The following is a 56,259-nucleotide window of genomic DNA, read 5'->3' as shown; positions in this document are numbered from 1 at the left end:
TCCTCGGCGACGGCCGGATCCGCGAAGAGATCCGCGGTCAGCGTGAAGGCCGGATCCGCGCTGTCGCGATGGCGGCGCAGGGTGCGCAGATCCGCCTCGGTGAACATGCCCGCACGGGTGTGCACAGCCAGGCAGGCAACGGCGGGAAGGGTGTGGATACCAAGGGTTTCGCTGTACCGGGCGGCAGCCTGAGCGGCGTCGGACCAGCGGGAACCGATGGCATCGGCCTTGTTGAGAACCACCAGGGTGCGGTCCGGGCGCAGCGGTTCGAGCACACGGCGATCAGCGGCACCGAGCGTGCCGGGCAGGACATAGAGGATCAGATCGCCGTCCAGGATCGGGTCCGGATGTCCGGGATCGTCCACGGGCACGGTTTCCTCGGCGGTATTGAGGGACAATGCGTTTCGCAGCGTGGACTTACCCGCCCGGGCGCGGCCGCTGACCTGGATACGCGGTGATCGCCCGGCAGGCACCGGACGAGCCTAGCCGCGGCGCGAGCGGACCGAACCGCATTCCGCGCAACCCGCCCGGTCTGCCGCAACTGCCCGGTGCGGTCGGCACGATATCGCGGGATCGGACCGGCACGACCGCCTGCCGCGATGCGCTCAGCGAGACCGCGCGGTCCGACCTGTGCGGTGAGAAATCCTCGTGAAGTGCGGGTTTATCTGTGCGACAGCATAATTCGATGCAACTGCTCTTCACAGACACCGCGATCTCACCTAGGGTTTCGATCCGGTCGGCTACCCAGCCGCCCACGGCGACGGCGGTCCCCTCTCGGGTCCGGCAGCCGGACTCATACAGGGAGACTCGTCATGACTGTCACCGCTGATGTCCCGGCTCCGGCCGATTACCCTGCGGGACAGCTCGATTCGCCCGTGCTGCCGCGGGCTTCGGATACGGAATGGCGCCCACCGGCCGCGGGTCGCCCCCTGCCGCCGCGCGCGGATCCGTTCTTCCGCGCGCCGAGTGGGTTCGCCACGCAGGATCCGGGAACCGTACTGCGCAGTCGCCCTGTGGAATTGGCGCTGCTCGGGGTGATTCCGCAACAGGTGACGGCGTGGCAGCTGCTGTATCGCAGCAGTGATCTGCATGGGAATCCGGAGGTCGCGGTCACCACGGTGCTGTTGCCCAGGGGCGCGACACCGAACGCGGAACGGCCGCTGCTCGCCTTCGGAACCGCCATCGACGCGGTGACCGATCGGTGCGCACCCTCGTACGCGCTGCGCCGGGGTGCGCTCTCGCCCGGCTCGATCACGCAGTTGGAGTGGTTCCTGGTGGCGAACGCGCTGCGCCGCGGTTGGTCGGTGAGCATCGCCGATCATGAAGGCCCGCACGGGAATTTCGGGGCTGCCCGCGAGCCCGGGTACCGCACGCTCGACGGTATGCGCGCGGCACTGCGGTTCGCTCCGCTGGGATTGCGGGCGGACACCAAGATCGCGGTGTGGGGCTATTCCGGTGGCGGTATGGCGAGTTCATGGGCCATCGAGATGGCTCCCGGGTACGCGCCGGAGCTGAATATCGTGGGTGCGGTGCTCGGCGCGCCGGTCGGCGATCCGCGCGAGGTGTTCCTGCGCCTCGACGGCGGCCTGTTCACCGGTTTCCCGGCGATCGTGATCGCCGCGCTGGCGCGGGTGTATCCGGCCATGGCCGAGGTGGTCGACCGGGATTTCACCGATCAGGGCCGCCGCGTGCTGGATCAGGTGCGGACCCTGGGTCCGATCGCCGCACTGCCCTGGCTGGTCGGCAGCCGGGTGGAGGACTACCTGCGCCGTCCACTGCATGAGGTGCTGCCCGAACTAGAGGACATGTTCGACGACATCCGGCTCGGCGGCACGGCTCCGGCCTGCCCGGTGCTGGTGGTGCAGCCGGTGCATGACCAGGTCATCGATGTCGCGGGTATCGACGGTCAGGTGGAGCGCTATCGGGCGGCGGGCGCGGCGGTCTGGTACATCCGCGATCGGTTGAGCGAGCATTTCTCACTGCTGCCGCTGGCGACGCCGTTGAGCCTGGATTGGCTGGCCGATCGGATCGCCGGGAAAACTCTCACAGAACCCACAACCAAGACCATCTGGTCGGTGGCGCTCCGGCCGGAGCTGTGGCGTGGTCTGGTGGAAATGGCAACTACCGCAATGCGTGTCACGCTCGGACGGCCCCTGACACCGGAGTCGGAGCAGGTCACCGCCGAGGCGCCGGAGCTGGCAGCCTGAGTGATGACGCACGCCCGAACGCGTGGTCGATCGCTGCGCTAATTACTCAATACTGGACAATGGACGCCGTGAACGACGCCGCGAACCCCACTGCCGAGCCAGTCCCCGGACCGCGGTCCGCCGATCTCAATGGTGACGCCGATCACCCCGTCGAGGGTGTGCCGCGCGCGGTGGGCGGCAACCGCCTGTACCCGCGGGTCACCAGTTTCCGCTCACGCCGCGGCGCGCTGACCCCGCCGCAGCAGGAGTCCTGGACCCGGATGTGGCCGCGCATCGGCGCGGATGTCTCCGATAAGCCGCTGGACGCCGATGCCTGGTTCGGCCGCTCCGCCCCGCTGATCATCGAGATCGGTTGCGGCACCGGCACGGCCACCGCCGCCATGGCGCAGGCCGAACCGGAGTTCAATCTGATCGGCATCGAGGTCTACAAGCCGGGTCTGGCGCAGCTGGTGCAGCGGGTGGAACGCGAGAACATCGAGAACATCCGGCTTTTGCGCGGCGATGCCGTGGACGTGCTGGAAAACATGATTGCTCCGGAATCGCTGACAGGTGTTCGCGTGTTCTTTCCGGACCCGTGGCCGAAGGCGCGCCACCATAAGCGCCGGCTGTTGCAGCCCGCGACCCTGACACTTATCGCGAGTCGGCTGAAGCCGGGCGGCGTGTTGCACGTCGCGACCGATCACGCCGATTACGCCGAACACATTGCCGAAGTCGGTAAGGGAGAATCCCTGCTCATCGGCATGAACGAGGCCACGGGTGGGGACTCGGCGCGGTATCTTGAAACCGCACCAATCGGTTTCGAACGTCCGATTACCAAGTTCGAAGGAAAAGGACTCCGCGCGGGTAGCGCCATCACGGAGTTCATCTGGGGGAAGATCGAAGCATGAGCGTCAGTGAGATGGCCCCGGAGGTCGCGGATGTTGCCGAAATAATGCACGGCACTGCTTCGTCCGAACTAACGGGCACCACGGGCCTTTCCGGCAGCAGTACCGACTTCCGTCGCGTACTGCTCGTCTGGGACGCACCGAACCTGGATATGGGACTCGGCGCCATTCTCGGCGGACGGCCCACCGCCGCATACCGGCCGCGTTTCGACGCGCTCGGCCGCTGGCTGCTCGCGCGCACCGCGGAACTGTCGGTCGGCAGCCGTCAGCGCGTGGAACCCGAAGCCACCGTTTTCACCAATATCGCGCCCGGCACCGCGGATGTGGTGCGGCCGTGGGTGGAAGCGCTGCGCAATGTCGGATACGCGGTTTTCGCGAAACCGAAAATCGACGAGGACTCCGACGTCGACAGCGATATGCTCGGCCATATCGAGCTACGCCGCCGCGGCGCGGGCCTGGCCGGAATCATGGTCGCCTCCGCCGATGGTCAGGCGTTCCGCGCACCGCTCGAGGAAATCGCCGCCGCCGGTGTGCCCGTCCAAGTATTGGGATTTCGCGAGCACGCGAGCTGGGCGGTCACGTCGGATATTCTCGAGTTCATCGATCTCGAGGACATCCCGGGCGTGTTCCGTGAACCGCTGCCCAGGGTGAGTCTCGATTCGCTGCCCGACGAGGGAGCCTGGCTGCAGCCGTTCCGGCCGCTGTCGGCGCTGCTCACCTCCCGCCCCGCTCAAGGAGTCGCTTAGTGTTCACCCGCTGGGGCGACCTGGTCTACAAGCTGCGCTATACGGTTCTCGGTATCACCGTCGCCGGCTTTCTCGCGCTCGGTGGTTTCGGGCTCGGGCTGGAAAGTCACCTCAGTTCCAGTGGCTGGTTCGACCCCAACTCGCAGTCGGTTGCGGCTGCGCAGCTGAAGGATTCGACTCAGGGCCGCGATCACAACGCCGACATCCTGCTGCTGTTCACCGCCCCCGAGGGCAAGACCATCGATGATCCGGACTTCAGCAAGACGGTCGTCGACAAGCTCAACAGCCTGCCCAAGGAATATCCGGAGATCTCCAAGATCAACGGTGCCTACTGGCGGACCGAGACCGGTGAATACGTTCCGAACCTCACCGGAACCAAGGACAAGAAGTACGCCTTCGCGGCGGTGTCCCTGGCGGGCAACAACGACAACGACATGCTGCGGAACTACGCCGCGGTCCAGAACGCGTTCAAGATTCCCGGTGTCACCGTCGAGGTCGCCGGGCTGCAGCCGATCGCCTACACGCTGAACAACACCATCGCCAGCGACGTGAAACGCATGGAGCTGCTTGCGCTTCCGGCCGTCGCGGTGCTGTTGTTCTTCATCTTCGGCGGCGTCGTGGCCGCCGCGCTGCCGCTGATCATCGGCGGTCTGACCATCATCGCGTCCAACGGCATCATCATGGCGCTGACCAAGTTCACCGAGGTGAACTCGTTCGTCTCCGCCGTGGTGTCGATGATCGGTCTCGGCCTCGCCATCGACTACGGCCTGTTCATAGTCAGCCGATTCCGTGAGGAATTGGCCGAGGGCTACGACACCAAGGCCGCGGTGCGGCGCTCGGTGATGACCGCGGGCCGCACGGTGACCTCCTCCGCGACCATGATCATCGCGGCCAGCGCCGGCATGCTGCTGTTCCCGCAGGGCTTCCTCAAATCGGTCGCCTACGGCACCATCGCCGCGGTGCTGCTGGCCATGGTCTCGGCATTGACCGTGCTGCCCGCCATGCTGAGCATTCTCGGTCCGCGCGTGGACATGCTGGGGCTCAAATGGATTCGCAAGACCAAGACCGCCGAAGAGGTGGAGAACGGTTTCTGGGGCAAATCCACCGCATGGGTGATGAAGCATCCGCTCAAGGTCGCGATTCCGCTGACCATCGGACTGCTGCTGCTCATCATTCCGGTCAAGAATCTCCAGTTCGGCGGTATCAGCGAAACGTATCTGCCGCCGGACAATGTGACCCGCCTGGCGCAGGAGCATTTCGACGAGCATTTCCCGCTGCGTAAATCCGATCCGGTGCAGCTGGTCATCATCACCGATAATTCGAAGAACATCGGCCCGATCCTGACCATGGCCAACAAGGCTCCCGGCCTGGTGAAGAACTCGGTATTCGGTGTTCCGGCGAAACCGCCGAACGGCTCCAATGTGTGGAGTTCCGAGGCGACCGTCGTCGACAGCGCGCATCCCGAAGACACCGTCAACTATCTGCGGGCGATGGAAGTCCCCGACGGCGTGCAGGTGATGGTCACCGGGCAGCCGGTCATGATGATGGACTCCATCAATTCGCTGCTCGATCTCATGCCGTTGATGATCGGGCTGGTGCTGCTCATCACCACGGTGCTGATGTTCCTCACCTTCGGCTCGCTGGTGCTGCCGCTCAAGGCGGCGCTCATGAGCGCGCTCGGCCTCGGTTCCACGCTCGGCATTCTGACCTGGATCTTCATCGACGGTCACGGTGCGAGCCTGTTGAATTTCACGCCGCAGCCGATCATGTCACCGGTGCTGGTGTTGATCATCGCGATCATCTACGGCCTATCGGTGGACTACGAGGTCTTCCTGCTGTCCCGCATGGTGGAGGCGCGCACCCAGGGTGCGAGCACCACCGAGGCCGTGCGCATGGGCACCGCGCAGACCGGTCGCATCATCACCGCGGCCGCGCTCATCCTGCTGGTGGTGACGGGCGCGTTCGCGTTCTCCGAACTGGTGATGATGCAGTACATCGCGTACGGCATGGTGGCGGCGCTGTTCATCGACGCCACCTTCCTGCGCATGCTGCTGGTGCCCGCCACCATGAAGCTGCTCGGTGACGACTGCTGGTGGGCTCCGGCCTGGATGAAGAAGATTCAGCAGAAGATCGGGCTCGGCGAACCCATCCTCGATGATGAGCGGCCCGGCGGCGGTGAAGTGGTCGACCTGGTCAAGACCACGCCCATCACCGATCCGGTGACCATGCAGATACCTGCGCTCACCGATTCCGCGGCGCTGCGACTGCGCAAGCCGCGGCCCGCGCGCAAGATCGAGATCGACAGCGAGGCGCCCACCCAGCGCATCAGCAAGTCGATGCTGAACAAGCCGGTCGTGGACGTGACCCCGAAGCCGGGCACCGCGAGCGCCCCGCCGAATCCCGAAACATCCTTCCCCGCACCGCAATCCGCCCCGATCCCGGGCAACCTGCCCGCGCCCGGCGCGGGTTCGGGCGGCTCGCTGACCAACCTCGGCGGCACCGCGCAGACCGGCCCCGGCACCACCGATCCCGGCACCGCCGCCAATTCCGGTGCGGCAGTCGGCAATCCGGGTGCGGCGTCCGGCAATACCGGCGCGCCTTCGGGTACTCCCGGTCCGGCGACGAACAATCCCGGTCCGGCTGCCGGCAATCGTGGTGTGGGGTCCGGTGAATCGGGTGCGGGTTTCCGCGCGCCGTTGCAGGAGCCCCCGACCACCGATTTCAGCGCGGCGAAGCCCGAGACCGGCACCGAGTCCGGTGGCCCCGCCGAGCGACCGTCGAACGGTGTTCCCGCGCAAGCGGATAACGGCACGCACGGCGGATTCGCGGCACCCGACTTCAGTCCGGTCGCCGGAACCGGCGTGACGCCTCGAAACCTCGGCTCCGGAGCGATGCCCCCGGGCAGCACGACGCCCGCCGGATCCGATGACTCGACGCGCGCCGCCTCCGGCACACCGCCGAAGCCCGACGCTCCGCAGAACGGATGGTCCACACCCGGCGCAGTCGCGCCGAGCGCGGCACCGGGTCCGGCCGCGCAGGGCGGTCGCGCGCAGGGTCCGGCGGTGCAGCCCCCGATTCCCTCGGTATCGGCTCCGGCCGCTCCCCCGGCTCCCCCCGCTCCGACTCCGGCCGCGCCGCAATCGGATTCGCCGTCCGACGCGCCGCATCCGGTGGGTGCGGAGCGGGTGTTACCGCCGCCTCCGGCCTCGAAGTTACCGCCGCATCCGGCCACCCGGGCGCAGCTGTACCAGCCGCACGAGGCGGAGGAGCTGCTGGAATCGGAATCCGCTGAGACGCAGCCGCATCCGACGCATCACGCGGCCGAGGAACAGCCGCAGCAGGGTCCCGGGCGCAGCAGCATCGAACAGTGGATGTCCGATCTGCGTTCGGCGCGCAAGCGCCCCGGCAAGGCGGAACCCGAGGATGACGACGAGGGTAAGCACCGCGGTGGCGACGGCCGCACGGTGAGCGTGAACGAACTGCTCCGCCGCCAGAACCGCGACTGAATACACGGCAGCACGAACAACTGAATCCGCCACAGCACGAAGAGAGCCCGGCCGAGTCATGAACTCGGCCGGGCTTTTTCGTATCTGTTCTCCCTCATCCGCCCTATCAGGGTGGACAAGGTCGGCGTATTGGCGGGACCTGCCGTGCCGCACGGTGTCAGCCGCGCGGCACAGGTCGAATGGGCCTGTCAACCGCGCGGGTTCGGATCAGCCGTGCGGATGGGATCGGCGGCTTCGGCGAAGGCACGGGCGTAGCGGGTGCCGACCAGTAGGAGCAGGACGCCGACCACCAGGAAGGCGACCGCACGCAGCAGTCCGTCCAGAGTCGCCAAGTCGAACAGAAAGAGTTTGGCCAGCGCCGCCGCGGTGAGCAGCAGGCCCCCGGCGAGCGCGGCCTTCGCCGCCTGCGGGGTGCGGGCCAGCCTGCGCAATCCGAACAGCAGCGCGGCGGTGGCGGCGGCCATCCAGATCACGGTGGCGATGCCGTGGCCCGCGAGGAAGCCGTCATCGCGGCCGGTGGCGACACCGATCGACACGGTCAGCGCGGTCACCGCGTACAGACCCGCGATGCCGCCGACCACCGCGACGGCGGTCGCATCGCTTTCCCGCGTGACCAGCCCCAACCGGCGAGCGCACCAGCTTGCGGCGGCCAATGCCGCCAGTGCGGTGACCGCCGACAGCGCCGTCGAAATGCCAAGTCGTTCTTCGGCATAGAACTGATCGGACAGCGTGGCCGGACCGGCCTTGTCCAGCAGCGCGATCATGCCGATCACGCCGAAGGCCGCGCCGATGCCCGCGGCCAGCCGCGACCGCTGCTGCCCGCCCGCGCCCAGGAATCCGAGCGCCACCAGGAACAGCCCGATCGGCAGCGTCTGCGCGTTCGTCACGCCGACGCAGGCCTCCAGCACCGCGAACGCTCCGGCGACCGCGGTGACGATCGCCAGGTGTGCCGGAATCCGCACCCGCTCAGCCAGTTTCGGTGCCCAGCATGATGCGGCGAGTCCCAGCAGCACGATCGCGAATCCCGCCGAGATCAGCACGGCGGTGCGCCGCTCGAACAGGGCGGGCGCGGCCAGCAGCGGCGTGGTCGCCACCGCGCAGGTCAGACTCGCGGCGATATCCCCGGCGCGCTGCCGCACCACCGTCACCGCGCTGACCAGCCCGACCGCCGCGATGACGATGGCCGCCGCCAGCACCTGGTACCGCTCCCCGCGTGCGGCCTCCCCCAGTCCCGCCGCGGCGACCGCGACCAGCGTCGCCAGCACGGCCGGAATCGTCCGCACCACATGCAGATACGGCCAGTCCCGCACCGATTGCACCGGGGCGGCGGCGATCTGCAACACGATGAGGAACGCCAGCAGTGCGAGCTCGGTGGTGATCACCGGCGACAGCAGTGCCGCCCCGATCAGCACCATGACCGCCAGCCCCTGCGACCCCCAGCGCATGGCCAGCGCCACCCCGCCCGCCGCGATCCCCAGCGCGATCCCGTATCCCACAACGGGATTCACCCATCCGTACAGGGTCGTCATCGCGACGACGGTCAGGTATCCCCCTGCGATACCCGTGGCCGCCAGCGCGACGCCACCCACCTGTCCCCCGGCCTTACCGTGCACCCGCATCCCGATGGCCACCAGCGCGCCCGAGAATGCCGCCCCCACAACAACTCTCGGCACCGGACCGAAGAACCCGGCCTGCGCCGCCAGCACCAGCAGCATCACCACTCCGATCAGCGTGACGCCCACCCCGGCCACCGCCAGCACCCGGCTGACCACCCCTTCCCGCTGCCACCACGGCGCGCGCCGCTCCCGCACCGGCGCTCCCCTCCGCTGCTGCTGCGCGAGCGGCGGCATCGCCCGATACCCACCCTGCGGCTGACTCCCCATCCACCCCGCACGCCCCGTGCCATACCCCGGCTGACCACCCGTGTACCCAGGCTGACCAGCGGTATAGCCGGGCTGACCGGTGGTATAGCCGGGCTGACCGACCCCGTATCCGGGCTGCGCCGCCCCGTACCCGGGCTGTGCGACTCCGAAGCCGGGCTGCCCGGCACTATGACCCGGATATCCTTGGCCCGGAATGGTTCCCGGCCCCGGAGGCACGGTCCCGCCACCGGGCGAACCCCAGTTCGCGGGGAGTCCCGGCCCACGCTCCCCAGCTGCGGCCTGTCCTCCGGCCGCGGGCGGCATCAGCCCCGCGGGCGGTGGAGCGGGTGTTCCCGTACCTGCGGGAATGTCCGCACCATCAGCCGATATCGGCTCCGCCGACTGACCCGAGGGCGATTCGGCGGCACCGGATAGCTCTCCTGCGCCGCGCACGGGTTCGCCCGGAACCGTGCCGGGTGCGGGCATGGGAACGCCCGCTGCCGGTGCGGCAGCGGGCGGGGTCGATGGAACGACGGGTGCTGCGGGACGCGGGGCGACGACCAATTGGCTGCGCAGGACGTCCAGGTCGCGGCCGAGGATTCCCATGTGTTCGCTGAGGGAGGTGAACTCGGTCGACAACCGTGCGATCAAACGGGGATCGATGGCGGTGTTCATGCCGACAATGCTCGCCACCTGCGCCTTCGGCGGGATGAGTAGAAACACTCGGGCACGGCCCGGGTCCTACTCGATTACTCGTGAGTGGCGGCACGGCCCGCGCGCATGCCCGGTCGCGGTGTGCGCGCCATCCCGGGTCAGGCGGATTGAGCCTGCGCGGCGCGGGCGATGGTGGCGCGGATCTCGGCGGTGATGCGGGCGGGGTCCTCGAGCATGGGGACGTGGCCGAGCCCGGGGAGGGGATGGATTTCGAGGGTGGGGGTGGGGGTCAGGGGAGCGTAGAGATGCGGCGGCAGCACCCGGTCGAATTCGGGCAGGAGCAGGGTCGCGGGCACCCCGATCGCCGACAGGTTGGTGAAACCTATTGGGAGAGCTGGATCTTCGGCGAGGTCGTCGAGGATGGTGCAGTGCGCGGGTGCGGCGGCCATGGCGCGAGCGAGGTGTGCGGGGACGGTCGCGGGGTTGTGCGCCAGTAATGGCAGCAGCAGGCTGCGGATCATGGTGGGCAGGGCCGGCGGGGTGTCGGAGCCGAAGCCGATCAGCGGGCTCATGCCGCGGAATTTGCGGACCAGGGCGGCGGAGGACGAGGGTTTGTCCCACAGTCCCGCCGGTGAGATGGCGGTGACGGTGCGGGCGCGACCGCGAGCGGCGAGTTCCAGGGCGATCCAGCCGCCGAGTGAGTTGCCGACGATATGCGCTGTATCCCAACCGGTTTCGTCGAGCAGCGCCTCGGCCCAGTCGGCCAGGGCGGCGACGGTGGCCGGATGCTTCGCGGCGGGGCCGCCGTGATGGCCGGGGAAGGTGGGGGCCAGGATGTCGTGGTCGGCGCGCAGATCGTCGACGACCGGGAGCCAGGATTGCCAGGTCAGCAGCACGCCGTGCAGGAGCAGCAGCGGTGCGCCCCGACCGGTCCGAAGAACTGGTTCCGGGGTCGAGTCCGCTGAGCCGCCTGCCATGGGCGTGACGATACCTGCCGGGACCGGGTGTCGCCGAAACCGATTCGAGCCGGAATCACGCCCCGTTGAGGAACTTCTTCCACTGGGTGCCGAAGGGATGCTTGGCATTGACCGAGCCGAAGCGCACCTTGCCGTGCACGACCAGATGCAGTGGACCCATGGGCGGTCCGGTGCGCACCTTGTTCTCGGCGCTGCCGCCGATCAGATCGAGTCCGTTCAGGTCGACGGTGGCGTCGGCGGGCACGACCAGTTCCAGTGAGCTCAGATAGTCGTCGACCCGGATCTCCACCACCTGGGTGGACATGATGGCCTGGGTGAAGTCCAGCCGCACGCTGCCCATGAACGATTCGATCAGCAGCGTCTGCGGCACATGCCAATTGCCATTGCGCTTGACCCCGGACAGCTTCGCCCGGATGACATTGCCCGGTGCGACCGGATGCGGCAGCCGCGGCCCGTACTGCGGCCGGTTGTAGCCGAATTGCGGTCGCGGCGCGTAGACGAACTGCGGCGCTTTCGGCGCGGGCTGTCCGGCCAGCCGGATGCCCGGCAGATCGACCAGTACCGCATTGAGTTCACCGCGGGTCTTGGCGGCGAGCGCGGTATCCATGCGCTCGGTGAATTCGCCCAGCGACAGCATGCCCAGGCCGACCGCGCGCTGCAGCAGTCGTCCGACGTGTTCGCGTTCTACATCCGATACCCGCAGGTCGCGCTCGCCCACCACGGCGGTCTCGACACCGGGAACCACTTCAGGACCTCCCATGTTTTCGAGGCTACGAGCCGATCGGCCGCCGCGCATCAGGGCAATCCCTGATCCGCGCCCCTATTCGCCGTCGAGGCCCTGTTCGATGGCATAGCGGGTGAGTTCGACACGATTGCCGAGCTGCAGTTTGCGCAGCGTTGACTGCACGTGGTTCTCCACGGTGCGGTGGCTCAGGCTCAACCTGGTGGCGATCTGCTTGGCGGACAGCCCTTTCGCGACCATGCGCAGCACTTCGGTCTCGCGGTCGGTGAGGGCGGGCCGGTGCGGTTCGTCGCGCTCGGGCGGGGTGTTGGCGATGCGCCGGAATTCGCCGAGCACCAGGCCCGCCAGGCCCGGGGTGAAGACGGCTTGACCGGCGGCGGTGGCGCGCACCGCGTCCACGAGTTCGGTGGCGGAGGCGCTTTTCACCAGGTAGCCGATGGCTCCGGCCTTGATGGCGTCGAGTACGTCCTCGCGTTCGGCGGAGGCCGAGAGCACCAGCACGCGGGTGCGCGGGGAGACGCGCAGCACTTCGGCGGTGGCGTCCGCGCCATTGCCGTCCGGCAGCTGCATATCCATGAGCACGACATCGGGTTGGACGGCGGCGGCCCGGCGGCCGGCGGTGGCGACGCCGTCGGCGGTGGCGAGCACCTCGAATCCGGCTTCGGCGAGGTCACGGGCCACGCCCTCGCGCCAGATCGGGTGGTCGTCCACCACCATGATCGAAATTCGTTCGCCCGCGGTGTCTTCGGACACGCTCGCCTCCCGATTCGGTGTCATCGCTGCTGTCTGGGCACCCGGAATTCCCATTCGGCCCCGGTGCCTTCCTCGCCGTCGGCTTCGAAGAGTAGGTGCGCGGTGCCGTCGATGGCGGCGATGCGCCCGATTATGGAGCGCGAAACGCCCATGCGGCCTTGGCCTTCGGCCTCGCGCAGCCGTCCGGCGCTGATGCCGGGTCCGTCGTCGCGCACGCTGACGATGAGTTCGTCACCGGTGTCCTCCAGCAGCACATAGGCTTTCGCACCGGAACCGGCGTGCTGGGCGACATTGGCGAGCGCGGCGGCGACGGCGGCGGAGATCTCCCTGGCCTCGAAGCGGCCGATGGGCACCGGTTCGCCGGGGGTGGAGACCAGTACCGAGGTGGTGGCCTGCGCGGTGAGCAGCGGCCGCAGATCCTGTTCCACCCCACCGGTATCCGCGCGTCCGCCCTGTTCGGAGAGCAGCACCCGCAGCGCGACTTCCTGTTCGCCCGCACGCTGCGCCAGTTCGGCTGTCGGCCCGCCGATTTCGGTGCCGCGCCGTTTGATGTAGCTGAGTACCTGGAGTACGCCGTCGTGTACTTCGCGGGCGAGCCGCTCGCGTTCCTGGGCGGCGGCGGTGAGCCGCACCGCGCGCTGTAATTGCTGCTGGGCGCGGTGCGCGGTATTGGCGGCCAACCCGATCGCGAGTCCCACCGAGACCAGGACGGGTGCGGTGGCATCGCGCCAGATGTCCAGATCCCAGCGGGCGCGCGCGCTGAGAATGGCGGCGGCGATGAGGAATCCGGAGCAGACGCCGCCGAACGGCCCCCACAGAATGGCCGCGGACATCACGGCATTGGCGGCCCACAGTGTGGTCGGCAGCGTCTGATGTCCGTAGTACCAGTCGAAATCCGCGACCAGCCGGGTCGCGAAGATGAGGGCGATGACGACCACGTGATCGCCGATGACGACGGCGGTGCGCACCCGGCGCACATTGTGAATTCGCCACTGTGACAGCAGAATCGCCGAGACCCCGGTCCACACCGCCATGAGCGCGATGAACACCCAGCTCAATCGCTGATTGGTGTAGTGCGAGACGGAGGCGAACTGCTGCCCGATGGCGTACAGCAGGGTGATGAGCCGGAACGCCTGCGCCGCCCGCCACAGCGGGGCGGTGGCGGCGTCGCCGGGATCGGGTTCAGTCCGCAGAGTCACCGGCGGCCGGGGGCTCGGCGGTATCGGCGGACTTGCCGGTGACGGCCGCATCGGATTTCACTGCGGGCGCGGCCAATTGGTATCGCCCGGGATCCGGCGAATCGGGTTCGGCGGCGAACATGGGTTGATGCGGATCACCGGTGTGCAGGTCCTGATAGAGCTCCTCCGGTGAATCGGCCAGCAGCGAGCGAATCGCGGTATTGAGCGCGGCCACGAACGGCACCGCGAGCAGACCGCCCGCGATTCCGGCCAGCACGATGCCCGCCGCGATGGCCAGCACCACGGCCAGCGGATGGATGCGCACCGCGCGCCCCATCAGGAGTGGTTGCAGCACATGCCCTTCCAGCTGCATGACCGCGACGGTGATGCCGAGCACGATGAGCGCGGTGACCGCGCCCTTGGTCATGAGCGCGATGAACACCGCCACCGAGCCCGCGATGAACGAGCCGATGATCGGGATGAACGCGCCGATGAAGACCAGCGAGGCCAGCGGAAGCGCCAGCGGCACACTGAGAATGGCCAGTCCGGAGCCGATGCCGATGGCGTCGACCGCCGCCACCAGCACGGTGGCGCGCACGAATCCGGTGAGGCTGCCGAAGCCGAGTCGGCCGGCCTGGCGCACCCGTTCGCGGTTGCGGGTGGGGATGATCCGGGTGATGAACTCCCAGATCTGATCGCCGCCGTAGACGAAGAAGATGAGGATGAACAGCGTCAGGAAGGTACCGGTGAAGAATTCGCCGATGACGGTCGCGGTGGTCAGCGCCCCGTTGGTGAGTGAGTCCTGATTGGATTCGATGGTTTTGACGATGGTGTCGCCCGCATTGCGAATCTGTTCGTTGGACATGTGCAGCGGACCGTTGATCAGCCAGTCCTGGATCTCGTGCACGCTGGATTTGAACTCGTCGGACAGCTGCGGCACACCGGTGACGAACTGTTCGATGACGAACGTCATGATCCCGGCGAGCAGACCGAGCGAACCCATCAGCGCCACGAACACACCCAGTGATCGCGGCACGCCGAGCCGCTGCATCCAATCCACCAGCGGGGAGAGCAGCGCGGCCCCGAGCAGTGCGATCGACAGTGGAATGGTCACGGTGGACAGCCGGTGCGCCAGCCAGGCCAGCGCGTACACCGCCGCCAGAATCAGCAGCAGCCGCCACGACCATTCCGCGGCCTCACGAACCAGCGGGTGCACCGCGTCCGCGGCAGGCCGCCGAGCCTTGCCCGGTTTGCCGGATTGGCTGGCCTCTGCCCGCGCATCGCTCACGATCGCGAGCCTACTGGGTGACCGACCTACTTGGCCGCCCCATAAACTCGTGCCCCGCATTCGTCACTCCCCGGTCACCTCGAAACCACTCGGCGCGTCGGGGCGTCACTGTTCCCAAGAGTTAACGCCGCCCGAACTGTGCGCCAAAGTCGCGGCGAGTCGGAACCGCTAGATTGGTCTCCGTGTCAGCGCCCCTGGAAGCGGTCAAACAGACCATGCGAACCCGCTGGCCGCTGTACCTCGCATCGATGCTCGCGGCCAACGCGTTCGGTGCCGTGCTCGTGTGGGCGTTCATTCAGTACGGGTTGCCCGTTCCCGAAGGTGGCTCGAGTGCGACACGGCAGACCGGGCTGTTATTGCCCGCGCTCGTATTCATTGTCGGCGGCCTGCTCAGTCTGAGCGCCTCGGCATTCATGTTGCGGCCGGTGATGCGCTGGCAGGTGCGCGGCGGACCGCCGTCCCGGCAGGAGCAGATGGCCGCGCTGCACGCGCCGCTGCGCCAGGCCATCGTGCATCTGGTGCTGTGGCTGGTCGGCGGCGCGGTGCTGGCGTCGGTGATCATCGTGCGCACCCCGGAGCTGGCGGCGGCGGTGATCGTCACCGAATGTATGGCCGCCACCATTGTTTTCGGCTTCACCTACATGCTCGGCGAGCGGATTCTGCGGCCGGTGGCGGCCGAGGCGCTGACCGTCGGCGCGTTCGATCACACGCTCACCGCGGGTGTCGGCACCCGAATGGCCATGACGTGGGGAATGGGCACGTTCGCCCCCGTGATCGCCATTGTGCTGTTGTGCGTCACCCAGATTTCTTCGCGCGTACAGTTTTCCGCGCAGTCGCTGGCGATTTCGATTCTGCTGCTGTGCGGTGTGGTGATCATGCAGGCGCTCGCGCTTTCCATGCTTACCGCGGCGAGTATTTCCGATCCGATTCGCCAGCTCAGCCAGGCTATCGATCGCGTGCAGGAAGGCGCGCGCGATGTGCAGGTGGAAGTTTTCGACGGTTCGGAAATCGGACTGCTGCAGGTTGGCTTCAACCGAATGATGGGTGAGGCGGCCAAACGTCGCGAACTACAGGAATTGTTCGGCCGCCATGTCGGTGAGGATGTGGCGCGGCGCGCGCTGGAGTACGGCACCGAACTCGGTGGTGAAACCCGATTCGTCGCGGTGTTGTTCGTGGATATGGTCGGTTCCACCGCGACCGCCGCGGAACGCCCGCCGACCGAAGTGGTCAGTCTGCTCAACGAGTTCTTCCGCATCGTGGTGGATGTGATCGACCGGCACCACGGGCTGATCAATAAATTCATGGGTGATGCCGCACTGGCCATCTTCGGTGCACCGCTGGATCGTCCGGACGCGCCGACCGCGGCCCTGGCCGCCGCCCGTGAGCTGCGCGAAGCCCTGCGCGAGGTGCCCGGATTGGATATCGGTATGGGTGTTTCGGCGGGTTTGGCGGTGGCCGGGAATATCGGTGGCGCAAATCGTTTCGAGTACACCGTGATCGGTGATCCGGTGAACGAGGCGTCCCGGCTCACCGAACTCGCCAAGGATCGCCCGGAACGCGTGCTCACCTCCAGTAGCGCTCTCTATTTCGCCGATACCGACGAACAGCGGCATTGGGAAACCGGTGAGGAAGTTCAGCTGCGCGGACGCCGCCGCAAAACCCGGCTGGCCTGGCCGAAACAAACTAGCGACCAGTCGGATGCAGACGAGGAGACCGCCCGTTCGTTAGGGTGAGGTTGTGACGGCCCATGGTGAGCTGGCCGGCGAACCTGCGCCGCCCGCGGAGAACTCGCGCCGCGGCAGGTTCTGGTGGGCCAAATGGGTGCTCGGAGCCGCGCTCGCGGCCCTGCTGATTTCCGAGGGCGCTTATCTCTATCCGCGGCTGCACGAATCCTGGAAGAACCTGACCGAAATCCATTGGGGCTGGGTCGCGGCCTGCGTGGTTATGCAGGCGTTTTCCATGAGCGGATTCGGCCGCATCCAGAAACAGCTGCTGCACGCGGGCGGCGTCGAGGTGAGTCAGCGCAAATCGGTGACCGTGGTTTACGGCGCCACCGGCATGGCGCTGACCCTGCCCGCCGGACAGGTGTTCTCCACGGCCTTCACCTACCGGCAGACCCGCCGCTGGGGTGCGAGCCCGATCGTGGCGTCCTGGCAGTTGGTCATGTCGGGCGTGGTGGCGACCGCCGGACTGACGCTGCTCGGCGTGTTCGGCGCGGTGCTCGGCGGTGACAGCATCGGCCCGGCCAAGGTGATTCTGTCGCTCGGCGCGGTGGCGGTGCTGATCTGGGCGTTCAACTACGTGTCCAGGCATCCGGGTGCGATGGAATCGGTCCTGCATCGAATCCTGCATCTGATCAACAGGATTCGCCGCAAGCCCGCCGAGGCCGGGGTGGAGAAGCTCGCCGAGGTACTGCACCAGCTGGAATCGGTGGACCTGGGCAAGAAGGACGGCGCGCTGGTCGCGGCGTGGGCGGTGGTGCATCGGCTGGCGGATGTGGCGTGCCTGGGCGCGGCCTGTTACGCGGTGGGCGCGGATCCCCGGCTGGCCGGGTTGATGCTGGCGTTCGCGGCCGGAAAAGCGGTGGGCACCATACCGTTCGCGCCCGGTGGCATCGTCTACGTCGATGCCACGCTCATCTATTCGCTGACGGCGGCGGCGGGATTGCCCGCGGCGCAGGCGGTCGCGGCGGCGTTCCTGTACCGCCTGGTCAGCTTTATTCTGGTGGCGATCATCGGCTGGATCGTCTTCCTGTTCCTGTTCCGCAAGCCGCAGGCCGATGACGCGGAGTACGAGAAGGAGTTCTCGCAGCGCGGCGGCACCCCGTTGATCACCGATCGCCGCCGCCCGAATTCCCCGCCCGCCGAGTCCTGATCGCCCGGCCGAATCCCGATCGCCCGCCGGTCCCGGTCGCGCTGCCGCCTGGATCGCGAGGAGTGTCCCTGCACGGGGCGCGCCGGAGCCGCCCGATAATCTCGTGCCCGTGAAGAAATTGGTGCCGTTCGTCGTGGATGCCGTGCTGGTGATCGTGTTCTGCGCGATCGGGCGGCGCAGCCATGACGAGGCGGTGCTGGCGGGCATGCTGCGCACGGTGTGGCCGTTCGTCACCGGATTGGTGCTCGGCTGGGTGATCGCGGTCGCGGTCGCCTCCGGGCGCGAGGGGATCAGCGCCGCAAAGCGTTTCGACGGTCGGGTGTTGTGGCCGACCGGGGTGATCGTCTGGCTCAGCACGCTGATCGGCGGCATGCTGCTGCGCGTGGTGAGCGGTCAGGGCACCGCCGTCAGCTTCGTCATCGTCGCGGCGACCGTGCTGGCCCTGTTCCTGCTGGGCTGGCGCGCGGCCATCAAAGCACTGGGCTGATTCGACTCCGGACTAATCCGGAGTCGCGAGCGACTGGAGCAGGCGCGCCGCCATGCGGGCGGTCGCGTCCGGGGCATCGATATCGTCGATGTGGATGGCGAAGGCGAGATCGCCCATGGTGGCGATGAGCCAGCCGTTATTGCCCGCGGTGGCCGCGTACGCCTGCACGCCCTGATACCTGTTGAGGCTGACCAGTTCCGGTGCGCCCGCGCCGTCGTGCAGCATGGTGCGCAGCCGGTCGGTGACATTGCCGGGCAGGGCGGGCAGATCGGCCTCGGTGGTGGCGGGCACGCCGATGGTGATCATCGGTTTGGGCACCTGGCCGTTGGCGATGGCGGCGGCCGCGATGGCCATACCCCAGGGGCTGGCCAGCAGGGAGTCGGCGGCATTGCCGCGGCCGACCTGTTCGGCGGCGTTCTTGCCGGTGGGCAGGCGGCCGGTGGTCTCGTCCAGGCCGGGCACCTTGAAGTCCAGTCCGACGCCGAGCTGGCTCGCCGCCTCGGCCGCGTCACCGACCGAAATGTCCTGTGGCGCTTTCTGTTTGGTGAGCGCGGCCATATTCTTGAAGAGTTCGATCATGCCGCCGACCGGGTACAGCCCGGTGAAGGCGACCGATCCGTGCTCGCTGGCCTGGCTGTTCTGCGCGGCCGCGACGATCGCGCCGCTGGACGGCTGAATGGCCACGATCGAGGACGGCGTGCCGTAGCTGACCACGGCGTCCTCGGCGGCGCGCTGCAGGCGCTGATCCATGGTGCCGGGGATATCCGGTCCGGGCGGGCCCTGTTCTCCGGCGAGCTGGGTGACGAAGCTGCCGTCCGGTTCGAAGAGCTGTACGCCCCATCCGGCGCGGGCATCGTTGTTGTCCTGCCACACCTTCCGCATGGAGTCCAGCAGCGGCGACCAGACGCGACGGTCCGCGGAGATGAGCCGGGGCTGCTTCTCCATGACGACGCCGGGGATCGCGCCCATCCGGTCCTCGAGGATATTGAAATCTCCGTCGCGCAGGTTGACCGCGACGACCGGTTTGCCCTGTGAGGCCGACAGTTGTTGCAGCAGCACCGGTCCGGTGATGAGCGGCGCGACCGGTTCGATGGCGGCCGCCAGCGCATTGCTGGAGCCGACCGGATCGCCGGTCTTGCTGGGATCGAGTTTGATGACGTTGATGGTCTGCTCGGTCATGAGCGGAGCGCCGACGATGTCATTGACGTGCGGGGCCGGGGTGGCGTAGGTGCGCACGAGTTTCACGGTGCGCTTGCTGTCCAGCTGCGGAATGACCAGGGCGGGATCCCATGAGATGCGCCAGCCCACACTGAGTTTGCGGACGGTGCCCTGCAGATCGTATTTCCAGTCCCGCTTCTCGCCGAAGTTCCAGGCGGCGGTCATGCTGAACAGTCCGGTATTGCCGTCGAGGCCGATGAACTGGGTCACCTGGTAGTCGGCTTTACCCGGTTTGAGCCCGCTGAAAACTTGCTTCAGCGTTGCCGAAGCACCGTTCGGGTAGGACGTCAGCCGCGCCGCGCCCTCATAGTCCTGTTTGTCGAGCAGGCTGGAGAATCGCTCGACTATCGCTTCCGCACCGGTCGACCGTTCCCGGAAAGCACACGACCCCATCGCAATCGCGATAGCCAGCACCACCGCGAGCACGATCGCGCCACGAATCCGGAAGCGGCGGGATCCCCACACATCCATATCGCCCACTCTTCACTCTTGCCACATCAGCAACAGGACCACGGTACCGCGTTCACACCACCCGCGGTGCCACCTTTCCACCAGGCGTACACGTATTGAGCACCACCATAGTGCCGATTTCGGTCAGCAGAGACCACTTACATGATCACCGGTCGGTTACGGCCCCTGGCGTATTCGCGCCTCTACCAGACCGTCCAGTCCTATCCGATGACGCGGTTGCGCAATCGCGCAGCACCGCGTGTCGAACCCCGTTCTCCGAGAGCGGAATCCAATCGGCCGGAATGAACGTAACGTTGTAATCAGAATTACAACTACAGACAGCAAGTGAGAGTGACAGCCATGAAGTACGGACATCGCGGACGTGAATTCGGCCGCCCCGGCGGCTGGCAGCAAGCCGACCTGCCCGACGCCGCAGACGCTTCCGACTGGTTCGCCGGAAGGTTGCCAGCGGAGTGGTTCACCGGCCCCGCAACCCTCGATATCGATCGCGACGAAATCGTCGTGGTCGGCGAACTCCCCCTCCCCGCTACCGAACCCGCCGACGCCGACACACCGGCCGACGCGCCCGCCGAAGTACCGCAGGCCACCCGCGAGGGCCTGGTCTCCCGCTTCCGGGAATCCACCCGCGCCGCCCGCATGCAGATCGCGCAGGAGGCGCAGGCCCGCTACGGCCGCAGCGTCGCCTGGGGCGTCCGCGTCGGCGACGAGCGAATCCTGTTCACCCACCTGGCGGTTCCGGTCATGACCCGGCTCCGCCAGCCCGAGCGCAAAGTCCTGGACACCCTCATCGACGCCGGTGTCGCCCGCTCCCGCTCCGACGCCCTGGCCTGGACCGTCAAGCTCGCGGGCAAGCACGCCGAGGAGTGGCTCGAGGAACTCCGCGGCGCCATGCGCAAGGTCGACGACCTGCGCTCGGAGGGCCCGCGCGGGCTCTGAGCCTGCCTATCGCAGCGAGGCAATAGGATCGGACCCATGGCTGACACCCTGGGTCCGATCCTCGTTTTGAATGGGCCGAACCTGAATATGCTCGGCCTCCGGCAGCCGGAGGTGTACGGCACCGACACGCTCGACGACATCGTCGCGCTGTGCAACAAGACCGCCGAGCGATTCGGGCGCGAGGTCAACACCTTCCAGTCGAACTCCGAGGGCGCGCTGATCGACCGGATTCACGCGGCCCGGCGTGTCGAGTCCGGGATCGTCATCAATCCCGGCGGCCTCACCCATACCTCGGTCGCCCTGCGCGATGCCCTGGTGATTCCCGAGGTGCCGATCGTCGAGGTGCACATCAGCAATGTGCATGCGCGCGAGGAGTTCCGGCACCACTCGTTCGTCTCCCCCATCGCCACCGCGGTCATCGCAGGCATGGGCATCCAGGGCTACGCCGCCGCGATCGAATTCCTCGCGACCCGCTGAACCGTTCAGGCCCGGCCACGCAGCACCCGGTAGACCGGCACGGCCTCGCCGCTCTCGTCCGAGGCCGTGATCGCCTTGCGCCACAGCGACTGCGCGGTACGGGAGAGGGTGGCGTCGACGCCCGCCTCCTCGCTGGCGTCGATGATGTGCTGCGCGCCCGCGTCCATCATGGCCAGTTGGGAGCGGTCGCCCCAGCCGCCCGCCTTGGCGGCCGCCGCGAAATCGGTCATGAAGAACGGGAACGCCTCGTTCGAGCGCAGGGCGAACGGGACGAAGCGGTCGATATCGTTGCCGGAGTTGGCGATCAGAGCCAGGGCCTGGTCGTAGGCCAGCATCCACGGATGGAAGATGGTCAGCAGCGCCTGGTAGAAGACCTGTGCCAGACCGTCATCGGCGCCCAGGTACTCCTGCGGGCTGAGCGGGCGTAGCAGGTCGGCGTGCGCGTCGAAGACCTCCCGCGGACCGCTGTAGAAGACGTACGAGGCCGGATGCTCGATATTGTCGCCCGCCGACATGAAGCCGCCGGAGATGAATTCCGCACCGTGCGAACGCACCCAGGCCGCGCCCTTGCGCGCCGCGTCGGGGGAATCGGAGGACAGGTTGGCGATCACCTTGCCCGCGAGGTGATCGGTGGCCTGGCCGAGCACGTCGTACATGGCGGCGTAGTGGGTCAGGCTCAGCACCGACACCGCGTTGGCGTCCAGTGCCTCGGCGACGGTGGCGGCGGGCTTCGCGCCCAACTCGACCATGGCGTCGACCTTGGCGCGGCTGCGGTTCCACACGGTCACCTCGACCCCGGCCTTCAGCAGCGCCCGGACCATGGCCTGCCCCATCGGCCCAAGGCCCAGAACGGAAACGGAACGTAGCTGCTCAGACATGGTGTGTCCCTTCGAATTCGCGCCGAACGGTTATCGGCGACGGATTCGAATATGGCCTCGATCGACGACCCCGGGAAGACCGCACGTTCGAGTGGGGTTGCTTACCTCGAGGTTCGAAATACGGTCAGGAGGACGCGGTGCTGGATTCGGGTGACACGGATCACCAGGTGTGCGGAATGTCCATTGCCATCGATGTGGTCGGCGGGAAATGGAAGATGCACCTCATGTGGGCGCTGGGTGAGGGCCCGCAGCGCTTCGGCGAGATCCGCCGACTGCTCTCCGGGGTGAGCGAGAAGGTACTCGCGGAAAACCTGCGCCACCTGGAAGCCAGCGGCGTGGTGCACCGCGAGATCTACCCGGAAATCCCACCCCGCGTGGAGTATTCGCTCACCCCCATCGGCCAGGAACTGAATCGCGCCCTGAGCACCCTGGAGAAGTGGGGCAACGACCACCGCGACCAACTCGTCGGCCGCGCCCCGGCCTTGGCGATCTGACCACCCCTGCCCTGGCGATCTGACCACCCCCCCGTCATCCCGGCATGCTTTTGGCCGGGATCCACACCACCTGCGCCCCGGCGGCTCAAGTGGATTCCGGCCAAAAGCGCGCCGGAATGACGGGGGGATTCACCGCGCGATCTGCTCCCCTATCCGCTGCAACAACTCTGCGGCGTCGGCCATGCAGCGGGCCGGGTCCGGTTCGAGGTCGGTGAGGGCGTAGGCGGCGGTGAATCCGGCGGCGTGGAGCTGGTCGGGGGTGAGTTGGACGCGTCCGGCGACGGCCACGATCGGGACTCCGGCGCGGTGGGCGGCGGTGGCAACGCCCATGGGGGCCTTGCCATTCAGGCTCTGGGTGTCGAGGGAGCCTTCGCCGGTGACCACCAGATCGGCTCCGGCGAGCTGGGCCGGGAAATCCACCAGGTCGAGCACCACGTCTATGCCCGAGCGCGGGACCGCGCCGAGTACGGCCATGGCCCCGAATCCGGTGCCGCCCGCCGCACCAGCGCCCGGTTTATCCGCCCATTCCGGGCCGAGCAGAATCGCCCAATTCGACAGGGCCGCTTCGAGAGTCGCGACCTGCTCCGGTGTCGCGCCCTTCTGCGGGGCGTAGACGGCGGCCGCGCCGTCCGGACCGAGCAGCGGGTTGTCCACATCGCTGGCGAGGGTGATGCGGGTATCCGCCAGCGCAGGATGCAGGCCACTGCGATCCACCCGGTCATCCAGTCCGAGAAGTGTTCCATTGCAGGGCAATTCGGTGCCGAACCCATCGCGAATCCGCAAGCCGAGCGCTTCCAGCATGCCCGCGCCGCCATCGGTGGAGGCACTGCCGCCGAGCCCGAGCACGATCTCGCGCACGCCGTGATCCAGCGCGTGCGCCATGACGACGCCGAGGCCGTAGGTGTTCGCGCCCAGCGGATCCGGTTGTCCGCCGGGCAGTTTCACCAATCCCACCACGGCCGCGAGTTCGATCACCGCGATGCCGCCGCGCCGGGCGTAGGCGGTGGCCACCGGTGCGCCCGTGGGTCCGGGAGCCGTGAGCGCGATCCGTTCCCAGCCCGCCGCGAGGAAGGCGTCGACGGTCCCGTCGCCGCCGTCGGCGACGGGCAGCTGCTTCACTTCGGTGCCGGGCGCGGCGCTTTCGATGCCCGCGGCGAGCGCGGCGGCCACCTGGGCGGCGGTCAGCGAACCCTTGAATTTATCCGGGGCGAGGATCACCCGGCGCGGTCCGGCGTGTGTCATTTCCACAGTGTGATCATTGTTCGCCGGTACGGCATCCGCACGCCCGCGCGGCGGTCCGGCGGGTACGCGACACGCCCGAAGCCGTGTAATACAGATACGGACAAATAGCCTGGCAAACGCGTTAGCGTCGAACTATGCCGAGTGAGTCGAACGCGTCTGTCGAGGTCCGCAAGAATGCCGAACTTGATCGCTTCGAGCTGTATGTGGACGGCATGCTCGCGGGTGTCGCGGCGTATCAGGACACCGCGAACGAGCGCGCCTTCGTGCACACCGAAATCTATCCGCAGCACGAGGGCCAGGGGTACGGCCGCAAACTGGTGCAGGGCGCACTCGATCAAACTCGCGATGCCGGATTCGGGATTCTGCCGCTGTGTCCGATGGTGCACCATTTCGTGGAATCCCGGCCGGAGTACCTGGCGCTGGTCCCGCACTGGTCGCGGGAACGGTTGAATCTGCCGCAGCAGTAACCGGATCCGGGGGGTGTGGGCTCAGTACGCCTTTACCGCGCCGTCCAATGCGGTCTGCAATTCGTCGCGGACGATGCGGGTGATCTCGGCGGGTTTGGTCGGGAGTTCGGGTACCGGGACACCGAAATAGAAGCTGGCCGATTTGGCCTCTTCCTTCGTGGGCTCCACCCTGGGGTCGACACGCGGTCCGTAGCTCAGGCCCAGGCTCACCAGCACCGGATCCGCGCCGAGCTTCTTGGCCCGGAAGGCGATGTGCCCGATACCGGTTCCGACCGCCTGCACCTGCGCCGGATCGACGTCATTACAGGTGCCCTCGGGGAACACCGCCACCCCGTCGCCGCGCGCCATGCGCTCGGCGCAGATGTCGATCATGCGCTGCCCGGCCGCGTTCACCGCGCGCAATCCATGGTCCTTACCTCGGAAAACGGGTATTCCGCCCATCATGTCGATGCGGGCGCGCAGCTTCGGTTCCAGAAACAATTCGTCCTTGGCCAGCACCCGGGTCCGCCCGATCACCGGCCGCAGCGCGCTGTACCAGGCGGCCGCGGCGACCGTGTACGGATCCAGCTGCGAGAGGTGGTTGACCGCGATGAGCAGCGGCCTTTTCTGGGAAATCAACTCGCGCAGCCGCTCCCGCGCACCCGGCGCGTACGAGATGCGCGGCCGATAACGCCGCCCGAGCAGCCAGTACGCCGCCCGCGACTTCAGCAGATTCTGCTGATGATCACGATAGAAGTCGTACACCGCGTCGCTGTTCTCGAGGACAACCTCGGGCCGTTCCATGCCGCCACCCTAGCTCGCCTGGATCGCGGTCCGCAGGGCGAGTTTTCACCCGCGGCGACCAGGTGGCGACGGCGTAATTGCGCACGTCCCAAATTTGGCCACGCAATTGTGGTGCGGCGGTGCGATGATGGCTGGGTGGCACGCGCAGAGGAACACGGTGACCGTTCTCGACGCGAATTCCGGCATGAGGATCAGGTGGTTCGCCCTGGCACTCTGCTGGTGTCGGCGACGGACCTGATCGAGGCATCCTTCCGGCGCAGCATTGTGTACATCATCGAACACAACGACGCGGGCACGCTGGGTGTGGTGCTGAATCGGCCCAGTGATACCGCCGTTCACGACGTGCTACCGAATTGGGCGGATCTCGCCGCATCCCCGCGGGCGCTGTTTCTCGGCGGCCCGGTGAAACGCGATGCCGCGCTGTGCCTGGCGACCGTGAAGGTCGGTGTCACCTTCACCAAGGTGCCGGGTCTGCGCCGGGTGGACGGCCGGGTGGCCCTGGTCGATCTGGATTCGGATCCCGATGCGATCGCCCCCATGGTGGAGGGCATTCGAATTTTCGCCGGATACGCCGGCTGGACCTTCGGACAACTCGAAGGCGAATTGGATCGCGGTGACTGGATAGTGCTCTCGGCGCTGCCGAGCGACCCGCTGGCGGGTCGCGTCGATCTCTGGGCGCAGGTGCTGCGCCGTCAGCCGCTGCCGCTCTCGCTGCTGGCGACGCACCCTATCGAATTGGAACGAAACTGATCTGAACCGTGGACACGGTCTGTGTCGTGAAGGGTGCGGAGGTGACCGATGCCCGACGACCAGGCGGCGTTGCTCAAAGTGCTCTACGAGGAGCACGCGGCAGCACTGTGGCGATACACGTTCGGCCTGGTGGGCGATCCCGGCCGGGCCGAGGACATTGTGCAGGAGACGCTGCTGCGGGCATGGCAGCGGCCGAATGTGCTGGATCAGTCCACCACGTCGGCGCGGGCCTGGCTCTTCACGGTGGCCCGTAATCTGGCGGTGGACGAGCATCGCAGCGCCCGCTCCCGGCGGGAGTTCCGTACGGATCATCCGCCGGAGCAGCCGACGCCGGATCAGTCGGACCGCGCGCTGGACGGCTGGCTGGTCGCCGACGCGCTGGCCCGGTTGAGCATCGATCACCGCGATGTCATCGTCCGCGCCTATTACCGGGGCCTGTCCACCGCGCAGATCGCGGGGGAATTGGATATTCCGGAGGGCACGGTGAAGTCCCGGATGCACTACGGCATGCGGGCACTGCGTTTGGTGCTACAGGAGATGGGGGTGACGAGATGACGGAGGGCCACGACCTCTGTGACGGCTACACCACGTGGGACGGCGCGTACGTGCTCGGCGCTCTCGCCCGGGACGAGCGCCGCGAGTACGAGGAGCATCAGGCCGGGTGCGAACACTGCCGCACGGCGGTGGCCAAGCTGGCCGGACTGCCGGGTCTGCTCGCGCTGGTCGATACCGATACCGCGCTTTCCATTGCGGGACAGCAGGATCCGGCCACCGCGGTACCGCCGCCCCCGGATCGGCTGCTGCCCACGATCGCCGGTCAGGCGGCGAAAAGGCAACGGCGGCGCAGGTTTCTGGCACTCGGTGGTGCGGTGGCGGCGGCCGCGGCGGCGGCCGTGATCGCGGTGCCGGTGACGGCGGCGGTCGTCGGTGATCGCCCGGCGATCGAACAGGTGGTCGCGCAGGGCGCGCTACAGGCCCAGGTGGACACCCCGATCGTGGCGACCTACAAGCTGCTGTCGGTGAATGGCGCTACGCGCGTGGACATGTGGTGCAACTACCCTGCGGCCGGGGAGTACGACACCTACGCCTGGCAGCTGTCGATGTGGGTGGTGCGCGCGGACGGGACGCAGTCCAAACTCTCGGAGTGGACGGCCAAGCCCGGTCAGGTGTTCACGCCCGACGGCACCACCTCTGCCCTGCCCGGTGAGGTGAAGACGGTGCAGATCCGCAATGCGTCGGGCAAGGTGCTGCTGGCGGCGGGCGTCTGAACGCACGAGGACGGCACACCCGGAATGGGTGCGCCGTCTTCGCTTCGCGCAGTGCCTGTTTCGACTGTTTCAGCTGGTTTTGCGCCGGAAGGCCGAGGTCGACCAGAAGTAGCCGACGCCGCCGAGCAGTACGCACCAGCCGACCGCGAGAATGCCGTTGTGCCCGATCTCGGTACCCATCAACAGCCCGCGCAGGGTTTCGGTGATGGGGGTGAAGGGCTGGTATTCGGCGAACTGCTTCACCCCGGCGGGCATGGTGTCGGTGGGCACCAGACCGCTGCCGAGGAAGGGCAGCATGATGATCGGGGTCGGCATATTGCTGGCGCTCTCCGGATTCTGCGCGATCACGCCGAAACCCGCACCGACCCAGCTCAATGCGAAGATGGTGAGCCCGAGCAGGCCGAACGCGGCCAGCCATTCCAGCACGCCCGCGTCATGGGAGCGGAAGCCCAGCGCCAGCGCCACCACGGTCAGCACGCCGATACCCGCCAGGCCCTGCAACAGACTGCCCAGCACGGTCCCGGTCAGCATCGACGAGTGCGAGATATGCATGGTGCGAAAGCGATTCACGATGCCCTTGGTCATATCCGAGCAGACCGAGACCGCGATGCCCGCGACCATGTACGCGGGAATGATGAGCATCATGCCGGGCGTCAGATACTCGATGTACTTCTGACCGCCGGTCGCGCCCTTCAGCGCGCCGCCGAAAATGTAATTGAACATGAGCAGCATGACGATCGGCATGATCAGCAGGCTGACCGTCATGGCGGGATAACGCTTGGCGTGCACCAGATTCCGGCGCAGCATGGTCTTGGAATCGGCGATGGTCATGGCCATGGTGGTCATCGGGCGTTTTTCTTATCGGTCGAGTGGCCGCCGGTGAGGGCGAGAAAGACGTCATCCAGATCGGGCGTGTGCACGGACAGGCCCGCGGGTTCGATGCGCGCGGCATCGAGGCGGTCGATCACCTCGCGCACCGAGCGCACCCCGCCGTCACTCGGCACAGCGAGGGTGAGATCACCGTTGACCTGCGCGGCATTACCCAAAACGGCTGCGGCGGCGGTCAATTCGTCACGATCGTGGAAATCGAGCCGGACGTAGCCGCCGGGCACGCGGCGCTTGAGCTGATCGGGTGTGCCCTCGGCGACCAGTCGCCCCTGATGCAGTACCGCGATGCGGTCCGCGAGCTGATCGGCCTCCTCCAGATACTGGGTGGTCAGGAAGATGGTGACGCCGCCCGCGACCAGTTCGCGAATGATGTCCCACATGGCGCGGCGGCTGCGCGGATCCAGGCCGGTGGTGGGCTCGTCCAGGAAGATGATGCGCGGATTACCGACCAGCGTCATGGCCAGGTCCAGGCGGCGGGTCATACCGCCGGAGTAGCTGGACGCGACCTTGTCCGCGGCGTCCACCAGATCGAACTTCTCCAGCAGATCCGCTGCGATGCGCCGGCTTTCGGCGCGCGGCAGATGATGCAGGTCACCCATGAGGTGCAGGTTCTCCCGGCCGGTGAGCAGTTCGTCGACGGCGGAGAACTGTCCGGTGACCCCGATCGCCGAGCGAACATCGTCCGGCTGGGTCGCGAGATCGTAACCGCCGACGCCGATTTCGCCGCCGTCGGCCTTGATCAGGGTGGACAGGATCTGCACGGTGGTGGTCTTGCCCGCGCCGTTCGGGCCGAGCAGGGAGAAGACGCTGCCCTGCGGAACGCTGAAGTCGATGCGGTCCAGGACTATCTGGTCGCCGAAGGATTTGCACAGGCCGGTGACCGCTATCGCCGGGGGGCGGTGGTCGTTCATGGGTGTCCCTCTCATCAATTGATATGCATGAATGCATGCGTCGGGTGAGCCGTGTCCGCCGAGGCGTGCGGACAAAGCGGGTTATTCAGTTGTGTCGCAGTACTTTCGGGCTAGCCGATGATCAGATGTCGAGCTCTTCGATATTCGAGTGGTCGGAGGCGTCGACCACGCGGGCGTAGAGGCGGTCGGGAATCTTGCCCTTCAGTTCCTCGAGGGTTTCGACGACCTCGAAATCGAAGTCGCCCCAATCCTGTTCGCCGACACCGAGGAAGCGCCGCCACTGCTTCCAGTCCTTGAGGATGTTGGTGTCGGCGGGGAATTCACTCCAGTTGGAGAAGTGGCTGTGCACCGCGTACGCGCCTTTGCGTGTGCGGTACACCCGGATGTCTTCGATGCGCTCGTTGCCCACCTGGTGCCATTCGGTCAGCAGGACGCCGGAGAAGCGGATCTGCCGGACCCCGTCCTTGCCGACCTTGAGGACCACCTCGTCGTAGCCCTGTTGGCGGCCTTCCTCGATTTCGATGAAACGCCGCAGCGCCGTCACGATCGCCCCCGACAGATTTCCCCCCACCAGCTCTTGCGCGCGCTGAAACAGCTTGAGGTCCTCATCGGATACGTAGATCGTCTTGTTCGGCATGAGCCAACTATACGTAGACGTATACATACATGGCAAGGGATGTTTCGAACCCCCTGAACGGGCACACCGATTGAACCGGCAACGGCTCGGTCTCGTATCTCGGGTAACAGACTCGGGACTCCGGTGTCAGGCACCGAAAGGAGCCGCCTCATGCGCAACGGAACACGGGTGGTGGACTACCTGGTCAGAGCGGTCTCCGAGGTCGGCGTGCGGCATATCTTCGGGGTGGACGGCGCGAATATCGAGGATCTCTACGATGCGGCTTTCGAGCATCGGGAACTGGTGACGGCGGTCGTGGCCAAACACGAGTTCGCGGCGGCGACCATGGCCGACGGGTACGCGCGCTCCACGTCCGGGTTCGGGGTGGTGTGCGCGACCTCCGGGGGCGGTGCCGTGAATCTGGTGGCCGGGCTCGCCGAATCGTTCGCCTCCCGGGTTCCGGTACTGGCCCTGATCGGGCAGCCACCGACCGTTCTGGAGGGCAAGGGCGCCTTTCAGGACACGAGCGGGCGGGCCGGGGCGTTCGACGCGGTCCGGCTGTTCACGCCGATCTCGCACTACTGTGCGCGCGTCGAAGCGGCCGCCGACCTGCCCGCTCACCTGACCCGCGCGCTCGACGCCCTGCACCAGGGCGGACCGGCGGTATTGCTGCTGCCCAAGGATATTCAGCAGGCCGAGCTCACGGCCGCGGATTTCACGCCGCCCGCGCGCGGTTATCGCCGCGATGCCGAGAGCCTGCACCGGGTGTTACAAACCATCGCGGCGGCCCGCAAGCTCGGCAAGGTGGTGATCATCGCCGGTGATCAGATCGCGCGCGATGCCGCCCGCCCGGAACTGGCCCGGCTGGCGACGCTGCTGGACGCGGCGGTGGGCGTGGCCCCGGACGCGAAGGACGTCTATCACCACGGCGATCCCGGATTCTGCGGGATCGCGGGGAGCATGGGGCATCCCGAACTCATCGACGCGCTGCATCGCGCCACGCTGTGCCTGCTCATCGGCACCCGCATGCCGGTCACCGCGCGGGCGGGGCTGGAGGGGCCGCTGGCGGAGGTGCCGGTCGCGAGTATCGGGGCCGAGGTGCCGTTCCTCTCCGCGATTCACGCCCGCAGCACCGATCTGGCGCTGACGTTGGAAGAGCTGCTCGGCGAATTATCCACACCCGCACCGATTTCCATCCTGCGGCCGTTCGCCGCACCGGCTGTGGACAACGCTCCACAGGTTGTGGAAACCGGGATGCTCACACCACTCGAGGTGCCGCCGTCCGACGGCCCCGGTCTGCGCTATCGCGAGGTCGTGGAAACCATCAACGCCGCACTGCCCGAGGGTGCGGACGTATTCGCCGATGCCGGGAACACCGGTGCCGCCGTGGTGCATCACCTGCGGTTACCGCGCGACGGCCGCTTCACGGTCGCCCTGGGGATGGGCGGTATGGGGTACGCGTTCGGCGCGGGCATCGGATCGGCGTTCGCCCGGCACGAGCGTGCGGACGGGAGCACCAGGCGCACCTTCGTCATCGCCGGTGACGGGGCATTCTTCATGCACGGCATGGAGATTCACACCGCCGTCGAACATCGGCTGCCGATCACCTTCATCGTCTTCAACAACAACGCACATGCCATGTGCATAAGTCGCGAACAGCTGTATTACGGGGATCGCTACAGCTTCAACAGATTTCGGCCGGCGTATCCGGGCGCCGGTCTGTCCGCCATGTTCCCGGATCTGTGCACACACGCACCCAACAGCCGGGCCGAGCTCGCCGAATCCCTTCGGCATTGCGTCGGCAGTTCCGGACCGTCGTTCATCGCCGTCGACTGCGATCCCGACGAAATCCCGCCCTTCACGCCGTTTTTGACGGCACCGAGGAGGTAATCGTGACCACCAGCGCCCTGCCCGCACTCAGCGATATCCCCGAGGGGGTGGTGCCCGGACTGCTGCGGATCGAGAATTCCGATCGCGAGGCCACCACACCCGTCATCCTGGAGATGCTCCGGTCGGTGTATCCACACGACCAGATCTTCGGCGACTACTGCCCGGTCCAGGGCTATATCGACGCCCCGCCCCGGGACCTCTACGAATACCTGGCCGATACCAGGTCCCTGGAGGAGTGGACGTACAGCCTGCGCGGTTTCACCGAAACCGCGGAACCCGGGCTGTGGGAATCGTATGACCGGCTCGGCCCCAACACCAAGATCTACACCCGCACGGTCGCCAATCCCGATGCCATGACGGTGGATTACCACTGCGCCTGGGATCAGGGCAAACACCTGTGGATGATTTATCTGATGCGGGTGGTGGACGCGCAACTGGTGTTCGACAAGCCCGGTTCGGTGGTGCTGTGGACAAACTGCCACCACCCCTATTACGACCGGAATCCCTACCCCGACGCCGCACCCGAGGGTCGCAAGGTCTGGGTCGGCGACTTCTGGGAGATGTTCTCCGCCGGGCATCAGCTGGAACTGGACAATCTCAAGGCGATTGCCGAGTACCGCGCCTCGCACGGATTGCCCATCACCCCCGACTGGATGAAATAGGCAGGCGCGTCATGGATTTCACGGACCCCCGTCTCACGACCCCGCCCCCGGTCAGCCTGGTCGACGTGGCCAGTTATCTGCCGGGCGAACCGGTCGGGACCGAATACTTCACCCAGTTCTCCCGCTCGGAACGAATGGCCAAGAACGTCATGTTCCGCGCCCCGAAGGGACGGCATCACAAGGGCCGCGACGAAACGGTCGTCGACATGGTGGAGCGGGCCGTCGCACCGCTCATCGAACGCCATGGGGTGCAAGAACTCTCGAATATCGACATCCTGCTCACGCACACCCAGCTGCCGGACAATCCGGTGCTCGGCGCGGGCGGTGAGGTGGCACGGCGACTGAACATGAACCCGCGCTACGTATTCGACGTGCACAACGGCGGGTGCGCGGCGTTCGTGCACATGATGTGGCTGGCCCGCACCATCATGCAGACCACCGACGCGCGTACCGCGCTCATCGTCGCCACCCAGAATTGCGCGGGACCGGTGTTCACCCAGCCCGAAATCCGCAAGCTCGCACAGGCTCCCGTGCCCGGCGACGGCTGCGGGGTCGGCCTGCTGGTGAAGAACGCCAGCGCGCCGATACTCGATATCGAATGCCGCACCTATCCCGAATTCGCCGGGGATATGGAATTCACCACCGGCTCGGACCGCAAATACTGGGAGCCCGGCGAGGGCGAGGGCTGCGTGAGCTTCACCGAATCCAAGGTGGCCAAGGTGTTCGCGCGCGGCAACCGGCTGGTCCCGGAGGTGGCGCACGAGGTGTGCAAGCGGATCGGGGTGAAGAGTCAGGACATCGACACCCTGGTCACCAATCAGCCGAACCGGCTGTTCCTGCGCAATTGGCATGACGCGCTGGAACTGCCCGCCGAACGCCACCCGGACACCTTCGACCAGTGCGGAAACCTGTTCGCCGCGGGCATTCCCGTCACCCTCGACACCGAGAACGAGGCGGGACGACTGCGCAACGGGTCGGTGGTACTGCTGTCGGCCTTCGCGCACGCGGGCGATTTCGCGGGCGCGGCAGCGGTGCGCTGGGGCGCGGCGCGATGAGTGCGCCGCTGGAGCAGTACCGCTTCGAAACCGTTCGCTTCGATCTGAGCTTGAGCGAAAACCCTTTCACGCCACTGCCTTCGGTGCTGCGGGCGGTGGACGACAGTCTGGTGCAGGCGAATCGGTATCCGGAGTTCCTGCCGCACCGGTTGCCCTCGATCATCGCCGAACATATCGGGGTGGATCCCGAACAGGTGGTGGTGGGGTCCGGCGCGACCGGGGTGGCCATGCAGATCATGCAGACGCTTCCCGCACCAGGTAGTCGATTCGTCTGTGCGACACCGACTTTCGACGGGTATCCGATCATGAGCGGTATGGTCGGGCTGCGCGCGCAACCGGTTCCGCTGGACGGTCACGGTCGGCAGGACCTGTGGGCGATGGTGCGCATGATCGACGCGGACACCGGGCTGGTGGCGGTCTGCCGGCCGCACAATCCGACCGGGACGGTCGTCTCGGCCAGTGAGCTCAAGGCGTTCCTGTGCGCGGTTCCGGCCACCGTGCCGGTCATCCTCGATGAGGCGTACATCGAATTCCTCGGCGCGGCAGACGCTCTCGACGCGGTGGAGTTGGTGCGACGGCATCCGAACGTGCTGGTGCTGCGCACCTTCTCCAAGGCGTACGGGCTGGCCGGGCTGCGCATCGGCTATGCCTTCGGGTCAGCGGCGCTGGTGCGGCGGGTGCGGAGGCTGCAATTGCCGTTCGGAGTGCAGGGGGCGGCGGTGGCGGCGGTGCGCGCCTCCTACGCGGCCGAGGCGGAACTCGGTGAGCGCATCCTGCGCATCACCACCGAACGGGAGCTCTTACGTACCGCCTTGCGGCGCAACGGTATTCGGGTGCCACGCAGCAGCGCGAACTTCCTCTACCTGCCCGGGCGCGAGGTGGCCCCGGCACTGGCGCGCGCCGGAATCGTGGCCAAACGCTATCCGGACGGCAGCGCCCGCATCGCCGTCGGCGATCCGGCCGCCGGGCACGCGGTGTTGCGCGCGCTGGCCGCCCGCCCGTCCACCGGTGCGCGCCCGCTGCGCCGGGACGACAGCCGGGTGCTCTCGCTCACGGTGCGGTCCGAGCCCAGCGTTGCGCGAGCGCCGCACAGGTGATCAGCTGCACCTGATGGAAGATCATCAGCGGCAGCACGATCAGGCCGATGGGGTGACCGGCGAACAGTACGGTCGCCATCGGCAGGCCGGTGGCCAGTGACTTCTTGGAACCGCAGAACACCACCGTGATCCGGTCGCCGCGATCGAAATGCGAAGCCTTGCCCAGCATCGAGGTCGCGGCGAGCACGATCGCCAGCAATACGCACAGCACCACGACCAGCAGCAGAATCCGCCACGGCGACATGGCATGCCAGATGCCCTCCACCATGCCCGCGCTGAACGCGCTGTAGACCACCAGCAGGATGGAACCGCGGTCCACCAGTTTGGTCGGCTCGGCGTAGCGGGCCAGGAAACCCTTCACCTTCGGGCGGATCAACTGGCCGACGCCGAACGGAACCAGCAACTGCAACACGATGTCCAGCACCGCGGACGGATCGACCCTGGCCTGCCCGGTGGTGTTCATCAACAGGATCACCAGTGCGGGCGTGAGGAATACGCCCAGCAGATTGGACAGTGTGGCGCTCACGATCGCGCCCGCCACATTGCCCTTGGCGATCGAGGTGAACGCGATCGAGGACTGCACGGTGGACGGGACCAGGCACAGGAACAGCAGACCGGTGTACAGGTCCTCGGTCAGGATGTGCGGCACCAGCACGCGCGCGGCCACGCCCAGGATCGGGAAGAGTACGAAGGTGCTGGCCAGCACCGTGATGTGCAGCCGCCAGTGCTTGAGGCCGGTGAGCGCCTCGTGCGCGGACAGGCGTGCGCCGTACAGCAGGAACAGCAATGCGATGGCAATCTTCGTCAGCCAGCTCACCACCGTGGCAGCATCGCCGCGAGCCGGGAAGATGCTGGCCAGCCCAACCACCGCGAGTATCGACAGAATGAACCCGTCGATGTAGAACTTGCTGAGAAATCGCACGAAACCAGGCTAATCACCCGATATCCGAGTTATTAACACCGCACCCGGACGACGGCGATACTTGTGATGATCGACTGACCAGACTTCTCGAGGGTGGGGAATCGCCATGGTCCCTTGGACCACACTGGCCGCGGCCGCGCGCCCGGCCGCCGATACGTGGGGAATCTCCGGCCCGACCTTCCTGGCCGCGTACGCGCTGCTGGCAGGTGCGGCCGTGCTGTACGGATTCACCCAGCGCACCAGGATCATTCGCGCCGATCACTCACGCGCGCACCTGGCCAACGCGTTGACACCGACCGAGACCGCCATGCTCTTCGACGACCGGCGACCGGTGCTCGCCGGGCTCGCCCAATTGCGCGGCTACCACCTCATCGACTCCAGCGGGCAGCCCACCCGCTCCCCCACCGATACCGAAACCCGGGCACTGGACCCGGTTTCGCGCACCATGCACCAGTATCTGCTCGGCGCGGATCAGCGGCAGCGGCATGTCATGCACCTGGCGGGCGCGACCCGCGCACCGATCACCTCGTTGCGCGCGGTCCTGACCGATCGGGGTTATCTGATCGGCGGTGAGCAGCGCAAATCCCTGCTGCTGGCGGCACTTCCGCTGTGGGCGCTGCTGGTGCTGGGCATCGTGCGGGTCATCGCGGGCATCGCCAACAACCATCCCATCGGATACCTCGCGCTGTTCATCATCGCGGTGGCGATCTGCGGGTTCCTGGTGCAGCGCGCCCCGCGCCTGACCCGCGCCGGACGCGCCGCCAAACAGGAATCGATGCGGCGCAACGGACATCTGCGCCCCGCGAACGCACCCGCCTACTCCGCCTACGGACCCGACAGCGCCGCCCTGGCCGCCGCGCTGTTCGGCGCGGGCGTGCTCTGGAGCCTGGACCCCGGCCTGGCGGGCGCCACCGGAGCGCTCGCCTCCGGCGGCATCAGCGGCTCCGGTGGCAGCTGCTCCAGCTCCAGCGGCGACAGCGGCGGCGGTGGTGGTGACAGCGGCAGCAGCTGTGGAGGCAGCAGTTGCGGAGGCGGTGGCTGCGGCGGCGGGTGCGGCGGATGACGCACCCGGCGACGGGACGCGACCCGGGCGAGCGCGCACCCGGCGGTGTAGGCGCTGACCACCACGCGCACAACGGCTTCCGGACGGCGGCGATCGAGCCGACCGCATCGACAGCCGCCGGACCGCTGCCGGTGCGGACGATCGGCATCGGGTGGCGGCGCGAAATCTGTGGAATGATCGCGGCACTCGAAGGCATCGGTTTCTGCGAGGTCATCGCGGAATCACTGGTGAGCGCGGGGGCGGACCGGCCCCGATGGCGTCGGATCAGCGCCGGCGTTCGTGGAACTCGGGGAGCGGTTGTCGTACCCGAGGAACTCGCCGCACTGATCGCGCAGGGTATACCCGCAGTGCCGCACGGGATTTCGCTGTCGCTCGGCGGGGCGGAGGCTGTGGATGAACGGCGGGTCGCGCATCTCGCGGAGTGTGCGCGGGCGCTGGGTTCGCCACTGGTGAGCGAGCACATCGCGTTCGTGCGCGCGGACGGGGTGGAGGCCGGGCATCTGCTACCGGTGCCGCGCACCCGCGAAGCTCTGAACGCATTGGCGCGCAATATCTCCCGGACGCAGGCGGAACTGGAAGTACCGCTCGCCGTGGAGAATATCGCCGCGCTGTTCGAGTGGCCGGACGCCGAATTCACCGAAGCGGAGTTCCTCCAGGAGCTGGTGGAGCGCACCGGCGTATACCTGCTCATCGACATCGCGAACCTGTACGCCAACGCGCGCAACACCTCTCGCGATCCCCTGACCGAACTACTGCGCCTGCCGACCGAGCGCCTGGCCTACTGCCACATCGCGGGCGGCCACGAGGTCGGCGGCCGCTACCACGACACCCACGTACACCCGGTCCCCACCGAGGTCCTGGCGCTCGTCGCCGAATTCACCCCGAACCGCCAGGTCCCCCTCATGCTCGAACGCGACGGAAACTACCCGCCCGCACCCGAACTCATCGCCGAACTGAACGCCATCGCCACCGCCTCCGCCCGCCCCGCCATCACTTCGCGCCCCACCCTGTCGGCATGAACGAATCCGGCATGGGTCCAACCGATTCCGGTACCTCCGGCGTCGAGTCCGCATCCCTCGCCGAGCAGCAGGCGGCGCTGGTGCGGGCGCTGGTCGCGGGAGCGGCCGCTCCGCCGGGGTTCGACGCGGGCGATATCGCAGCGGCGGCGCATGCGCTGCTGCACAAGCGTGCCGAGGAAGTGGCGCACCGCTTTCCGGTGCTGGCGCACAATTGCGGGCCGGAGTTCACCGCGCGGTTCATGGCGTGGGCACGCACGCGGCCCAAGGTCAGCACCGCCGCCGACGCCGCGGCTTTCGCGACCGACGTCGGGCTGGCGCCCCCGCGCCGGGATTGGCGGGATCGACTGCGGCGCGGTTCTCGCTGACATCGACCGCGCCGGGTGCGATGGCTTGCCCGGCTCGATATCACGCGTTCGCCGGGGTGACGGGTCGGCTGGTCGCACCGTCCCGGCGCGGACAGATGCACGGGTGCTAATGTCCGTACCTGTTTGCTGGATTGTCCTGCCCATCTCGGAAAGGAAGTTCCATGTCACAGGTTCATGCTGCGCACAGCGGACATGACCATGTTCACGGTCCCAGTTGCGGGCACGTTGCCATTCCGCACGGGGATCACGTCGACTACGCGCACGACGGGCATTTGCACCGGGCGCATGACGATCACTTCGATGAGTGCGAGCCCGCGGGGCACATCACCCATGACAGCCACGATCATGAGCACGGGCCGAACTGCGGGCATGTGGCGGTGCCGCACGGGGATCATGTGGATTACATCCATGACGGCCATCGGCATGCGGCGCACGCGGGGCATTACGACGATCACTGAGTCGCACGGGCGGTCGCGCGGTCGCGGCCGCCGGTGCGCGATCATTCGATGATGGCGTTCTTCGCACGAGATCCCGAGCGCGGCTTCCGGGTGAATGCGGCCCCGGCGACCGGCACCCGCAGTCGGGTGCTCTTTCGATTCACCTGTGCCGGTAGGGATTTCGTATTTCGGCAGACGATCATCGCGCCGGGTGGGCAGAGCGGCTGGCATTTTCACGACGGCACGCTGTTCGTGCTGGTGACCGGCGGGCCGCTGGATCATCCGGCAACCGATTGCGTACCGGTCGCCAAACCACCGTGGCGAATCTTCCGGGAGCCGAGCGGAGCGGGCCACACACACCTGGCCCGCAATCCCGGACCGAAGCCGGTGCGGCTCACCGTGCTCTATGTGAATCCGGCGGGCAGTCCGCTCTCGCGGAGCATCCCGGCTCCGGAGTGCGCGCGCATCCCCGAACCGGGTGATACCGCTCACTGAGGCATGCTGGCCTGATGATCGAGGTAGTCATCGTCACCACGGAGCAGGAGCTGGCCGACGCGTACGCGATTCGAATGAAGGTCTTCGTGGCCGAGCAGGGCGTACCGCCCGAACTCGAACTCGACGAGCTCGACGCGGTCGCCGATCATTTCCTGGCCCGGCTGGACGGGCAGCCGATGGGCGCGGGCCGATTGCTGGTCCGGGAGAACATCGGCCTGCTCGGCCGCCTGGCCGTGCTCGCGGAATCGCGCGGCACCGGTTCGGGCGTGGCGCTGGTGCGGGCCATCGAGGAACGGGCGCGCGAGCGCGGCTTGGCCGCGATCGAATTGCATTCGCAGACCCACGCGCAAGGCTTCTACGAGCGGCTCGGCTACGAGACCTACGGCGAGATCGGTGATGACGCGGGCATCCCGCACATCTGGATGCGCAAGGACCTCGGCCGGTAGCTCAGTTGGCGGCCGGTTCGCAGGCGTCGCGCAGCGAGCAGGAACCGCAGGCGCTGCCGCAGCCGCCGGCGGGTTCCGCCGGGGAGGCCGCTTCCAGGGCCTTCTCGGCGGCGAGCGCGCCCGCGCCGAGGGTGAAGAACGAGATGACCACGGCCAGTACGGCGGTCACCAGGCCCGCGATACCGCCGCCGACCAACGCGACCGAACCGCCCGCGGCGAGCAGCAGCCCGGCCACGATAGAGGTGGGCGCGGCCACGCGATTGGCCAGCTTGAAGTTCTCCTCGGATTCGATCGCCTTCTCGGAGTGAATCCCGAAATAGCGGTTCCCGGGGAGCGTGCCGGTCAGTCCGAGCACTCCGGTGACCACGGCAACAGCCGACAGAACAAACAGAATCATCGCCACTACCAACACGGTGCTCAATTTACCTCCGCTTCGCTCCGGCAGGGCCCGCGGCCCTGAGAGTCCCGAACCTTCCCTCCCTCCGCTCCTCCGCTTCGCTCCCCCGCTCCACTCAGTCCAGAACCGGGACGGTCCGCGGGCCACGAGGGCTTCAGGCCCGGCGCGTGCAGGGTTCTGACCCCTTTTGGGCGCTGAGGTGTGAACGCTTTACCCTGGTGAACGACCTTATCGGGGATCGGCTAGGGATTAAGAAGGCAGGACCGTGCAGGACACTCGTGCAACCGACACACCCACCGCGGGCGCGGCTGGGGCCAGCGATGTGCCCGCACACCGTTACAACGCCGAGCTGGCGGGCCGGGTAGAGCAGAAGTGGCAGGGGGCCTGGCAGGAGCGGGGCACCTTCTACGCCCCGAACCCGGTCGGGCCGCTGCAGGGCGAGACCCCCGCGGACAAGCTGTTCGTGCAGGACATGTTCCCGTACCCCTCGGGCGCGGGCCTGCATGTCGGGCATCCGCTGGGCTATATCGCCACCGATGTCTTCGCGCGCTTCCACCGCATGCGCGGCCGGAATGTGCTGCACGCCCTGGGTTATGACGCCTTCGGCCTGCCCGCCGAGCAGTACGCGGTGCAGACCGGCGCGCATCCGCGGGTCACCACCGAATCCAATATCGCGAATATGCAGCGTCAGCTGGATCGCCTGGGCTTGGGCCACGATCGCCGCCGCTCGTTCGCGACCACCGATCCCGAGTACTACAAATGGACGCAGTGGATCTTCCTGCGCATCTACAACGCCTGGTATGACGCGGGCCTGGGTAAGGCTCGCCCGATCGATGAGCTGATCGCCGAATTCGAGGCGGGTAAGCGCGCCATCAACGGTGACGACCGCGCCTGGAGCGAGCTGTCCCCGGCCGAGCGCAATGCCGTGATCGACTCGTATCGCCTGGTGTACCAGACCGATTCGATGGTCAACTGGTGCCCGGGTCTGGGCACCGTGCTGTCCAATGAGGAGGTCACCGCCGACGGCCGCTCCGAGCGCGGCAATTTCCCGGTGTTCCGTAAGCGCCTGTGGCAGTGGATGATGCGCATCACCGCCTATTCCGATCGTCTGGTCGACGACCTGGACAATCTGGATTGGCCGGAGAACGTCAAGTCCATGCAGCGCAACTGGATCGGCCGCTCGCGGGGCGCGCAGGTCAAGTTCGAGGCGGGCTCGGATGTCATCGAGGTGTTCACCACCCGCCCGGACACGCTGTTCGGCGCGACCTACGTGGTGCTGGCCCCCGAACACGAGCTGGTCGATCGGCTGACCGAGGCCACCTGGCCGTCCGGCACCGATGCCCGCTGGACCTTCGGCGGCGAGGACACCCCGGCGGAAGCCGTTGCGGGATACCGCAAGTCGATCGCGGCCAAGTCCGATCTGGAGCGGCAGGAGAGCAAGGAGAAGACCGGCGTCTTCCTGGGCGCCTACGCCACCAACCCGGTGAACGGCGCGCGCGTGCCGATCTTCATCGCCGACTACGTGCTGAGCGGTTACGGCACCGGCGCGATCATGGCCGTCCCCGGCCACGATCCGCGCGACTGGGAATTCGCCTCCGCCTTCGGCCTGCCCATCGTGGAAGTCGTTGCGGGCGGCGATATCTCGGAGGCCGCCTACGCCGGTGAGGGCACGCTGGTGAACTCCGGTTACCTGGACGGCCTGGAGATCGACGCCGCCAAGGCGCGCGTCATCGGCGAGCTGGAGGCCAACGGCCACGGTAGGGGCACCATTCAGTACAAGCTGCGGGACTGGCTGTTCGCGCGTCAGCGCTACTGGGGCGAGCCCTTCCCGATCGTGTACGACGAGGATGGCGCGGCGCACGCACTGCCGGAATCCATGCTGCCGGTGCTGCTGCCGGAGATGGAGGACTTCGCCCCCGTCACCTTCGATCCGGACGACGCGAATTCCGAACCGTCCCCGCCGCTGGCCAAGGCCACCGAGTGGGTGCATGTCACGCTGGATCTGGGCGACGGCCCCAAGCGGTACCGCCGCGACACCAATGTCATGCCCAACTGGGCGGGCAGCTCCTGGTATCAGCTGCGCTATGCCGATCCGACCAACTCGGAGGCGTTCTGCGCCAAGGAGAATGAGCAGTACTGGCTGGGCCCGCGTACCGCCGAGCACGGCGCGAACGATCCGGGCGGCGTCGATCTGTACATCGGCGGTGTGGAGCATGCGGTGCTGCATCTGCTGTACGCGCGCTTCTGGCAGAAGGTGCTGTTCGATCTGGGCGATGTGTCCAGCTACGAGCCGTACCGCCGCCTGTTCAACCAGGGCTACATCCAGGGCTTCGCCTACACCGATGAGCGCGGTGCGTACGTGCCCGCCGCCGAGATCATCGAGCGGGACGGAAAGTTCTTCTGGACCAACACCTCCGGTGTGGAGATCGAGGTCTTCCAGGAGTACGGCAAGATCGGCAAATCGCTGAAGAACGCCGTCTCCCCGGATGAGATGTACGAGGCGTACGGCGCGGACACCTTCCGCTTCTACGAGATGTCCATGGGTCCGCTGGACGCCTCGCGCCCCTGGTCCACCAAGGATGTCGTCGGCGCGCAGCGCTTCCTGCAACGCGTATGGCGACTGGTGGTCGACGAGGAGACCGGTGCGATCCGCGTCACCGAGGACGAACCGTCGAACGAGGCACTGCGCCTGGTGCACAAGACGATCGCGGGCGTCGACGACGACTACGCCAACCTGCGGGACAACACCGCGGGCGCGAAACTGATCGAGCTGACCAACTATCTGACCAAGAACTTCGGCGACGGCGCACCCCGCGCCCTGGTCGAACCGCTGGTGCTGATGCTGGCCCCGATGTCCCCGCATATCGCCGAGGAACTGTGGGAACGCCTGGGCCACACCGCATCCCTGGCGCACGGCCCGTTCCCGATCGCGGATCCGGCACTGCTGGTGCAGGATTCGGTCGAGTACCCGATCCAGGTCAACGGCAAGGTCCGCAGTCGCGTCAGCGTCCCGGCCGATGCCGATCAGGCAGCGGTGCAGGCGGCGGCGCTGGCGGACGAGAAGATCGCCGAACTGCTGGGCGGTAAGGATCCGCGCAAGATCATCGTGGTGCCCGGCCGCCTGGTGAATATCGTCGCCTGAGCCCAAGGCTCGGACACGACCGGCCCGCCGGGCGCGGCACGGACTCCGATCAGAGTTCGAACTGCACCGGCGGGTCGGCCATCAGCTCGATGATGGGCCGATCCGGATCGACGGCGAAACCGCGACTGCGCGCGAGACCGTCGAAGAGCATCCAGATCGAATCCGCCAGCAGCCGGGTCAATTCGGCCGCGTCCAGATCCTCCGGCCGGGTGTCGAGCCAGCGGGTCACGCCCCCGTCCACCAGTGAGACGATGGCGAAGGCCGCCGGATCGATGCCCGGATGGTGCTGATCGACCACGCCGGCGGCCAGGGTGAACAGCTGCGCGACCCGCAGCGCGATGGCGGCCTTGGTGCCGGTCACCACCGCTTTGCCCGCCGGGTCCGCGCTGCCCGGACCGCGCTCGATCCAATCGTGCAGCCGCTCGTGCACCGTCACCCAGCCGACATAGGTGTCGACAATGCGGAAGATGGTGTCGCGCAGGCTTTCCGCCGGATCGAAGTCCGGCATCATCTGATCGACAACGCCTTCCACCGCGAATTCCCGCGTCTTGGCGTCCAGATCCCCGCGATCACCGAAATGCCGGTAGACCACCGAGCGCTTCACGCCCGCGCGGTCCGCGATCAGCTGTAGCGGTATCTCCGCGCCGGGCTCGGATTCCTCGATGAGCTCGATGTACGCGGCGATGATGGCACGGCGGCGCTCGGTATTGTGATCGCCCCAGCGACCGCCCGAGACCTCCGCCCTGTCCGCTGCCATGCGGACAAGCATCCCATTGCGAACCGGTCAGCCGAGCACCAGGACGTCATTGAGCGTGACCGTGCGCAGATCGCGCTCGCGGATGATGTCGTTCAACTGATCGAAGACATGGGTGACGGTCGGGCGGTTGGCGTGCCCGATCACGATGGACTGCGCGCGGAACCACTGCCGGGCGGCGGTGAGCACCATATCCTCGTTGATCACCGTATTGGTGTCGTTGAGATTGCCGTACCACATGGTCGGCACCGCATAGCCGGAGTCCGCGGCCACCCGATCGACCAGGCCGTTGTGGCGACCGAACGGCGGGCGGTAGAACGGCGTGCCGTCGGTGCCGAAGGTGTTCCACAGGAACGTCTTCGCGCGTTCGATCTGATCGGCGACGGCCCCGGCCGACAGCCGGGTCAGGTCCGGATGATCCCAGGTGTGATTGCCCAGCTGGATCTGTCCCGAATCCACCAGCGGGCGCAGCGCGTCCCGGTGCACCAGCCAGGAGTCGTAGTACGCGGTCACGAAGAAGGTCATGCGAATTCCGGTGCGCCGCGCGAATTCGATGAAACCGCCGACGGTTTCGACGCTCGCGCCGTCATCGATGGTGAGCGCGATATTGTTTCCGTCACCGGGGAGCGCCGAAATCGTGCCCGGCCCGATGGTGGCGCGCGGCAGCAGCGGCGGAATCGTGGTGCCCGGCAGCAGATTCGGTGGGATGAGCCCGGACGAGCCGTTGTCGAACGGCAGGTCGGCATTCGCCTCGCCCGCCCCCAGCAGGGTCGCGGCGGTGCCCGCCGCCAGCAGCGTCAGCAGTCGTCTTCTATCCATGGTCGAACCTTCTTCACTAGCAAACGGCATCCGGAAGGACACCGGAAATTCCACGCCCCCGGGCGATTACGCCCCTAGTGCGATAGCGCCAATACGTCGTTCAACGTGACCATGGCGAGGTTGCGTTCCCGGATGATCTCGACCAGCTGGTCGAAGCAGTGCGTCACGGGCGGGTGATTGGCATGGCCGATGACGATGGTCTGCGGCGTGAAATACTTTCGCGCGCATTCCATCAGGTAGTCCTCGGTGATCAGGCCGGAGTCCGAGATCGAGCCGTACCACATGGTGGGCACGGTGTAGCCGAGGTCGCCCGCGACCTTGTCCACGGTGCCGTTGTGGCGGCCGAACGGGGGCCGGTAGAAGGGTGTGCCGTCGACGCCGAAGGTATTGCGCAGGAACGTCTTCGCCTGCTCCAGCTGCGATGAGACGGCGCTCGCGGACAGCGTGGTCAGATCCGGGTGGTTCCAGGTGTGGTTGCCAAGCTGGATCTGCCCCGAATCCACCAGCGGCCGCAGCGCGTCCTTGTGAATGCTCCACGAGTCGTAATAACCGGTGACGAAGAAGGTGAAGCGGGCCCCGGTGCGCTTGGCGAATTCGATGTACGCGCCGACCACTTCGGGGCTCGCGCCGTCGTCGACGGTGAGCGCCATGGAGTTGCCGGGGCCGGGCAGACCGGTGATGGTGGTGCCGGGCGCGATCGGGGTCTTGGGTCCGGTGGGCCGGGCGGGGAGCAGGCGGGGTGTGGTGCCGGGCGGCTGCGTTCCCCCCGCGGAGCCGGTGTCCAGGGGATCACCCTGTGCCTGGGTGCAGCCCGTGAGGGCGGCCGCCGTGCCCGCAGCGAGCAGCGTGAGCAGCCGTCTTCTGTCCATCGTTGTCGATCACTCCGAAATTCGTTCCGCATGCGGAATCGCCTCAGCCCCGCGCCGGATTCGGGCGGTTCATCCGGTTATATCGAGGCTCGATGAACTGAGCACCAATTCGGCGCGAAACGATTGGAATTCAGGGGGAACGTTAAGGCTGCTCTCAGCTGAAACCCCCGGTCAGCGCGGGATCGGGCGCACCACGATTTCGGTGGGATGCGCGTCACGCGGGGTCTCGACGGCATTGCGCACCATCCACGCCACCGTATCGGCTTTGAGGAATTCGTTCGGCTCATACGGCCGCTGCTCACCCGCCACCAGCTCGCGCTGCATATCGGTGTCGATGCGCCCGGGATGGATCGAGGTCACCCGCAACTCGGGCTCCTCCAGCCGCAGCGCGTCCCCGAAGGCGCGCAGTGCGAACTTGCTCGCCGCGTACACACCCCAGCCCGGATTGGCGCGCAACCCCGCCCCGGAATTGATCAACACCACGTGCCCGCGCGCGGCGCGCAGCGCGGGCAGCGTCACGCGCGTCAGCTCCGATACCGCTATCAGGTTGGCTTCCAACGTATTCCGCCACTGCGCAACGGACGAATCGGCTATTGTTCCCAGGTCGGCGACCCCGGCATTGTGCACCAGGACATCCAGCCGCTCGATCGACTCGGCCTTGCGGGCCACTGCCTCGTAGTCGGTCAGCTGCACCGGCCACCCCGTGGCATCCGGCAATTCTTTCAAGATCGGTTCGAGCGCTTCCGGCGTGCGCGCACCCAGCAGCAGCCGGTGCGTCGGCGCCAGCGCGCGGGCGATGGCAGCGCCCAGGCCGCGGCTCGCTCCGGTGATCAACGCGGTCGGACGGTCACTGCCGGTGCTCGCGGAATTCGCCATGCCCTCACCGTAACCGGGCGCACGGCGCCGACGATGCGTTGGCTAGGCACAGAGGGCTCAAACACACGCGCGTTCGAAAATGTGAAAAGGCGTACACAGTGCAATTCGGCGAACCGGCGTCCTCGGCAGGCACAGCGTCCTACGAGGAGGTGGACATCGCGCCTCGCGACGCGGACACAGCTCCTCGGAGACAGACCGATACGGCGTTACGCCGGGACGGGAACATAGCGTTCTTCGATCACACCCCGCCGCCCGAGCATCCGGTTCGGGACGGACATCGCGCATACCTGCTGGTTCCGTCGCAGAATAGGGCGATGACGCACTCGGGTTTCACGCCAACCCAGCTCGCGGCCCGCGCCGCCTACCTGCTGCGCGGCAATGACCTGGGGTCCATGACCACCGCCGCGCCGCGACTGTATCCGCACATGTGGAGCTGGGACGCCGCGTTCGTCGCGGTGGGCCTGGCGCCGTTGAGTGTGGAGCGCGCGGTGCTGGAAATGGACACGCTGTTGTCGGCGCAGTGGCGCAACGGGATGATTCCGCACATCGTGTTCGCCAATGGCGTGGACGGATATTTTCCGGGACCGAGCCGGTGGGAGTGCCGACGCCTCGCGGCCGACGCCCCGGATGGACCCGATACTTCCGGAATCACCCAGCCACCCGTGCATGCCATTGCGGTGCAACGGATTCTGGATCATTCCCGGCGGCACGGGCGCAGCACCCGCGCGACCGCGGAGGAGTTCCTGCAGCGGCGCTGGCCGGATCTGATGCGCTGGCATCGCTGGCTGGCGTATGCGCGAGATCCCAAGCAGCACGGGCGAATCACGCTCTATCACGGGTGGGAATCCGGCATGGACAATTCGCCGCGCTGGGACCGCGCCTACGCGAATGTGATTCCGGGACCGGATCTTCCGCCGTACGAGCGGGAGGATCTGCATGTCGTCGGCGATCCGACGCAGCGACCCAGTGATCGCGAATACGACCGGTACATGTGGCTGGTGGAGCAGATGCGCCGCTGCGGCTACGACGATTATCAACTGGCCTCGACAATGAGTTTCGCGGTCGAGGACGTGTTCGTCACCGCCATCTTCGCGCTCGCCTGCGATGTGCTCGCCACCATCGGCGAGGACTACAAGCAGCCGAATGCCGATGTGCGCGAACTGCTGGAGTGGGCCGATTACTTCCGATCGGGCGTGGTCGGCACCACGAATCCGCGCACCGGGGTGGCGCGTGACTTCGATGTGCGGGCGGACCGGTGGATCGAGACCGAAACCCTCGCCTCGTTCGCGCCGCTGCTGTGCGGCGGACTGCCGCGCGATGCCGAACGGCGACTGCTGCAACTGTTCGAGGGTCCGCGCTGGTGCGGGCATCCGGATCTGCGCTACGCGCTGCCGCCCTCGACCTCGCCGGTGGCCCGGGATTTCCGGTCGCGCGAATATTGGCGCGGACCGGTGTGGCCGGTGATGAGCTGGTTGTTCTCCTGGGTATTCGCCCGGCGCGGCTGGGCCGAACGCTCGTTCATGCTGCGCGCCGAGGGCCTGCGCCAGGCCAGCGACGGCAGCTTCGCGGAGTACTACGAACCGTTCACCGGTGAGCCGCTGGGCAGCATGCAGCAGTCCTGGACCGCCGCTTCGGTATTGGATTGGCTCGGCTGAATCACTGAGATTCAGCTAACACTTGGACAACACGCGGGCGAGTCGCTGTGTGGGGTGCGTAAGCCCACATAGCGTCCCCTGGCATGGTTCGACGAAGGAAGTTGGCACTGACCACTTTCGCGGTGGCCAGCATTCTCACGGCAATGTCGGCCGCCCCCGCGGCGGCCGATGCGGGCGGGCCGGATGTCTCGTCCTGGCAGCACCTCGACGGGCGCATGATCAACTGGTTCGAGGTGCGCGCCTCCGGCAATCACTTCGCCATGGTCAAGGCCACCGAGGGCGTCAACTACGTGAATCCGTACTTCGTGCCGGACAGCCTGCTCATGCGGGCGGCCGGGGTGGCGCGCGGGACCTACCATTACGCGCGCCCGAACCTGCTGCCCGAGGCGCAGGCCGCGCTGTACGCGGCCACGGTGCTCGGGCAGAACGGACCGCTGGATCTGCCGCCGGTGCTCGATCTGGAGGATTCGGGCGGACTGCCCGCACCGGCGCTCATCGACTGGACGCACCGGTACCTGAATACGGTGCAGGCGTTGACCGGTCGCGTGCCGATCATCTACACCTACCCGCGCTTCTGGCAGACCGCCATGGCGGACAGCAATGAATTCACCCGGTACCCGCTGTGGATCGCCGATTACCGCGGTAACGACGGCCCCGAGGTGCCCGGCGGCTGGCCGAACTGGACCTTCTGGCAGTACACCGATTCCGGCAATGTGCCCGGTATCGCCGGGGGCACCGATATGAACGTATACAGCGGCGCCCAAGGCGATTTCGGCCGATTCGCGAATATGCCGAACTTCGGCAGCAGCTAGAGCACCTGCGAGAGGAACTGTTGCAGTCGCGGGGTCTGCGCCTGATCGAAAAGCGCTTCGGGCGTTCCGGTTTCGACGACCCTGCCGTGGTCCATGAACACCACCTGATCCGATACCGAACGCGCGAAACCCATTTCGTGCGTCACCACGATCATGGACATGCCGCCCTTGGCCAAATCAGCCATGAGCGCGAGCACGCCCTTCACCAGTTCCGGGTCCAGCGCCGAGGTGGCCTCGTCGAAGAACATGACCTGGGGTTTCATCGCCAGTGCGCGGGCGATGGCGACGCGCTGCTGCTGTCCGCCGGACAGGTTCGCGGGCCGCGAATCGGCCTTGCCCGCCAGGCCGACCGCCTCCAACTGCTCCATCGCGAGGGTGCGCGCCTGCTCCTTGGAGAGCCCGTGCAGCTTCTGCGGGCCCAGCGCCACATTCTCGGCGACGGTCTTGTGCGGGAACAGGTTGAAATGCTGGAACACCATGCCGATGCGGCGGCGCAGCTGATCCGGATCATCCTTCAGCACGGATTTCCCATCCAGCAGGATGTCGCCCTTGCTCGGCTCGTGCAGCCGGTTCAGCACCCGCAGCAGCGTGGATTTACCCGAACCGGACGGGCCGATGACGGTGGTGGTCTTGCCGGCGTCGACGTGCACGTCCACCCCGCGCAGCACCTCGTTGCCGCCGAGCGTCACATGCAGTCCGGTACCGGTGAGTGAGGCACTCATGCTCCACGCCCTTCCGTGATGACGGCCTGTTCGACCGGTTCGACCGCCTTCTCGGCGCGGCCGGTGCGCAGGCGGCCGTCGATGTAGTTCACCAGGTGCGTCAGCGGCACCGTCAGCACCAGGTACATCAGGCCCGCCGCCACCAGCGGTGACAGATTTCCGGTCTGCGCGTTGAGGTCTCGGCCGACCGCGAACAATTCGCGTTGCGTGGCAAGCAATCCCAGGAAGTAGATCAGGGAGGAATCCTTGATCAAAGCGATGAACTGATTCATCAGCGCGGGCAGCACCCGGCGCACACCCTGTGGAATAACCACCAGCGACATGGACTGCCGGTAGCCGAAACCGATGGCGCGCGCCGCTTCCAACTGCCCCGGCTCCACCGATTGGATACCGGAGCGGAAGATCTCACCGATATACGCCGAGGACAGCAGCGCCAGCGCCACCACGCCCAGCCAGTACGGGTTGTTGCCGGTGATGTTCTTGACCACCGGGCCGATGCCGAGGCCGATGATCAGAATGATCACCACGGCGGGCAGGCCGCGGAAGATATCGGTGTAAATCCGTGCGGGCCAGCGCAACCAGCGCGTGCGGGAGATGCCCGCCACCGCCAGCAGCATGCCGATCACGGTGCCGAGCGCACCCGAAACCAGCGCCAGGATCAGGGTATTCGGCAAACCGGTCTTGATCAGATCCGGAAAAGCCTTGCGGTACAGCGACCAGTCGAAGAACGTGTCCTTCAACTGCGCGAGCGTGGATTTCGGCTGTACGGCGGTCTGCCCGGCATTGTCACCGGCGTGCTCGGCCGCGATCTTGGCGAAATCCGGGAGCTGCGGGGCGGCAACGGCTTTGGAGCCCGGCTTCCAGCCCGGCGGAATCTCGCGCGGCACCCAGTCTTCGTACAGCTCGGCGTAGGTGCCGTCCGCGATCACCGCGTCCAGTCCGGCATTGAGCGCGTCGGTGAGCGGCTGATTGTCCTTGCGCACCGCCCAGCCGGTGAAGTTGTTGAGGCTGAACGTGTTCTGCACGATCGAGGCCGCGTCGCCCGGCTTGATAATGCCGATGGCCTGCTGCGACGGCGCGACCCAGGCATCGATCTGCCCGGTCTTGAGGTTCGCGTACGCGGTGTTGTAGTCGGGGAACTTCACCGGATCCAGGTGCAGTTCGTTCACCACGTACTCGTCCTGCACGGTGCCCTGCACGACGCCGATGCGGGTGCCCTTGTTCAGGTCCGAGAAGCCCTTGATGCCACCACCGTTCGGGGCGACCAGGGAGAAGTAGCCGAAATCGTAGCCGTTGGTGAAACCGACCAGCTTGCGGCGGGCGTCGGTGGTGGTGATGCTCGACGACGCGGCATCGAAGCGGCCATTGGCCACCTGCGCGAGCAGGCCCGCGAAATCGGTGCCGGTGAATTCCACCTGCAAGCCGATCTTGGCGGCGGCCGCGCGCAGCAGCTCATTGTCGAAACCGGTGAACGTGCCCTTGGAATTGAGGCAGATGCTCGGCGGGGCGTCGGACAGCGTGCCGACGCTCAACTTGCCCGGGGTGAGCAGGCCCAGCTTGGTGATGTCGATGCGATCCAGCGGTTCGGTGGTCGCGGTCGTGTATTTGTCCGAGGACGGGGACTGCTGCCCCGACGCCAGATTCGTCGGGGCGGCGCTGGCGGCGGCCACACCCGGCGGGGAACACAGATCCCCGCCCGAGGGTGCGGCGGACCCCGGTCCGGCACCGAGGGTGACCGCACCCAGGGTGACCAGCAACACCCCCGCCATCGACAGCATGCGAGGTCGGCGGCGGGACCGCCCGGACCTGGTCGTGCGCAAGCAAACCATGACAAAACACCCTAGTGGGGGTGGCCGGTAAAACCAGACTTGCCATCAACGAGAGTCCAGGACGGCCCGTCGGCGTCGGTCAGGAGCGGCTGTCGCGCCAGGCGATGGCCTGTTCGACGGTGCTCAGGTCGTAGTCCGGGCCGCCGACGCCGACGGTGAACAGCGTCGCGCCCTGGGCCACGAAATCCGCGGCCTTGTCCGCGCCCGGCCAATCCACCGACTTCTCGATGCTCGTCACCTCGGTGCCGACCTCGGCGCAGTGCTCGGCGAGAATGCCGGACTTGCGCTTCAGCACCTCCAGATCGGCGAAGCTGTGCCAGATGTCCGCGTACTGGGCGACCAGGCGCAGCGTCTTCTTCTCACCGCCGCCGCCGATGAGGATCGGGATATCGCGCACCGGCTGCGGATTCAGTTTGGCCAGGCGGTCGGTCAGGCGCGCCATGTTTTCCTTGAGCAGCGCCAAACGGCTTCCGGCGGTGCCGAATTCGTAGCCGTACTGCTCGTAGTCCTTCTGGAACCAGCCCGCGCCGATGCCGAGGATGAGCCGTCCGTCACTGATCTGGTCGACGGTGCGGGCCATATCGGCGAGCAGTTCGGGATTGCGGTAGCCGCCGCCGGTGACCAGTGCGCCGAGTTCGACCCGTTCGGTCTGCTCCGCGACCGCCGCGAGCATGGTCCAGCACTCGAAGTGCGCGCCCTCCGGATCGCCGTACAGGGGATAGAAGTGATCCCAGTTGAAGACGATGTCCACCCCGGCGTCCTCGGATCGGCGCACCGCGTCGCGAATCAATCCGTAGTTGGGGGCGTGCTGGGGTTGCAGCTGAACTCCGATACGAACCGGTCGGCTCACGTGGCTCTTCCTCTCGTGGAACTGGATTCCGGTACCTCCGAACGATACGTCCGATTCAATACATGCAGACATACGCATGTATTGCTGTTATGGTGAAAATTATGAACGCGACGGCGAACGAACGGCGAACCGCAAACACCCCGGACCGTCACTCGGCGAACGACGGCGATCACGGACATGGCCTGCTCGGACCACGTATGGAGATGGCCTTCGCCATCGGATCCGGCGTCACCTATACGGGCGGTATGGTCGCCCGCTACCTGCTGGACACCCCGCCGTGGATCGCTGCCACGCTGTTCGGGGCCACCTATCTGCTCGGCGGCTTCTTCACCGTGCGCACCGCGATCAATACCGTGCGGCGCGGGCGGTTCGAGGTCGACTTCCTCATGTTGATCGCGGCGGTCGGCGCGGCCGCTGTCGGCAAGTGGGCCGAGGGCTCGGTACTGCTGTTCCTGTTCAGCCTCGGCCACGCGCTCGAGGAATACGCCATGAGCCGGGCCAAGCGCTCCATCGAGGCGCTCGGCGAACTCGCACCCCGCACCGCACTGGTGCGGCGCGGGCCGGACAAGGTCGTCGAGATCGATGTCGAGGATCTCGAGATCGGCGATATCGTTGTGGTGCGGCCGAATTCGCGCCTGAGCGCGGACGGCATCGTGGTCTCAGGCGTCAGCGCCATCGACGAATCCGCCGTCACCGGCGAGAGCATTCCGGTCGAGAAGCGAGCCGTGGACGATCCGGCCGCCGCACTGGCGAGCCGCACGCCGCTACATGAATCGCAGCGGGTTTTCGCGGGCACCCTGAACGGGTCCGGGGTGCTGGAGATCATGGTCACCAGTAGGTCCGCCGACAGCACCCTCGCGCGGGTGATCGCCATGGTGCGTGACGCCGACACCCAGAAATCGCCGACACAGCGGTTCATCGATCGCTTCCAGGTGATCTACGTGCCCGCCGTCATTCTCGGCGTGCTCGCCGTAATCGGTTACGGCGCTTTCGTTCTCAGCGAGCCGTTCGCGGACAGCTTCTATCGCGCCATGGTGGTGCTGGTCGCGGCCAGCCCCTGTGCGCTCGCCATCGCCACGCCCAGCGCGGTGCTGGCCGGAGTCGCACGCGCCGCGCAGGCAGGTGTGCTCGCCAAGGGCGGCGGGCCGCTGGAATCGCTCGGCCGGGTGCGGTCGATGGCCTTCGACAAGACCGGGACGCTCACCTGGGGACAGCCCCGGGTCACCGATATCGAACCCGCGCGCGAGGACATGCGTGATGACCTGATCGCCACCCTGTTCGCGGTGGAATCGTTCAGTGATCACCCGCTCGCGAGCGCCATCACCCGCGACCTGAAACTGCTGGTGCCCGCCGATACCGAAACCGATGCCACACAGGTGAATTCGGTGACCGGACGCGGAGTGACCGCGCTGGTCGACGGCAGCCCCACCGAGATCGGCAACCTCACCATGTTCGCCGAAATCGATCCCGACGGAGTGCCCGCCGCCATCACCGACACCGTCGACCGCCTGCACGCGGCCGGGCGCACCACCATGATCGTGCGCCGCGGCGGCAGGTACCTCGGCGTGGTCGGGGTGATGGACACCCCGCGCGCCGAGGCGGCCGCGGTGATGGAAAAGCTGCGCGCACTGGGCATTTCCGATCTGGTCGTCATCTCCGGCGACAATCAGCGCGTCGCGGACGCGGTCGCCGACGGTCTCGGCCTCGATGCCGCGCACGGCGGCCTGCTGCCCGAGGACAAGGTCGAGATGATCGGGCGGATCAGTGCCAACGGTGGCACCGCCATGGTCGGCGACGGCGTCAACGACGCACCCGCCATGGTCAATGCCTCGGTCGGAATCGCCATGGGCGCAAGCGGTTCCGCCGTCGCCCTGGAAACCGCCGATGTGGCGCTGATGACCGACGATATCGGCCGCCTGCCCTTCGCCGTCGCCCTGAGCCGCCGCACCGCGTCCATCATCCGCCAGAATCTGACGGTCGCCCTGATCATCGTCGCGGGTCTGGTCCCCGCCACCCTGATCGGACTCCCCATCGGCCCGGCGGTCTTCATCCACGAGGGCTCCACCCTGCTCGTGGTCGCCAACGCCCTACGCCTGCTCCGCTTCCAGCGCGGCGCGGAACACGAAGGCATCGAACACGAGTCGCGCCCGGGTGCCTGATCACGGCTCGGCGGGGCCGTTCACCGGCTGATATCGTGCCCAGGACCCGAGCCCCGGCTCGGGTCCAACCCCTCTACTACGGATCGTCCGGCACGTTCCTGCCGGTGAAGGGATGCGTTTCGCATGGCTACGGTCACTTTCGACAAGGCCACCCGGTTGTACCCGGGCTCGGCAACACCCGCCGTCGACGAACTGAATCTGGAGATCGCCGACGGCGAATTCCTGGTGCTGGTCGGTCCATCCGGCTGCGGTAAGTCCACCTCACTGCGCATGCTCGCGGGGCTCGAGGAGGTGAGTGACGGGCGCATCCTCATCGGGGATCGCGATGTCACGCACGCCGAGCCCAAGGAACGCGATATCGCCATGGTGTTCCAGAACTACGCGCTGTACCCGCATATGAGCGTCGCCGAGAACATGGGGTTCGCGCTCAAGATGGCCAAGGTCGCCAAGGACGAGCGGCAGCAGCGCGTGCTGGAAGCCGCCAAACTGCTGGACCTCGAGCCCTACCTGGATCGCAAGCCCAAGGCGCTGTCCGGCGGTCAGCGCCAGCGCGTGGCCATGGGTCGTGCCATCGTGCGGCAGCCGCAGGTGTTCCTCATGGATGAGCCGCTGTCCAACCTGGACGCGAAACTGCGCGTGCAGACCCGCACCCAGATCGCGCAATTGCAGCGGCGACTCGGCACCACCACCGTGTACGTCACGCACGATCAGGTCGAGGCCATGACCATGGGCGATCGGGTCGCGGTGCTCAAGGACGGGCTGCTGCAGCAGTGCGCCTCACCGCGCGATCTGTACCGCAACCCGGCGAACCTGTTCGTGGCCGGGTTCATGGGGTCGCCCGCCATGAATCTGTTCACGCTGCCGGTGCGGGACGGCGGCGTCACGCTCGGCGGGCATCGGCTCGAACTGCCGCGCACCGTTTCCGGGGGCACCGGGCCCAATATCGTTGTGGGCGTGCGGCCCGAGCATCTGGAACCGGTCGCCGACGGTCAGGGCATCGGCATGGAGGTCGATGTGGTCGAGGAGCTGGGCTCCGACGCGTACATCTACGGCCGCACCCTCGGTGACGGGGAAACCATTGTGGCGCGCGCGGATTGGCGCAACCCGCCCGCCAAGGGCGCACGGCTGAGCCTGTCCACGGATTCCGAGCACATCTACTTCTTCAACCCCGAAGACGGGCGTCGACTGAACTGATCCCCACCCCGTCATTCCGGCGTGCTCGTGGCCGGAATCCACCGCGCACGTGTGGGTCCCGGCCGAGAACGCGCCGGGACGACGGGGGTCTATGCGCCGCGGCGCCAGTTCTTGTTCACGCGGACGCGCAGATGCTCCAGCGGGACTTCGTTTCCCGAGGCGGAGCGGACTTCGACGCGCACCGGTTCGCCGGTCGCGTCCTCCACTCGTTCCAGTGGCGGTGTGCCGTCCTGGAGGTACTGATCGCCCCACTGCCAGAGCGCCAGAACAGCGGGGAGCAGGTCCAAACCCATTGGGGTGAGGATGTATTCGTGCCGGGTGCGCTTACCCTCCTCCTGGTAGGGGCGCTTCTCCAGCAGTCCGGCATCGGTGAGTTTGCGCAGTGCGCTGGAGGCGGCCGCATCGGTGATGCCGATGCGGGTGGCGAAACCGTCGAACCTGGTGACGCCGTAGTAGGCCTCGCGCAGGATGAGCATCGCCGAGCGGGTGCCGACGATATCGAGGGCCTTGGCGATGGAGCAGCCTTCGGGCTTCCACGCGCTCAGGTCCCGGAGCTTTCCTTCCAATACGACGGACATGGCGTACATCATACACGTGCTGACTTGCCTCAACTATGGCCAGCTCGTAGCCTGGGTTTAGGGCAATGAAGCCAGCTACTCCGAGAAGGACAAGCCATGAGAGACGCAGTCATCGTCGAAGCGGTCCGCACGCCGGTCGGCAAGGGCAAAGCCAATGGCGCGCTGCACGGGCAGCATCCCGCCGATCTGTTCGCGCACAGCCTGCGCGAAGTGGTCCGGCGCAGCGGCATCGATCCGGAACTCATCGACGACGTCATCGGCGGCGTGGTCACCGCCGTCGGCGAACAGGGCAGCAACCTCACCCGCCGCGCGATGTTGGCCGCCGGATATCCCGAATCCGTGCCCGCCACCACCGTCGACCGGCAGTGCGGCAGCAGCCAGCAGGCCATTCACTTCGCCGCGCAGGGCGTCATCGCCGGGGCGTACGACATCGTCGTCGCGGGCGGCGTGGAATCCATGAGCCGAGTACCCATGGGCGCCAACCTGATCGGCGCCGAGGATATCGCCGGTATCGGCTTCGCCGAACGCTATCCCGAGGGCCTGGTCCCGCAGGGCATCAGCGCCGAACTCATCGCCGCCAAATGGGGACTGTCCC

54 protein-coding genes (2 of these 54 running past the window's edge) are annotated in these 56,259 nt (G+C 67.1%); 30 read left to right on the top strand and 24 right to left on the bottom strand.

The window, feature by feature from the left end; translation table 11 throughout:
• A protein-coding gene (locus ACFVUS_RS22525) for a hypothetical protein (protein ID WP_387769342.1) crosses the window boundary here: on the bottom strand, positions 1-473 show its 5' portion. 238 nt of this gene lie to the left of the window's left edge; only the first 473 of its 711 coding nucleotides appear in the window; the start codon lies at positions 471-473; its stop codon lies beyond the left edge, outside the window.
• Positions 474-812: 339 nt separating this feature from the next.
• On the opposite strand from ACFVUS_RS22525, the gene ACFVUS_RS22520 reads away from it, so the two are divergent.
• From ACFVUS_RS22520 to ACFVUS_RS22505, 4 genes are read left to right on the top strand one after another with little or no spacing between them, the layout of a single operon-like run.
• Positions 813-2,207, top strand: a complete 1,395-nt coding sequence (locus ACFVUS_RS22520; protein WP_387769340.1) for a lipase family protein — start codon at positions 813-815, stop codon at positions 2,205-2,207.
• Between the two features lie 59 nt (positions 2,208-2,266).
• Positions 2,267-3,094: a tRNA (guanosine(46)-N7)-methyltransferase TrmB gene (gene trmB / locus ACFVUS_RS22515; RefSeq protein WP_387769337.1), complete on the top strand. Its 828-nt coding sequence runs from the start codon at positions 2,267-2,269 to the stop codon at positions 3,092-3,094.
• Complete coding sequence (locus tag ACFVUS_RS22510; RefSeq protein WP_364636430.1) at positions 3,091-3,837, top strand: NYN domain-containing protein; 747 nt, start codon at positions 3,091-3,093, stop codon at positions 3,835-3,837. The genes trmB and ACFVUS_RS22510 overlap by 4 nt, the downstream gene beginning before the upstream one ends.
• Complete coding sequence (locus ACFVUS_RS22505) at positions 3,837-7,343, top strand: MMPL family transporter (RefSeq protein ID WP_387769333.1); 3,507 nt, start codon at positions 3,837-3,839, stop codon at positions 7,341-7,343. Before ACFVUS_RS22510 ends, ACFVUS_RS22505 begins: the two co-directional genes overlap by 1 nt.
• 188 nt (positions 7,344-7,531) lie before the next feature.
• Here ACFVUS_RS22505 and ACFVUS_RS22500 read toward each other — a convergent pair whose 3' ends face one another.
• From ACFVUS_RS22500 to ACFVUS_RS22475, 6 genes are all read right to left on the bottom strand, one after another.
• A complete protein-coding gene (locus tag ACFVUS_RS22500; RefSeq protein WP_387769330.1) occupies positions 7,532-9,880 on the bottom strand; it encodes a DUF2339 domain-containing protein in 2,349 nt (782 codons plus the stop codon).
• A 137-nt stretch (positions 9,881-10,017) separates the two neighbouring features.
• Positions 10,018-10,836 (bottom strand): alpha/beta fold hydrolase, encoded by an 819-nt coding sequence (locus ACFVUS_RS22495; protein WP_387769327.1) that lies wholly within the window; start codon positions 10,834-10,836, stop codon positions 10,018-10,020.
• A gap of 55 nt (positions 10,837-10,891) precedes the next feature.
• A complete protein-coding gene (locus tag ACFVUS_RS22490) occupies positions 10,892-11,554 on the bottom strand; it encodes a DUF1707 domain-containing protein (RefSeq protein ID WP_387770128.1) in 663 nt (220 codons plus the stop codon).
• Positions 11,555-11,656: 102 nt separating this feature from the next.
• Entirely contained in the window at positions 11,657-12,355 is a 699-nt protein-coding gene (locus ACFVUS_RS22485; protein WP_387769324.1) for a response regulator, read from the bottom strand.
• Positions 12,352-13,581, bottom strand: coding sequence for a MacS family sensor histidine kinase (gene macS, locus ACFVUS_RS22480; RefSeq protein WP_387769321.1), 1,230 nt, complete (start codon positions 13,579-13,581; stop codon positions 12,352-12,354). Before macS ends, ACFVUS_RS22485 begins: the two co-directional genes overlap by 4 nt.
• On the bottom strand, positions 13,514-14,725 hold the full coding sequence (locus ACFVUS_RS22475; RefSeq protein ID WP_387770125.1) for an AI-2E family transporter: 1,212 nt from the start codon (positions 14,723-14,725) through the stop codon (positions 13,514-13,516). Before ACFVUS_RS22475 ends, macS begins: the two co-directional genes overlap by 68 nt.
• 287 nt (positions 14,726-15,012) lie before the next feature.
• Between ACFVUS_RS22475 and ACFVUS_RS22470 the strand changes: the two genes are divergently transcribed.
• The 3 genes from ACFVUS_RS22470 to ACFVUS_RS22460 all read left to right on the top strand — a co-directional run bounded on the left by ACFVUS_RS22470 (position 15,013) and on the right by ACFVUS_RS22460 (position 18,158).
• Positions 15,013-16,530, top strand: coding sequence for an adenylate/guanylate cyclase domain-containing protein (locus ACFVUS_RS22470; protein WP_387770122.1), 1,518 nt, complete (start codon positions 15,013-15,015; stop codon positions 16,528-16,530).
• Between the two features lie 4 nt (positions 16,531-16,534).
• Complete coding sequence (locus tag ACFVUS_RS22465) at positions 16,535-17,671, top strand: YbhN family protein (RefSeq protein ID WP_387769318.1); 1,137 nt, start codon at positions 16,535-16,537, stop codon at positions 17,669-17,671.
• Between the two features lie 109 nt (positions 17,672-17,780).
• Complete coding sequence (locus tag ACFVUS_RS22460) at positions 17,781-18,158, top strand: DUF3054 domain-containing protein (protein WP_387769314.1); 378 nt, start codon at positions 17,781-17,783, stop codon at positions 18,156-18,158.
• A 12-nt stretch (positions 18,159-18,170) separates the two neighbouring features.
• Here the strand turns inward: ACFVUS_RS22460 and ACFVUS_RS22455 are convergent, their stop codons facing one another.
• Positions 18,171-19,847: an NTF2-like N-terminal transpeptidase domain-containing protein gene (locus ACFVUS_RS22455; protein WP_387769312.1), complete on the bottom strand. Its 1,677-nt coding sequence runs from the start codon at positions 19,845-19,847 to the stop codon at positions 18,171-18,173.
• A 339-nt stretch (positions 19,848-20,186) separates the two neighbouring features.
• On the opposite strand from ACFVUS_RS22455, the gene ACFVUS_RS22450 reads away from it, so the two are divergent.
• Positions 20,187-20,783, top strand: coding sequence for a hypothetical protein (locus tag ACFVUS_RS22450; RefSeq protein ID WP_387769309.1), 597 nt, complete (start codon positions 20,187-20,189; stop codon positions 20,781-20,783).
• 36 nt (positions 20,784-20,819) lie between these two features.
• Positions 20,820-21,260: a type II 3-dehydroquinate dehydratase gene (aroQ, locus tag ACFVUS_RS22445; RefSeq protein WP_387769306.1), complete on the top strand. Its 441-nt coding sequence runs from the start codon at positions 20,820-20,822 to the stop codon at positions 21,258-21,260.
• A 5-nt stretch (positions 21,261-21,265) separates the two neighbouring features.
• Here the strand turns inward: aroQ and ACFVUS_RS22440 are convergent, their stop codons facing one another.
• Positions 21,266-22,138: an NAD(P)-dependent oxidoreductase gene (locus ACFVUS_RS22440; protein WP_387769304.1), complete on the bottom strand. Its 873-nt coding sequence runs from the start codon at positions 22,136-22,138 to the stop codon at positions 21,266-21,268.
• A 137-nt stretch (positions 22,139-22,275) separates the two neighbouring features.
• Here ACFVUS_RS22440 and ACFVUS_RS22435 point away from each other — a divergent pair, with 137 nt between their 5' ends.
• Complete coding sequence (locus ACFVUS_RS22435; RefSeq protein ID WP_387769301.1) at positions 22,276-22,632, top strand: winged helix-turn-helix transcriptional regulator; 357 nt, start codon at positions 22,276-22,278, stop codon at positions 22,630-22,632.
• 129 nt (positions 22,633-22,761) lie between these two features.
• Here ACFVUS_RS22435 and ACFVUS_RS22430 read toward each other — a convergent pair whose 3' ends face one another.
• The gene (locus ACFVUS_RS22430) at positions 22,762-23,874 is read right to left on the bottom strand and encodes a glycerate kinase (RefSeq protein ID WP_387769298.1); all 1,113 of its coding nucleotides are present in this window, start codon (positions 23,872-23,874) and stop codon (positions 22,762-22,764) included.
• A 134-nt stretch (positions 23,875-24,008) separates the two neighbouring features.
• On the opposite strand from ACFVUS_RS22430, the gene ACFVUS_RS22425 reads away from it, so the two are divergent.
• Positions 24,009-24,341, top strand: coding sequence for a GNAT family N-acetyltransferase (locus ACFVUS_RS22425; protein ID WP_387769295.1), 333 nt, complete (start codon positions 24,009-24,011; stop codon positions 24,339-24,341).
• 21 nt (positions 24,342-24,362) lie between these two features.
• On the opposite strand, the gene ACFVUS_RS22420 is transcribed toward ACFVUS_RS22425, so the two are convergent.
• Positions 24,363-25,124: a lysophospholipid acyltransferase family protein gene (locus tag ACFVUS_RS22420; protein WP_387769292.1), complete on the bottom strand. Its 762-nt coding sequence runs from the start codon at positions 25,122-25,124 to the stop codon at positions 24,363-24,365.
• A gap of 135 nt (positions 25,125-25,259) precedes the next feature.
• On the opposite strand from ACFVUS_RS22420, the gene ACFVUS_RS22415 reads away from it, so the two are divergent.
• The 3 genes from ACFVUS_RS22415 to ACFVUS_RS22405 are packed head-to-tail and all read left to right on the top strand — an operon-like array spanning position 25,260 to position 27,142.
• Positions 25,260-25,874 (top strand): YqgE/AlgH family protein, encoded by a 615-nt coding sequence (locus tag ACFVUS_RS22415; RefSeq protein ID WP_387769289.1) that lies wholly within the window; start codon positions 25,260-25,262, stop codon positions 25,872-25,874.
• A 48-nt stretch (positions 25,875-25,922) separates the two neighbouring features.
• Positions 25,923-26,429, top strand: a complete 507-nt coding sequence (locus tag ACFVUS_RS22410) for a sigma-70 family RNA polymerase sigma factor (protein WP_364636462.1) — start codon at positions 25,923-25,925, stop codon at positions 26,427-26,429.
• A complete protein-coding gene (locus ACFVUS_RS22405) occupies positions 26,426-27,142 on the top strand; it encodes a zf-HC2 domain-containing protein (RefSeq protein WP_387769286.1) in 717 nt (238 codons plus the stop codon). The genes ACFVUS_RS22410 and ACFVUS_RS22405 overlap by 4 nt, the downstream gene beginning before the upstream one ends.
• Positions 27,143-27,211: 69 nt before the next feature.
• Here ACFVUS_RS22405 and ACFVUS_RS22400 read toward each other — a convergent pair whose 3' ends face one another.
• The 3 genes from ACFVUS_RS22400 to ACFVUS_RS22390 form a co-directional block, all read right to left on the bottom strand.
• Positions 27,212-27,988, bottom strand: coding sequence for an ABC transporter permease (locus tag ACFVUS_RS22400; protein WP_387769283.1), 777 nt, complete (start codon positions 27,986-27,988; stop codon positions 27,212-27,214).
• The gene (locus tag ACFVUS_RS22395; RefSeq protein WP_387769280.1) at positions 27,985-28,941 is read right to left on the bottom strand and encodes an ATP-binding cassette domain-containing protein; all 957 of its coding nucleotides are present in this window, start codon (positions 28,939-28,941) and stop codon (positions 27,985-27,987) included. The genes ACFVUS_RS22400 and ACFVUS_RS22395 overlap by 4 nt, the downstream gene beginning before the upstream one ends.
• A 121-nt stretch (positions 28,942-29,062) precedes the next feature.
• Positions 29,063-29,578 carry an EXLDI protein gene (locus ACFVUS_RS22390; protein WP_387769277.1) on the bottom strand — a complete coding sequence of 172 codons (516 nt, stop codon included), beginning with the start codon at positions 29,576-29,578 and terminating at the stop codon, positions 29,063-29,065.
• A gap of 150 nt (positions 29,579-29,728) precedes the next feature.
• Here ACFVUS_RS22390 and ACFVUS_RS22385 point away from each other — a divergent pair, with 150 nt between their 5' ends.
• The 4 genes from ACFVUS_RS22385 to ACFVUS_RS22370 are packed head-to-tail and all read left to right on the top strand — an operon-like array spanning position 29,729 to position 34,261.
• Positions 29,729-31,447: a thiamine pyrophosphate-binding protein gene (locus ACFVUS_RS22385; protein ID WP_387769274.1), complete on the top strand. Its 1,719-nt coding sequence runs from the start codon at positions 29,729-29,731 to the stop codon at positions 31,445-31,447.
• Between the two features lie 2 nt (positions 31,448-31,449).
• Positions 31,450-32,109 carry an SRPBCC family protein gene (locus tag ACFVUS_RS22380; RefSeq protein ID WP_387769271.1) on the top strand — a complete coding sequence of 220 codons (660 nt, stop codon included), beginning with the start codon at positions 31,450-31,452 and terminating at the stop codon, positions 32,107-32,109.
• A gap of 11 nt (positions 32,110-32,120) precedes the next feature.
• A complete protein-coding gene (locus ACFVUS_RS22375) occupies positions 32,121-33,164 on the top strand; it encodes a 3-oxoacyl-[acyl-carrier-protein] synthase III C-terminal domain-containing protein (protein ID WP_364636476.1) in 1,044 nt (347 codons plus the stop codon).
• A complete protein-coding gene (locus ACFVUS_RS22370; protein WP_387769267.1) occupies positions 33,161-34,261 on the top strand; it encodes an aminotransferase class I/II-fold pyridoxal phosphate-dependent enzyme in 1,101 nt (366 codons plus the stop codon). The genes ACFVUS_RS22375 and ACFVUS_RS22370 overlap by 4 nt, the downstream gene beginning before the upstream one ends.
• Here the strand turns inward: ACFVUS_RS22370 and ACFVUS_RS22365 are convergent.
• Positions 34,215-35,183, bottom strand: a complete 969-nt coding sequence (locus ACFVUS_RS22365; RefSeq protein ID WP_387769264.1) for a bile acid:sodium symporter family protein — start codon at positions 35,181-35,183, stop codon at positions 34,215-34,217. The genes ACFVUS_RS22370 and ACFVUS_RS22365 overlap by 47 nt on opposite strands.
• A gap of 106 nt (positions 35,184-35,289) precedes the next feature.
• Here ACFVUS_RS22365 and ACFVUS_RS22360 point away from each other — a divergent pair, with 106 nt between their 5' ends.
• The 6 genes from ACFVUS_RS22360 to ACFVUS_RS22335 all read left to right on the top strand — a co-directional run bounded on the left by ACFVUS_RS22360 (position 35,290) and on the right by ACFVUS_RS22335 (position 39,008).
• Positions 35,290-36,246 (top strand): TIGR04222 domain-containing membrane protein, encoded by a 957-nt coding sequence (locus ACFVUS_RS22360; protein WP_387769261.1) that lies wholly within the window; start codon positions 35,290-35,292, stop codon positions 36,244-36,246.
• A gap of 173 nt (positions 36,247-36,419) precedes the next feature.
• A complete protein-coding gene (locus tag ACFVUS_RS22355; RefSeq protein ID WP_387770119.1) occupies positions 36,420-37,265 on the top strand; it encodes a DUF692 domain-containing protein in 846 nt (281 codons plus the stop codon).
• On the top strand, positions 37,262-37,630 hold the full coding sequence (locus tag ACFVUS_RS22350) for a hypothetical protein (RefSeq protein ID WP_387769259.1): 369 nt from the start codon (positions 37,262-37,264) through the stop codon (positions 37,628-37,630). Before ACFVUS_RS22355 ends, ACFVUS_RS22350 begins: the two co-directional genes overlap by 4 nt.
• Positions 37,631-37,791: 161 nt before the next feature.
• Positions 37,792-38,088 (top strand): hypothetical protein, encoded by a 297-nt coding sequence (locus ACFVUS_RS22345; RefSeq protein WP_387769256.1) that lies wholly within the window; start codon positions 37,792-37,794, stop codon positions 38,086-38,088.
• 51 nt (positions 38,089-38,139) lie between these two features.
• A complete protein-coding gene (locus ACFVUS_RS22340; RefSeq protein WP_387769253.1) occupies positions 38,140-38,562 on the top strand; it encodes a hypothetical protein in 423 nt (140 codons plus the stop codon).
• 14 nt (positions 38,563-38,576) lie between these two features.
• Positions 38,577-39,008, top strand: a complete 432-nt coding sequence (locus ACFVUS_RS22335) for a GNAT family N-acetyltransferase (RefSeq protein ID WP_387769250.1) — start codon at positions 38,577-38,579, stop codon at positions 39,006-39,008.
• 1 nt (position 39,009) lies between these two features.
• On the opposite strand, the gene ACFVUS_RS22330 is transcribed toward ACFVUS_RS22335, so the two are convergent.
• Entirely contained in the window at positions 39,010-39,405 is a 396-nt protein-coding gene (locus ACFVUS_RS22330) for an SdpI family protein (protein ID WP_387769247.1), read from the bottom strand.
• 265 nt (positions 39,406-39,670) lie between these two features.
• Between ACFVUS_RS22330 and leuS the strand changes: the two genes are divergently transcribed.
• Positions 39,671-42,547 carry a leucine--tRNA ligase gene (gene leuS, locus ACFVUS_RS22325; RefSeq protein ID WP_387769244.1) on the top strand — a complete coding sequence of 959 codons (2,877 nt, stop codon included), beginning with the start codon at positions 39,671-39,673 and terminating at the stop codon, positions 42,545-42,547.
• Positions 42,548-42,596: 49 nt separating this feature from the next.
• On the opposite strand, the gene ACFVUS_RS22320 is transcribed toward leuS, so the two are convergent.
• From ACFVUS_RS22320 to ACFVUS_RS22305, 4 genes are all read right to left on the bottom strand, one after another.
• Positions 42,597-43,304 carry a TetR/AcrR family transcriptional regulator gene (locus ACFVUS_RS22320; protein ID WP_387769241.1) on the bottom strand — a complete coding sequence of 236 codons (708 nt, stop codon included), beginning with the start codon at positions 43,302-43,304 and terminating at the stop codon, positions 42,597-42,599.
• 27 nt (positions 43,305-43,331) lie between these two features.
• A complete protein-coding gene (locus ACFVUS_RS22315; RefSeq protein ID WP_387769238.1) occupies positions 43,332-44,120 on the bottom strand; it encodes a polysaccharide deacetylase family protein in 789 nt (262 codons plus the stop codon).
• Between the two features lie 74 nt (positions 44,121-44,194).
• Entirely contained in the window at positions 44,195-44,989 is a 795-nt protein-coding gene (locus tag ACFVUS_RS22310) for a polysaccharide deacetylase family protein (protein WP_387769235.1), read from the bottom strand.
• A 171-nt stretch (positions 44,990-45,160) separates the two neighbouring features.
• A complete protein-coding gene (locus tag ACFVUS_RS22305) occupies positions 45,161-45,865 on the bottom strand; it encodes an SDR family oxidoreductase (RefSeq protein ID WP_387769233.1) in 705 nt (234 codons plus the stop codon).
• A 314-nt stretch (positions 45,866-46,179) separates the two neighbouring features.
• Between ACFVUS_RS22305 and ACFVUS_RS22300 the strand changes: the two genes are divergently transcribed.
• Together ACFVUS_RS22300 and ACFVUS_RS22295 are read left to right on the top strand one after the other, a co-directional pair.
• Positions 46,180-47,520, top strand: coding sequence for a glycogen debranching protein (locus ACFVUS_RS22300; protein ID WP_387769230.1), 1,341 nt, complete (start codon positions 46,180-46,182; stop codon positions 47,518-47,520).
• An 83-nt stretch (positions 47,521-47,603) separates the two neighbouring features.
• Complete coding sequence (locus ACFVUS_RS22295; RefSeq protein ID WP_387769227.1) at positions 47,604-48,332, top strand: glycoside hydrolase family 25 protein; 729 nt, start codon at positions 47,604-47,606, stop codon at positions 48,330-48,332.
• Here the strand turns inward: ACFVUS_RS22295 and ACFVUS_RS22290 are convergent.
• The 3 genes from ACFVUS_RS22290 to ACFVUS_RS22280 form a co-directional block, all read right to left on the bottom strand.
• Complete coding sequence (locus ACFVUS_RS22290; protein WP_387769224.1) at positions 48,329-49,054, bottom strand: amino acid ABC transporter ATP-binding protein; 726 nt, start codon at positions 49,052-49,054, stop codon at positions 48,329-48,331. The genes ACFVUS_RS22295 and ACFVUS_RS22290 overlap by 4 nt on opposite strands.
• Positions 49,051-50,823 (bottom strand): ABC transporter substrate-binding protein/permease, encoded by a 1,773-nt coding sequence (locus tag ACFVUS_RS22285; RefSeq protein ID WP_387769221.1) that lies wholly within the window; start codon positions 50,821-50,823, stop codon positions 49,051-49,053. The genes ACFVUS_RS22290 and ACFVUS_RS22285 overlap by 4 nt, the downstream gene beginning before the upstream one ends.
• A 139-nt stretch (positions 50,824-50,962) precedes the next feature.
• On the bottom strand, positions 50,963-51,733 hold the full coding sequence (locus ACFVUS_RS22280) for an LLM class F420-dependent oxidoreductase (RefSeq protein WP_387769218.1): 771 nt from the start codon (positions 51,731-51,733) through the stop codon (positions 50,963-50,965).
• Positions 51,734-51,834: 101 nt separating this feature from the next.
• Between ACFVUS_RS22280 and ACFVUS_RS22275 the strand changes: the two genes are divergently transcribed.
• The gene (locus tag ACFVUS_RS22275) at positions 51,835-53,892 is read left to right on the top strand and encodes a heavy metal translocating P-type ATPase (RefSeq protein ID WP_387769215.1); all 2,058 of its coding nucleotides are present in this window, start codon (positions 51,835-51,837) and stop codon (positions 53,890-53,892) included.
• Between the two features lie 123 nt (positions 53,893-54,015).
• Positions 54,016-55,086: an ABC transporter ATP-binding protein gene (locus ACFVUS_RS22270; RefSeq protein WP_387769212.1), complete on the top strand. Its 1,071-nt coding sequence runs from the start codon at positions 54,016-54,018 to the stop codon at positions 55,084-55,086.
• 89 nt (positions 55,087-55,175) lie between these two features.
• On the opposite strand, the gene ACFVUS_RS22265 is transcribed toward ACFVUS_RS22270, so the two are convergent.
• Positions 55,176-55,664, bottom strand: a complete 489-nt coding sequence (locus ACFVUS_RS22265) for a winged helix-turn-helix transcriptional regulator (protein ID WP_387769209.1) — start codon at positions 55,662-55,664, stop codon at positions 55,176-55,178.
• 96 nt (positions 55,665-55,760) lie between these two features.
• On the opposite strand from ACFVUS_RS22265, the gene ACFVUS_RS22260 reads away from it, so the two are divergent.
• On the top strand, positions 55,761-56,259 hold the beginning of the coding sequence (locus ACFVUS_RS22260) for a thiolase family protein (protein WP_387769206.1). The gene runs 671 nt beyond the window's last position; 499 of the gene's 1,170 nt are visible here — the first part of the coding sequence; its start codon is at positions 55,761-55,763; its stop codon lies beyond the right edge, outside the window.

Source organism: Nocardia sp. NPDC058058 (assembly GCF_042885355.1).
Classification (GTDB): domain Bacteria; phylum Actinomycetota; class Actinomycetes; order Mycobacteriales; family Mycobacteriaceae; genus Nocardia.
Note: the sequence above shows the minus strand (reverse complement) of the source record. Positions and strands in the feature narration are given on the sequence as shown.

Excerpts from the sequence above, each read along its gene's own strand:
- ACFVUS_RS22520 (WP_387769340.1), top strand. The coding sequence starts at position 813 with ATGACTGTCACCGCTGATGTCCCGGCTCCGGCCGATTACCCTGCGGGA.
- trmB (WP_387769337.1), top strand. The coding sequence starts at position 2,267 with ATGGACGCCGTGAACGACGCCGCGAACCCCACTGCCGAGCCAGTCCCC.
- ACFVUS_RS22510 (WP_364636430.1), top strand. The coding sequence starts at position 3,091 with ATGAGCGTCAGTGAGATGGCCCCGGAGGTCGCGGATGTTGCCGAAATA.
- ACFVUS_RS22500 (WP_387769330.1), bottom strand. The coding sequence starts at position 9,880 with ATGAACACCGCCATCGATCCCCGTTTGATCGCACGGTTGTCGACCGAG.
- ACFVUS_RS22495 (WP_387769327.1), bottom strand. The coding sequence starts at position 10,836 with ATGGCAGGCGGCTCAGCGGACTCGACCCCGGAACCAGTTCTTCGGACC.
- ACFVUS_RS22485 (WP_387769324.1), bottom strand. The coding sequence starts at position 12,355 with ATGACACCGAATCGGGAGGCGAGCGTGTCCGAAGACACCGCGGGCGAA.
- macS (WP_387769321.1), bottom strand. The coding sequence starts at position 13,581 with ATGCGGCCGTCACCGGCAAGTCCGCCGATACCGCCGAGCCCCCGGCCG.
- ACFVUS_RS22470 (WP_387770122.1), top strand. The coding sequence starts at position 15,013 with ATGCGAACCCGCTGGCCGCTGTACCTCGCATCGATGCTCGCGGCCAAC.
- ACFVUS_RS22455 (WP_387769312.1), bottom strand. The coding sequence starts at position 19,847 with ATGGATGTGTGGGGATCCCGCCGCTTCCGGATTCGTGGCGCGATCGTG.
- ACFVUS_RS22450 (WP_387769309.1), top strand. The coding sequence starts at position 20,187 with ATGAAGTACGGACATCGCGGACGTGAATTCGGCCGCCCCGGCGGCTGG.
- aroQ (WP_387769306.1), top strand. The coding sequence starts at position 20,820 with ATGGCTGACACCCTGGGTCCGATCCTCGTTTTGAATGGGCCGAACCTG.
- ACFVUS_RS22440 (WP_387769304.1), bottom strand. The coding sequence starts at position 22,138 with ATGTCTGAGCAGCTACGTTCCGTTTCCGTTCTGGGCCTTGGGCCGATG.
- ACFVUS_RS22430 (WP_387769298.1), bottom strand. The coding sequence starts at position 23,874 with ATGACACACGCCGGACCGCGCCGGGTGATCCTCGCCCCGGATAAATTC.
- ACFVUS_RS22425 (WP_387769295.1), top strand. The coding sequence starts at position 24,009 with ATGCCGAGTGAGTCGAACGCGTCTGTCGAGGTCCGCAAGAATGCCGAA.
- ACFVUS_RS22420 (WP_387769292.1), bottom strand. The coding sequence starts at position 25,124 with ATGGAACGGCCCGAGGTTGTCCTCGAGAACAGCGACGCGGTGTACGAC.
- ACFVUS_RS22410 (WP_364636462.1), top strand. The coding sequence starts at position 25,923 with ATGCCCGACGACCAGGCGGCGTTGCTCAAAGTGCTCTACGAGGAGCAC.
- ACFVUS_RS22405 (WP_387769286.1), top strand. The coding sequence starts at position 26,426 with ATGACGGAGGGCCACGACCTCTGTGACGGCTACACCACGTGGGACGGC.
- ACFVUS_RS22400 (WP_387769283.1), bottom strand. The coding sequence starts at position 27,988 with ATGACCACCATGGCCATGACCATCGCCGATTCCAAGACCATGCTGCGC.
- ACFVUS_RS22395 (WP_387769280.1), bottom strand. The coding sequence starts at position 28,941 with ATGAACGACCACCGCCCCCCGGCGATAGCGGTCACCGGCCTGTGCAAA.
- ACFVUS_RS22390 (WP_387769277.1), bottom strand. The coding sequence starts at position 29,578 with ATGCCGAACAAGACGATCTACGTATCCGATGAGGACCTCAAGCTGTTT.
- ACFVUS_RS22385 (WP_387769274.1), top strand. The coding sequence starts at position 29,729 with ATGCGCAACGGAACACGGGTGGTGGACTACCTGGTCAGAGCGGTCTCC.
- ACFVUS_RS22375 (WP_364636476.1), top strand. The coding sequence starts at position 32,121 with ATGGATTTCACGGACCCCCGTCTCACGACCCCGCCCCCGGTCAGCCTG.
- ACFVUS_RS22370 (WP_387769267.1), top strand. The coding sequence starts at position 33,161 with ATGAGTGCGCCGCTGGAGCAGTACCGCTTCGAAACCGTTCGCTTCGAT.
- ACFVUS_RS22360 (WP_387769261.1), top strand. The coding sequence starts at position 35,290 with ATGGTCCCTTGGACCACACTGGCCGCGGCCGCGCGCCCGGCCGCCGAT.
- ACFVUS_RS22355 (WP_387770119.1), top strand. The coding sequence starts at position 36,420 with ATGATCGCGGCACTCGAAGGCATCGGTTTCTGCGAGGTCATCGCGGAA.
- ACFVUS_RS22350 (WP_387769259.1), top strand. The coding sequence starts at position 37,262 with ATGAACGAATCCGGCATGGGTCCAACCGATTCCGGTACCTCCGGCGTC.
- ACFVUS_RS22345 (WP_387769256.1), top strand. The coding sequence starts at position 37,792 with ATGTCACAGGTTCATGCTGCGCACAGCGGACATGACCATGTTCACGGT.
- ACFVUS_RS22340 (WP_387769253.1), top strand. The coding sequence starts at position 38,140 with ATGGCGTTCTTCGCACGAGATCCCGAGCGCGGCTTCCGGGTGAATGCG.
- ACFVUS_RS22335 (WP_387769250.1), top strand. The coding sequence starts at position 38,577 with ATGATCGAGGTAGTCATCGTCACCACGGAGCAGGAGCTGGCCGACGCG.
- ACFVUS_RS22330 (WP_387769247.1), bottom strand. The coding sequence starts at position 39,405 with ATGATTCTGTTTGTTCTGTCGGCTGTTGCCGTGGTCACCGGAGTGCTC.
- ACFVUS_RS22320 (WP_387769241.1), bottom strand. The coding sequence starts at position 43,304 with ATGGCAGCGGACAGGGCGGAGGTCTCGGGCGGTCGCTGGGGCGATCAC.
- ACFVUS_RS22315 (WP_387769238.1), bottom strand. The coding sequence starts at position 44,120 with ATGGATAGAAGACGACTGCTGACGCTGCTGGCGGCGGGCACCGCCGCG.
- ACFVUS_RS22310 (WP_387769235.1), bottom strand. The coding sequence starts at position 44,989 with ATGGACAGAAGACGGCTGCTCACGCTGCTCGCTGCGGGCACGGCGGCC.
- ACFVUS_RS22305 (WP_387769233.1), bottom strand. The coding sequence starts at position 45,865 with ATGGCGAATTCCGCGAGCACCGGCAGTGACCGTCCGACCGCGTTGATC.
- ACFVUS_RS22300 (WP_387769230.1), top strand. The coding sequence starts at position 46,180 with ATGACGCACTCGGGTTTCACGCCAACCCAGCTCGCGGCCCGCGCCGCC.
- ACFVUS_RS22295 (WP_387769227.1), top strand. The coding sequence starts at position 47,604 with ATGGTTCGACGAAGGAAGTTGGCACTGACCACTTTCGCGGTGGCCAGC.
- ACFVUS_RS22290 (WP_387769224.1), bottom strand. The coding sequence starts at position 49,054 with ATGAGTGCCTCACTCACCGGTACCGGACTGCATGTGACGCTCGGCGGC.
- ACFVUS_RS22285 (WP_387769221.1), bottom strand. The coding sequence starts at position 50,823 with ATGGCGGGGGTGTTGCTGGTCACCCTGGGTGCGGTCACCCTCGGTGCC.
- ACFVUS_RS22275 (WP_387769215.1), top strand. The coding sequence starts at position 51,835 with ATGAACGCGACGGCGAACGAACGGCGAACCGCAAACACCCCGGACCGT.
- ACFVUS_RS22270 (WP_387769212.1), top strand. The coding sequence starts at position 54,016 with ATGGCTACGGTCACTTTCGACAAGGCCACCCGGTTGTACCCGGGCTCG.
- ACFVUS_RS22265 (WP_387769209.1), bottom strand. The coding sequence starts at position 55,664 with ATGTCCGTCGTATTGGAAGGAAAGCTCCGGGACCTGAGCGCGTGGAAG.